At 31.3% G+C, this 42,980-nt stretch carries 47 protein-coding genes and 1 pseudogene (1 of these 48 cut by a window edge); 28 read left to right on the forward strand and 20 right to left on the reverse strand.

Translation table 11 applies throughout. The features are described from left to right. The 6 genes in view from pheA to AJ882_RS07535 are tightly spaced (at most 43 nt apart) and all read right to left on the reverse strand, a layout consistent with a single transcriptional unit that may run on beyond the window. On the reverse strand, positions 1-534 hold the 5' portion of the coding sequence (gene pheA, locus AJ882_RS07510; protein WP_002867749.1) for a prephenate dehydratase. 540 nt of this gene lie to the left of the window's left edge; the window shows 534 of its 1,074 coding nt (coding positions 1-534); the start codon lies at positions 532-534; the stop codon falls past the left edge of the window. Beyond that, positions 522-1,289, reverse strand: a complete 768-nt coding sequence (locus tag AJ882_RS07515) for an HAD-IIA family hydrolase (RefSeq protein WP_002867748.1) — start codon at positions 1,287-1,289, stop codon at positions 522-524. Before AJ882_RS07515 ends, pheA begins: the two co-directional genes overlap by 13 nt. Before the next feature lies 1 nt (position 1,290). After that, on the reverse strand, positions 1,291-2,499 hold the full coding sequence (gene lysA, locus AJ882_RS07520; protein ID WP_002867747.1) for a diaminopimelate decarboxylase: 1,209 nt from the start codon (positions 2,497-2,499) through the stop codon (positions 1,291-1,293). A gap of 43 nt (positions 2,500-2,542) precedes the next feature. Further along, positions 2,543-3,601 carry an LptF/LptG family permease gene (locus tag AJ882_RS07525; RefSeq protein WP_070279718.1) on the reverse strand — a complete coding sequence of 353 codons (1,059 nt, stop codon included), beginning with the start codon at positions 3,599-3,601 and terminating at the stop codon, positions 2,543-2,545. Position 3,602: 1 nt separating this feature from the next. Further along, positions 3,603-4,148, reverse strand: coding sequence for an aminoacyl-tRNA hydrolase (gene pth, locus AJ882_RS07530; protein WP_002854409.1), 546 nt, complete (start codon positions 4,146-4,148; stop codon positions 3,603-3,605). Next, positions 4,145-4,681 carry a 50S ribosomal protein L25/general stress protein Ctc gene (locus tag AJ882_RS07535; protein ID WP_002791314.1) on the reverse strand — a complete coding sequence of 179 codons (537 nt, stop codon included), beginning with the start codon at positions 4,679-4,681 and terminating at the stop codon, positions 4,145-4,147. Before AJ882_RS07535 ends, pth begins: the two co-directional genes overlap by 4 nt. A 131-nt stretch (positions 4,682-4,812) precedes the next feature. On the opposite strand from AJ882_RS07535, the gene AJ882_RS07540 reads away from it, so the two are divergent. From AJ882_RS07540 to AJ882_RS07550, 3 genes are read left to right on the forward strand one after another with little or no spacing between them, the layout of a single operon-like run. Further along, positions 4,813-5,151, forward strand: coding sequence for a DMT family transporter (locus AJ882_RS07540; protein ID WP_002810730.1), 339 nt, complete (start codon positions 4,813-4,815; stop codon positions 5,149-5,151). Positions 5,152-5,153: 2 nt separating this feature from the next. Next, positions 5,154-5,468, forward strand: coding sequence for a DMT family transporter (locus AJ882_RS07545; protein WP_011049655.1), 315 nt, complete (start codon positions 5,154-5,156; stop codon positions 5,466-5,468). Between the two features lie 9 nt (positions 5,469-5,477). Then, positions 5,478-6,083, forward strand: coding sequence for a dethiobiotin synthase (locus tag AJ882_RS07550; protein WP_002816248.1), 606 nt, complete (start codon positions 5,478-5,480; stop codon positions 6,081-6,083). Here AJ882_RS07550 and AJ882_RS07555 read toward each other — a convergent pair. Then, positions 6,070-7,353, reverse strand: coding sequence for an adenosylmethionine--8-amino-7-oxononanoate transaminase (locus AJ882_RS07555; protein WP_002860315.1), 1,284 nt, complete (start codon positions 7,351-7,353; stop codon positions 6,070-6,072). The genes AJ882_RS07550 and AJ882_RS07555 overlap by 14 nt on opposite strands. 66 nt (positions 7,354-7,419) lie before the next feature. Here AJ882_RS07555 and AJ882_RS07560 point away from each other — a divergent pair, with 66 nt between their 5' ends. From AJ882_RS07560 to AJ882_RS07590, 7 genes are read left to right on the forward strand one after another with little or no spacing between them, the layout of a single operon-like run. Then, a complete protein-coding gene (locus tag AJ882_RS07560) occupies positions 7,420-8,562 on the forward strand; it encodes an aminotransferase class I/II-fold pyridoxal phosphate-dependent enzyme (RefSeq protein ID WP_002854666.1) in 1,143 nt (380 codons plus the stop codon). Beyond that, on the forward strand, positions 8,559-9,170 hold the full coding sequence (locus AJ882_RS07565) for a pimeloyl-ACP methyl esterase BioG family protein (protein ID WP_002912436.1): 612 nt from the start codon (positions 8,559-8,561) through the stop codon (positions 9,168-9,170). Before AJ882_RS07560 ends, AJ882_RS07565 begins: the two co-directional genes overlap by 4 nt. Beyond that, positions 9,167-9,853: a malonyl-ACP O-methyltransferase BioC gene (gene bioC / locus AJ882_RS07570; protein WP_002912438.1), complete on the forward strand. Its 687-nt coding sequence runs from the start codon at positions 9,167-9,169 to the stop codon at positions 9,851-9,853. Before AJ882_RS07565 ends, bioC begins: the two co-directional genes overlap by 4 nt. Before the next feature lie 53 nt (positions 9,854-9,906). Continuing rightward, positions 9,907-10,656 (forward strand): molybdate ABC transporter substrate-binding protein, encoded by a 750-nt coding sequence (gene modA / locus AJ882_RS07575; RefSeq protein WP_002867743.1) that lies wholly within the window; start codon positions 9,907-9,909, stop codon positions 10,654-10,656. Further along, a complete protein-coding gene (locus AJ882_RS07580) occupies positions 10,653-11,054 on the forward strand; it encodes a molybdopterin-binding protein (RefSeq protein WP_002787993.1) in 402 nt (133 codons plus the stop codon). The genes modA and AJ882_RS07580 overlap by 4 nt, the downstream gene beginning before the upstream one ends. After that, on the forward strand, positions 11,047-11,715 hold the full coding sequence (gene modB, locus AJ882_RS07585; RefSeq protein WP_002787995.1) for a molybdate ABC transporter permease subunit: 669 nt from the start codon (positions 11,047-11,049) through the stop codon (positions 11,713-11,715). The genes AJ882_RS07580 and modB overlap by 8 nt, the downstream gene beginning before the upstream one ends. Positions 11,716-11,724: 9 nt before the next feature. Continuing rightward, complete coding sequence (locus AJ882_RS07590) at positions 11,725-12,609, forward strand: sulfate/molybdate ABC transporter ATP-binding protein (protein WP_002867742.1); 885 nt, start codon at positions 11,725-11,727, stop codon at positions 12,607-12,609. Positions 12,610-12,693: 84 nt separating this feature from the next. Here AJ882_RS07590 and blaOXA read toward each other — a convergent pair. Then, positions 12,694-13,468: pseudogene (gene blaOXA, locus AJ882_RS07595) on the reverse strand (OXA-61 family class D beta-lactamase). Positions 13,469-13,684: 216 nt separating this feature from the next. On the opposite strand from blaOXA, the gene panB reads away from it, so the two are divergent. Genes panB through panD form a run of 3 tightly spaced genes read left to right on the forward strand, consistent with a single transcriptional unit; the run spans position 13,685 to position 15,745 of the window. Next, on the forward strand, positions 13,685-14,509 hold the full coding sequence (panB, locus tag AJ882_RS07600) for a 3-methyl-2-oxobutanoate hydroxymethyltransferase (RefSeq protein ID WP_002854572.1): 825 nt from the start codon (positions 13,685-13,687) through the stop codon (positions 14,507-14,509). A gap of 10 nt (positions 14,510-14,519) precedes the next feature. Continuing rightward, positions 14,520-15,368, forward strand: coding sequence for a pantoate--beta-alanine ligase (gene panC / locus AJ882_RS07605; RefSeq protein ID WP_002912443.1), 849 nt, complete (start codon positions 14,520-14,522; stop codon positions 15,366-15,368). Then, positions 15,365-15,745, forward strand: coding sequence for an aspartate 1-decarboxylase (gene panD, locus AJ882_RS07610; protein ID WP_002854245.1), 381 nt, complete (start codon positions 15,365-15,367; stop codon positions 15,743-15,745). The genes panC and panD overlap by 4 nt, the downstream gene beginning before the upstream one ends. Before the next feature lie 74 nt (positions 15,746-15,819). On the opposite strand, the gene AJ882_RS07615 is transcribed toward panD, so the two are convergent. Then, entirely contained in the window at positions 15,820-16,473 is a 654-nt protein-coding gene (locus AJ882_RS07615) for a ThiF family adenylyltransferase (protein ID WP_074482889.1), read from the reverse strand. After that, positions 16,463-17,239: a 5'/3'-nucleotidase SurE gene (gene surE, locus AJ882_RS07620; RefSeq protein ID WP_002854555.1), complete on the reverse strand. Its 777-nt coding sequence runs from the start codon at positions 17,237-17,239 to the stop codon at positions 16,463-16,465. Before surE ends, AJ882_RS07615 begins: the two co-directional genes overlap by 11 nt. A gap of 254 nt (positions 17,240-17,493) precedes the next feature. Between surE and AJ882_RS07625 the strand changes: the two genes are divergently transcribed. The 10 genes from AJ882_RS07625 to AJ882_RS07670 all read left to right on the forward strand — a co-directional run bounded on the left by AJ882_RS07625 (position 17,494) and on the right by AJ882_RS07670 (position 27,526). Next, positions 17,494-18,666: an MFS transporter gene (locus AJ882_RS07625; RefSeq protein ID WP_002867739.1), complete on the forward strand. Its 1,173-nt coding sequence runs from the start codon at positions 17,494-17,496 to the stop codon at positions 18,664-18,666. Between the two features lie 263 nt (positions 18,667-18,929). Further along, positions 18,930-19,682: an AcfC family glycoprotein adhesin PEB3 gene (gene peb3, locus AJ882_RS07630; protein ID WP_002854295.1), complete on the forward strand. Its 753-nt coding sequence runs from the start codon at positions 18,930-18,932 to the stop codon at positions 19,680-19,682. Between the two features lie 96 nt (positions 19,683-19,778). Continuing rightward, positions 19,779-20,873, forward strand: coding sequence for a lipid-A-disaccharide synthase (gene lpxB, locus AJ882_RS07635; protein ID WP_002867737.1), 1,095 nt, complete (start codon positions 19,779-19,781; stop codon positions 20,871-20,873). Positions 20,874-20,884: 11 nt separating this feature from the next. Continuing rightward, complete coding sequence (greA, locus tag AJ882_RS07640; protein WP_002858660.1) at positions 20,885-21,370, forward strand: transcription elongation factor GreA; 486 nt, start codon at positions 20,885-20,887, stop codon at positions 21,368-21,370. 9 nt (positions 21,371-21,379) lie between these two features. Continuing rightward, complete coding sequence (locus AJ882_RS07645; RefSeq protein WP_323469532.1) at positions 21,380-22,138, forward strand: UDP-2,3-diacylglucosamine diphosphatase; 759 nt, start codon at positions 21,380-21,382, stop codon at positions 22,136-22,138. After that, entirely contained in the window at positions 22,131-23,087 is a 957-nt protein-coding gene (locus AJ882_RS07650; protein WP_002851778.1) for a chemotaxis protein, read from the forward strand. Before AJ882_RS07645 ends, AJ882_RS07650 begins: the two co-directional genes overlap by 8 nt. A gap of 3 nt (positions 23,088-23,090) precedes the next feature. After that, positions 23,091-25,400 (forward strand): chemotaxis protein CheW, encoded by a 2,310-nt coding sequence (locus tag AJ882_RS07655; protein WP_002859840.1) that lies wholly within the window; start codon positions 23,091-23,093, stop codon positions 25,398-25,400. Between the two features lie 4 nt (positions 25,401-25,404). Further along, positions 25,405-25,926, forward strand: coding sequence for a chemotaxis protein CheW (locus AJ882_RS07660; RefSeq protein WP_002826355.1), 522 nt, complete (start codon positions 25,405-25,407; stop codon positions 25,924-25,926). Further along, entirely contained in the window at positions 25,926-26,549 is a 624-nt protein-coding gene (serB, locus tag AJ882_RS07665; protein ID WP_002851598.1) for a phosphoserine phosphatase SerB, read from the forward strand. The genes AJ882_RS07660 and serB overlap by 1 nt, the downstream gene beginning before the upstream one ends. Continuing rightward, the gene (locus tag AJ882_RS07670; RefSeq protein ID WP_002851728.1) at positions 26,549-27,526 is read left to right on the forward strand and encodes a transaldolase; all 978 of its coding nucleotides are present in this window, start codon (positions 26,549-26,551) and stop codon (positions 27,524-27,526) included. The genes serB and AJ882_RS07670 overlap by 1 nt, the downstream gene beginning before the upstream one ends. On the opposite strand, the gene AJ882_RS07675 is transcribed toward AJ882_RS07670, so the two are convergent. The 10 genes from AJ882_RS07675 to AJ882_RS07720 all read right to left on the reverse strand — a co-directional run bounded on the left by AJ882_RS07675 (position 27,527) and on the right by AJ882_RS07720 (position 37,556). Beyond that, positions 27,527-27,949 (reverse strand): hypothetical protein, encoded by a 423-nt coding sequence (locus AJ882_RS07675; RefSeq protein ID WP_002851686.1) that lies wholly within the window; start codon positions 27,947-27,949, stop codon positions 27,527-27,529. After that, positions 27,946-31,215 carry a carbamoyl-phosphate synthase large subunit gene (gene carB, locus AJ882_RS07680; protein ID WP_002867736.1) on the reverse strand — a complete coding sequence of 1,090 codons (3,270 nt, stop codon included), beginning with the start codon at positions 31,213-31,215 and terminating at the stop codon, positions 27,946-27,948. The genes AJ882_RS07675 and carB overlap by 4 nt, the downstream gene beginning before the upstream one ends. A 260-nt stretch (positions 31,216-31,475) precedes the next feature. Continuing rightward, the gene (gene mreC, locus AJ882_RS07685) at positions 31,476-32,225 is read right to left on the reverse strand and encodes a rod shape-determining protein MreC (protein WP_002859838.1); all 750 of its coding nucleotides are present in this window, start codon (positions 32,223-32,225) and stop codon (positions 31,476-31,478) included. Further along, positions 32,215-33,255 (reverse strand): rod shape-determining protein, encoded by a 1,041-nt coding sequence (locus AJ882_RS07690; RefSeq protein WP_002857495.1) that lies wholly within the window; start codon positions 33,253-33,255, stop codon positions 32,215-32,217. Before AJ882_RS07690 ends, mreC begins: the two co-directional genes overlap by 11 nt. A 10-nt stretch (positions 33,256-33,265) precedes the next feature. Then, positions 33,266-34,489 carry an ATP-dependent Clp protease ATP-binding subunit ClpX gene (gene clpX, locus AJ882_RS07695; protein ID WP_002874131.1) on the reverse strand — a complete coding sequence of 408 codons (1,224 nt, stop codon included), beginning with the start codon at positions 34,487-34,489 and terminating at the stop codon, positions 33,266-33,268. After that, positions 34,482-35,273 (reverse strand): acyl-ACP--UDP-N-acetylglucosamine O-acyltransferase, encoded by a 792-nt coding sequence (lpxA, locus tag AJ882_RS07700; protein WP_002859836.1) that lies wholly within the window; start codon positions 35,271-35,273, stop codon positions 34,482-34,484. Before lpxA ends, clpX begins: the two co-directional genes overlap by 8 nt. After that, the gene (gene fabZ / locus AJ882_RS07705) at positions 35,273-35,713 is read right to left on the reverse strand and encodes a 3-hydroxyacyl-ACP dehydratase FabZ (protein ID WP_002857452.1); all 441 of its coding nucleotides are present in this window, start codon (positions 35,711-35,713) and stop codon (positions 35,273-35,275) included. Before fabZ ends, lpxA begins: the two co-directional genes overlap by 1 nt. A 93-nt stretch (positions 35,714-35,806) precedes the next feature. Further along, complete coding sequence (locus AJ882_RS07710; protein ID WP_002876228.1) at positions 35,807-36,898, reverse strand: epoxyqueuosine reductase QueH; 1,092 nt, start codon at positions 36,896-36,898, stop codon at positions 35,807-35,809. Beyond that, positions 36,898-37,353: a thioredoxin-dependent thiol peroxidase gene (gene bcp, locus AJ882_RS07715; protein WP_002876230.1), complete on the reverse strand. Its 456-nt coding sequence runs from the start codon at positions 37,351-37,353 to the stop codon at positions 36,898-36,900. The genes AJ882_RS07710 and bcp overlap by 1 nt, the downstream gene beginning before the upstream one ends. After that, a complete protein-coding gene (locus AJ882_RS07720; RefSeq protein ID WP_002826901.1) occupies positions 37,350-37,556 on the reverse strand; it encodes a 4-oxalocrotonate tautomerase family protein in 207 nt (68 codons plus the stop codon). The genes bcp and AJ882_RS07720 overlap by 4 nt, the downstream gene beginning before the upstream one ends. A gap of 175 nt (positions 37,557-37,731) precedes the next feature. Between AJ882_RS07720 and ilvE the strand changes: the two genes are divergently transcribed. The 5 genes from ilvE to AJ882_RS07745 all read left to right on the forward strand — a co-directional run bounded on the left by ilvE (position 37,732) and on the right by AJ882_RS07745 (position 42,980). Continuing rightward, the gene (ilvE, locus tag AJ882_RS07725; protein WP_002878924.1) at positions 37,732-38,646 is read left to right on the forward strand and encodes a branched-chain-amino-acid transaminase; all 915 of its coding nucleotides are present in this window, start codon (positions 37,732-37,734) and stop codon (positions 38,644-38,646) included. Positions 38,647-38,658: 12 nt separating this feature from the next. Then, positions 38,659-39,747, forward strand: a complete 1,089-nt coding sequence (locus tag AJ882_RS07730) for a prohibitin family protein (RefSeq protein WP_002874129.1) — start codon at positions 38,659-38,661, stop codon at positions 39,745-39,747. Between the two features lie 12 nt (positions 39,748-39,759). Further along, the gene (locus tag AJ882_RS07735; protein WP_002867732.1) at positions 39,760-40,290 is read left to right on the forward strand and encodes a DUF2393 domain-containing protein; all 531 of its coding nucleotides are present in this window, start codon (positions 39,760-39,762) and stop codon (positions 40,288-40,290) included. Continuing rightward, positions 40,290-40,799 carry a DUF2393 family protein gene (locus tag AJ882_RS07740; RefSeq protein ID WP_002867731.1) on the forward strand — a complete coding sequence of 170 codons (510 nt, stop codon included), beginning with the start codon at positions 40,290-40,292 and terminating at the stop codon, positions 40,797-40,799. Before AJ882_RS07735 ends, AJ882_RS07740 begins: the two co-directional genes overlap by 1 nt. Before the next feature lie 201 nt (positions 40,800-41,000). Next, positions 41,001-42,980 carry a methyl-accepting chemotaxis protein gene (locus tag AJ882_RS07745; protein WP_014517177.1) on the forward strand — a complete coding sequence of 660 codons (1,980 nt, stop codon included), beginning with the start codon at positions 41,001-41,003 and terminating at the stop codon, positions 42,978-42,980.

Genomic DNA, 42,980 nt, shown 5'->3' on the forward strand with positions numbered 1-42,980 from the left:
TTCATTAATTCCCACAAAAGAATGATGAATATCCATATAAATTTCACCAAAAATTTTAAGCTCATTATACTTACCTAGACAATCTAAAGTAATACCTACTGCACCTTCGGTATTATTTTCTATAGGCACAACACCGTATTTTGCTTCTTTGTTGCTTAACTCTTTAAAAACATCTTCGATATTAGCCAAGGCTATATAACGACTCATCGCACCAAAACGACTTCTTGCTGCTTGATGAGTATAAGTTCCCTCAGGCCCTAAATAAGCTATAGTTTGAGGCATTTCTAAATTTCTTGAAACTGCAAAAATTTCTTGATAAATTGCCTCTATGGCATTTTGATCTAAAAGTCCTAAATTTGCATTTTTTAAACGATTGATAATGGCTCTTTCACGCTCAGGACGATAAATAGCTCCCCCACTACTTTGTTTAAGCTCGCCTATACTTTTAACATAAGTCATTCTTTCATTTAAAAGTTCTAAAATTTTATCATCAACCGCATCGATTTTATTTCTAAATTCTTCTAAATTTGGCATTTTAGCTCCTTTAAAAACTCAAAAACACTAGGATAAACTCCATCAAGCAAATCCGTATCAAGCCCTTTTGTGTCGCTTATCTTTCCGCTTAAAACCAGCAAGGTTTTCATGCCAAGTTCTTTTGCCTTAAGCAAGTCTCCTCTAAAATCATCACTAATGATTTTAATATCTTCAAAATCGATTTTTGAATTTTGTTTTCTTATCAAATTTAAAGCTTCTTTATAAAAAGCAATGCTAGGCTTACCCACAACCTCGTATTCAAAATCAATAGCATTTTTAAGCATAGCCATAATGCTACCTACACCAGGATAAGGCCTACCATCTTTTTTATAAATGCTAGTTTCGTGCATAGCTATAAACCTAACTTCTCTTCTAGCCAATTCTATCATACTAGCAAAATCTACAAATTTAAAATCATCATAACTAGCTACAAGCACAGCACTAGGATTTACAAAATCGAGTTCAAAACCAAGATTTTCAAGACTTTTTACAAACTCATCTGCACCAAAAGCCGCAACTTTACAAGGTTTTAAAAGGTGTTTTAAAACGCTAAAAGGATCAATATAAGCATTTTCTTTTATAGCCAATCCTTTTTGCTGTAATTTTTCTAAAAAATCAAGTTTTTTTGTATTGTTAGTAATGATAACATAAGGAAGATTTTTTGCATTTAAAAAATCGATCAATTCTTTAGCGCCATGGATTAAACTCTTATCATGATCAGAAATTAAAGTCCCTTGAACATCTAAAAAAAACATTTTAAGCCTTTAAAAATTTCTCTTCTAAAGCGATTTGATTTTCAAAATTTTCTCTTTGACGGATCAATCTTACCTGTCCTTCTTCAAGGGCTAATTCGCAAACTTTATTACGAGTATTGTAGTTACTACTCATGCTAAAACCATAAGCTCCAGTATTTTTAATAACCATTATATCACCACTTTGAGTGCTAGGTAAAGACCTTGCTTTAGCAAAAAAGTCTCCACTCTCACAAATTCCACCTACAACATCACATAAACTCTCTTGGGCTTGAGTATAAGGTAAGATTATTTCATGATAAGCCTCGTATAAACTTGGGCGTATAAGATCATTCATCGCTCCATCTACTACAACAAAACGCTTGGTTTTATTTTGTTTTTCATAAAGTACTGAACAAACAAATTCTCCACTTTTAGCAACTAAATACCTTCCAGGCTCCATTCCTATGGTTAAATCAAGCCCATGAAGTTGTGCTAATATACCTTGTGCATAATTATAAAGATCAGGTTCGCACTCATCTTTTTCATAAGCCACACCCAAGCCACCGCCTATATCAAAAAATTTAAGATCAATTTGCAAGGCTTTTAACTCTCTTGCAAGTTTTGCAACAATGGCTGCTGCTTCATGAATAGGAGAAATATCTAAAAGTTGCGAACCTATATGAAAATGCACTCCAACGGGCTCTAAAAAAGATGAATTTTTTGCATAAAGATACATTTTTCTTGCTATGTCAATTTCAACACCAAATTTATTTTCATTTAATCCTGTAGAAATATAAGGATGAGTTTTTGCATCAACATTTGGATTAACACGAATACTGATTCTTGCCTTTAGATTAAGTTCTTTAGCCACACTTTCTAAAAGCATCATTTCAGCTTCGCTTTCAAGGTTAATATATAAAATATCATATTCTAAAGCTTGTCTTAACTCTTCTTTGGTTTTTCCTACTCCACTAAAAATAATCTTATAAGCTTTTGCTCCTGCTTTTAAGGCACGCTTTACCTCGCCTATACTTACACAATCAAATCCACTATCTAAATTTGCAAGCATTTGCAACAAACTTAAATTTGAATTGGCTTTTACAGCGTAAAAAATTTGAGATTTTCTTGCCTTAAAAGCCTCTTTGAGATTTAAAAAACGCTCTTTTATGAAATCAAAATTGTAAATATAAAAAGGAGTATTAAATTCTTGCTTTAATTGTTTATAATCCATATTTAACCTTTAATTTTTATAATTTTACTACACAAAGCTTAATTTATCGATGCTTATAATACATATAAGCACTTAAACAACCCAAAATTATAATAGGCACTACAATGCCAATTTCACTTGCAATCACACTATTTTCGCTTAATCTAGTAAGCAAAAACAAGACTCCCCAAATCATCAAAGTCACTACAAAAGCTATAAAAGTTACAAAAGCAAGATTAAAAAATCTTGCTATTACAGGAAAAAAATAATACATAATAAGCATTAAAAATGGTGCAAAAAAAGGAGTAAAAACAAATTTATAAAGATTGATTTTAAGAGCATCTGTATTGACATTTTGCGCCTTAAAAAGCTCAAAACTTTCAAGTGCGTCAGATATTGAATAATCACTATTACTAGCAACCCCTTCTATAATCTTTGGTTTAAAACCCTCAAGTGATTTAAGCTCGGAGAAATCTTGTATCTTTAAACCATCATTAGCAAGTTCATAATTTTTAGGTAATAATGTAATATTACCATCTCGCAAAATCCAACTTTCACCTTCAAAATAGGCGTTTTTAGCACTTACAAAAGAGCTTAAATTTAAATCATTGATATTAAAAATTTTTATATTTTGAGCACTATTTTGTCCATTGTTTATCTTTGAAATATAAACAAAATTATTGTTAAATTTCAAAAACACTTCTCCACTTTGATTCATAATAGTACCATTTTTTAAAATATTTCTCTTATAATCATTTGCATAAGCAAAAGAAGTAAAATTCAATCCTATATAAATACAACAAAAAAATAAAGCCCATAAAAAAGGAAATAAAATAACATAATTTCTGCTCAGTCCTAATGCATAAAGACTTACAAATTCATTTACTCTGATCATAGAAATCAAAGAAACTACCAAAGCAAAAATCAAAGAAATGGGTAATACATAAGGCACTGCCGAGAAAGATAAAAACATAACATAAAGCAAATCAAGATTTGCGGCTTTTGGTAGATCTTTAAAATTTAAGAGCAAATCAATACCGCAATAAAAACCAAGCAAAGAAAAAAATATAATAAAAAAATTTTTTAAATAAATCCCTGAAATAAAACGAAAAAATATCCACATCTTAAGCCTTTAGGCTGTATTTAGATGATATAGCAGACAAATCATCATTTTCAATAAGCTCAAGCAAAGCTTTTTTTGTATGCTCTAAAACTTTGCTTAAGGTTATTTCTTCTTCGGGTTTAAATTTACCTAAAACATGGGAAATCACATTTTCACCCTTTCCCACTCCTATACGCACTCTTTCATAATCATTTCCACATAAAGTATCTATGCTTTTAAGCCCATTATGTCCACCACTTGAACCGCCTTTTTTAAAACGCAAGGCTCCTAAATTTATATCTATATCATCATGGATAACTATCATTCTTTCGCATTTATAAAAATCATTCACTGCTTTTACACTAAGTCCTGAATTATTCATATAAGTACTAGGTTTAAGAAGAAGTAAAGAAGAACCTATTTTAAAAAGTTCTCCTTTAAATTTAGAGTTTGTAAGATTTGTAAAATTGCTTTCTTTTAAAAGCAAGTCAATTAGCATAAAACCGACATTATGGCGGGTATTTTCATACTCTACGCCTATATTGCCAAGCCCTACGACTAAAATCATCTAGCTTTTTCTACACCTACAACCGCTACTCTATCAGCATCAATCATAGTTACTCCCGCAGGAACTACAATATCACGAACAAGTAAAGCATCACCCACATCAAGTTTACTTACATCAAGTTCGAAAAAATTTGGTAAATTTTCAGCTGCACATTTTACTTTTAATCTTCTTTTTGATTGGATTAAAACACCTTTATTTTTAAGACCTATAGCTGTTCCTGTGATTTTAACTGGAACCATGTATTTAGAAATCACACCTTTTTGTGCAACTTTTAAATCCACATGTTTAAGTTCTGCAGTTACAGGATCTTTTTGATAATCCACAACTACAACGCTTAAAGTTTGAGAACCTACTTTTACATCAAAAATTAAAGTAGTTTTTTTACGAACTTCCTTAATAAACTCATTTACTTTAAAAGCGGCATTGATGTTTTCTAATCCTTTTCCATAGATGTTTGCGATTAGATAACCATCTCTTTTTAAAGCTTTAGCAGCTTTTCTACCGATACTCTCTCTAACGATACCTTCTAACATCTTTTGTCCTTTCTTAAAAAATGAGCTTTGATTATATCTAATTTTGGCTTATGGAAAAGTAAATTTATAGCTTCTTTTAATTTCTTTAAGATATAATTTGTTTTATAAATTATGTTAATTTAAGGCTTCATGTGAATGAAAAATTCAATATCAATATAGCTTGGTTTTTAATAATCTTAGGCGGGATTATAGAATGTTTTTGGGTAAGTGGACTTAAGTATTCTACAGAAATTTGGCACTATATTTTAACAGCCATTGGGGTTTGTATTTCTTTTACTTGTTTTTTAAAAGCTTGTGAAAGACTTGAAGTAAGCATTACTTATAGTGTTTTTGTAGGCATTGGCACTATAGGAGTGGTTTTAAATGAAATGTTTATTTTTAATGAGGCTGTTTCTATAATTAAACTTGTGCTTATAGCGATTTTACTTTTAAGCATTATAGCCCTTAAATGGGTAAGCAAGGAAGCTTAGTTATGGAATGGTTTTATTTGTTTTTAGCTACTGCTTGTGAAATTTTTGGTGTGGTGATCATGAAAGAACTTGTAAACACTAAAAACAAGCTTTACTTTTTAGCTTTGATAGTGTGTTTTGGATTTTCTTTTACTTTTTTAAGCTTAAGTATGCAAAATATCGCTATGAGCGTTGCTTATGCTATATGGACAGGAGCTGGAACCGCTGGTGGGGTAATGATAGGAGTGCTTTTTTATAAAGAAAGTAAAAGTTTTTTAAAACTTTTTTTAATCACTGTGATTATTGCTTGTACAGTAGGTTTAAAATTTCTTTCTTAAGGATTTTTTGTGCAAATTTATGTGAGTGGAATACATACTGATGTAGGAAAAACACATTTTAGTGCAGCTTTTTGTGCGAATTTTAACTATGATTATTTTAAACTCATTCAAGCAGGAACTCCAACAGATAGCGAGTTTATTGCAAAATTTAGCCCAAAAACAAAGATTTTTAAAGAAGGTATTTTTTTGCAAACTCCAGCTTCTCCTCATCTTGGAAAAATCAAAGAAAAGCTTGATTATAAAGCCTTAGATATCATTTTACCAAAAAGCAAAAACCTACTTATTGAGCTTGCGGGTGGGCTTTTTTCTCCTATGGATGAAAATTACACTATGATTGATTTTGTGAATATTTTCAAACACCCTACGATTTTGGTAGCAAAATACTATCTTGGAAGCATTAATCATATCTTGCTTAGCATTGAAGCTTTAAAGCAAAGAAATATCAACCTTTTAGCCCTTGTAATGATGGGTAAAAAAGATATCTTACAAGATGATTTTATAAAAAATTATGCAAAAATTCCTATAATCAATCTTGATTTTTTTGATGAAAATAGCATTTTAAATAAAGATTTTAAAGAGCAAATGCAAGAAATTTTACAACTTAAAATTCCTTAAAAATCTGCTCTAAACTCTCTAGTACATAAACGATTTGTTCTTTTGTGATGATGTAAGGAGGCATAAAATAAATCGTATTTGCTAAAGGTCTTAAAAGCAAACCTTTTTCTAAGGCTTTTTGAAATACAAAAAGTCCTACGCGTTTATACTTGGTGCTTAAAATATCAAAAGCACTGATCATCCCGCAAGTTCTAAAATTACCCAAAAAGTCAAATTTTTCAAGTCTTGAAAATTCTTTTTTGATAAACTCGCTTAAAATTTGATTTTTTACTAAAATATTTTCATCCTCAAAGATATCTAAAACCGCATTTGCTGCCGCGCAAGCTAAGGTATTTCCCGTATAGCTATGAGAATGTAAAAAAGCCTTTTGGCTTTCATAAGTATCATAAAAAGCATTATAAATTTCATCTCTTGTAAGCACTACAGAAAGTGGCATAAATCCACCCGTTATCCCTTTTGAAAGGCAGATAAAATCGGGGCTTTGTTTGCATTGATGTAAGGCAAACAAAGTTCCTGTGCGTCCAAAGCCCACTGCAATTTCATCAAAAATCACTTGCACTCCAAATTTATGGCAAAGCTTTATGGCCTCATCAATGAACCCTGCTTCATACATATGCATATTTCCCGCACATTGCACCAAAGGTTCAAGTATAAAAGCGCAAATTTCACTTGCATTTTTTTCTAAAATATCTTTTAAAATTTCAAGCTCTTGAGTGTAGTCTTTGCCTTGTGGCACAGGCGTGCTTAAACACTCTAAAAGTAAAGGCTTATAAGTATCTTTATAAAGTGCTACATCTCCTACACTTAAGGCTCCTAAGGTTTCACCATGATAAGAATTACTTAAAGATAAAAATTTACTTTTTTTCACTCCCTTATTTAAATGATAATGAAAGCTCATCTTAAGTGCTACTTCAATGGCACTTGAACCATTATCTGCGTAAAAACATTTGTTAAAATTCCTGCCTACTTTTTCGCAAAGTCTTGCAGAAAGCTTGATGATGGGCTCATGTGTAAAACCTGCTAAAATCACATGCTCTAGCTCATCAACTTGTTTTTTAATGGCATTTGCGATTTTTTCATTACAATGCCCAAAAAGATTTACCCACCACGAGCTCACACAGTCCATATAAGCCTTATCATCAAAATCATAAAGCCACACTCCTTTAGCTCTTTTTATAGGAATGAGTGGCAAATTTTCATGATCTTTCATTTGCGTACAAGGGTGCCAAATATGCTCTAAATCGAGTTTTTTTAAAATTTCATTTTGCATTATAACTTCTTTTTTAAATATATTTTGGCAAAATAATACTTTAAATTTCTGAATTTTAGGAAAAAAATGAGCCTTGAAAATATCTTAGAAGCCCTTGAAAAAAATCACAATCTTAGAAAACTTACAAGCCTCAAACATGAAGGAAATTTTGTTTTTAAAGAGGGTAAAAAGCTTTTAAATTTAGCGGGGAATGATTATTTAAATTTAAGCTCTTGCAAATCTTTAAAAGATGAATTTTTAGATAATGTCAAAGAACAAGACTTATTTTTTTCAAGCTCAAGTTCAAGGAGCTTGAGTGGAAATTTTACAATTTATGAGGAATTAGAAAGCTTTTTAAAATCCAAATTTAAAGAAAAAGAAATCTTACATTTTAACAGCGGTTATCATCTTAATATCTCTTGTATAGCTGCACTTGTGAGCATTCCAAATACACTTTTTTTAGTAGATAAATTCATCCATGCAAGTATGATTGATGGACTAAAACTTGGCGGAGCAAAATTTTTTCGCTTTCATCATAACGATATGAATCATTTAGAAAATTTAATTCAAAAACATTATGATCATTATGAAAATATCATCATTTTAAGCGAAGCATTATTTAGCATGGATGGTGATTTTTCTGATTTTAATACACTCATCGCCTTTAAAGAAAAATACCCTAAAATCAAACTTTATATCGATGAAGCGCACAGCGTGGGTTGCTTTGATGAGGAGGGCTTGGGACTTGTTAAAGCTTTAAATTTGGAAGAAAAGGTTGATTTTATAGTTTTTACCTTTGGCAAGGCTCTTGCTTCTATGGGTGCTTGCATGATTTGTAATAATCTTTATAAAAGCTTTTTTATCAACAAAGCTAGAGCTTTTATTTATTCTACAGCGCTGCCTCCTATCAATATAGCTTGGACAAAATTTATTTTTGAAAAAATGAGCGAGCTAAAAGAAAAAAGAGAAAAATTACAAATCATAGGCAACTTTTTTAAAAATCAACTCATAGAAAAAAATCATCAAATTTTAGGCGATGCTTACATCATCTCCTTGGTTTTGGGAGAAAATCAAAAGACTATAGAATTAGCAAAAAAACTTGAAACAAATGGCATTTTTGCACCCGCTATAAAAGAACCTACGGTGCCTAAAAATACAGCTAGAATTCGTTTTTCTTTGCATGCAGGACTTAGTAAAGAAGATTTAAAGAAAGTGATAGAACTTTTATGAAAATAAGCAATTTAATTCAAAATGAAAACTCACAAGAACTTATCTTAGTATTTGGCGGTTTTGCTTCACATCCTAGCCATTTTGCACATTTAAAAAGCGATAAAAATGTAGTTTTGGTTTATGATTATGAAAATTTAGACTTTAAATTTGATTTAAAGTCTTTTTCTAAAATCACTCTCATAGCTTTTTCTATGGGAGTTTGCGTAGCAAGTAGAGTTTTAAAAGATATAGAGTTTTCGCAAAAAATAGCTATCAATGGCACTCCTTTTGGCATAGATAAATTAAAAGGAATTCATCCTGCAATTTTTGCTAAGCAAATTAAAAAATTTGATCTCACGGCTTTTAAAAAATCTTTATTTAAAGAGCGCAAAAATGAAGCAAAAAACTTTATTTTTAAAGATGAAAAAGATTTAAAAACCGAGCTTGAAAAACTTTTCGAATTTACCTCAAAAGAGTGTAATGAAAACTTTATTTGGGACAAAATTTACTCAAGCAATAATGATGAAATTTTTCCTCAAAATGCTTTAAAAAACACTTTTTCAAAGCTTATTTTCCTAAATGAGCCACATTTTGCTTTTTTTCATTTTAAAACTTGGGATGAAATTTGAATTTTTTAAAAGCAAAAGATTATCAAAAACACGCAAAAGTGCAAGATTTAATGGGTTTAAAACTTTGTGAAATTTTAAAAAATTTAGAAATTTCGCATTTTAAAAAAATGTTTGAATTTGGTTGTGGTAGGGGCGAATTTAGCGACAAACTTTCAAAAATTATCACTTTTGATGAATATCTAAAAAATGATATTTTGGATTATCCTGACAATCTTAATGTGGAAATTTTTGATATGAATACCCTAGCTACACAGATTTTAAGCAAGCAAAAATTTGATCTTATCACTTCTAATGCGAGTTTGCAATGGCTTGATTTAAAGCAGGTTTTGCCCACACTAGCAAATATGTTAAATGAAAAAGGAATTTTACTTCTTTCTACTTTTGGAAAAATGAATTTAAAAGAGATCAAACAAAGCACAGGCTTGGGTTTAAAATATTTTAGCACAAAAGAACTTGAACAAATTTTTAAACCCTATTTTTCTGATATTAAAATCACTGAAGAAATTGTAAATTTGGAATTTCAAAACGCTTTAGAGGTTTTTAAGCATTTGAAATTAAGCGGGGTAAATTCTTTGGGATTTTATCGCTTAAACAAGCAATTCTTAAAAGAATTTGAAGAAAAATTCCAAAATAAACTCACTTATCATCCTATTTTTATTTTATGCAAAAAAGATACAAAATAAAATTTCTTATGTTATAATACAAAAAATCAAGATTATCTACAAAGGAAAGTGCAGTGAAAAAGCTTGTGTTAATTTTTATAGTGTTGTTTTTATCTTTAAATTTAAATGCACAAAATTTAAGTGTTTTCGTAGCTTCTTCAGCTTCAAAAGCTATGGAAGAAGTCAAAAATGAATTTTTAAAATCACACCCTAATGACAATATAGATCTTGTTTTTGGTGCTTCGGGAAAGTATTATCAACTTTTGAAACAAGGGAGAGAATTTGATCTATTTTTTTCAGCCGATACAAAATACGCGCAAGCAATTTATGAGGATCAAAACGCTTTAGATAAACCAAAAGTTTATGTTTTAGGTATCTTAGCCTTATATAGCTTAGATGAAAGCTTACTTGAAGGTGGGATAGAAAAGCTAAAAGATAAAGCAAATAAAATTCATCACCTAAGCCTTGCAAATCCAAAAGTTGCTCCTTATGGAGTAGCTGCTAAAGAAGCACTTGAAAATTTAAAATTAGACAAACTCTTTGAAGATAAAATTGTTTTAGGTGAAAATATCTCCGTGCCCGTTTTACATGTCGATAGCAATAATGCGGATTTGGGTATTGTGGCTTATTCTTTAGTATCTTCTATCAATCATCCTAAGGGCAAAGCTATTTTAATCGATCAAAAATACTTCACCCCTTTAAAACAAAGCTATGTCATCACAAGATACGCTAAAGATAAAAAATTAGCCTTTGAATTTAGCGATTTTATCAGCTCACAAAAAGCAAAAGAAATCTTTAAAAAATACGGATTTGACACACCTTGAATATCTTAAATGGCAAGATTATAGAGCTTTTAAATGAGGGTGAGATTGTCATCGTTAAGATCAGTATTAAAGAGCATATTTTTAAAGTTTTAATGCTTGATCTTCATTCTTTGCAAGATCTTAAAATAGGTACAAAAATTCAAGTGCTTTTTAAAGAACACGAACTTGGCTTTGCCTTGCCTCATTCTATTTTAAGTGTGGAAAATTCATTTCTAGCAAGGATTAAAAGTATTAAAAAGGGCAAAATTCTATATCATATCTTTTTTGATTTTGAGGGTGATGAAATTTCTAGCATTATCGCTAAAGAAAAAGCCTTAGAGCTTAAGCTCGAAGAAGGACAAGAATGGCTTTGCTTTGTCAAGGAAAACGATATCATTTTAAAGGCTATTTATGGATAATGATTTTTTACAAACCCTTTATCTTACCTTTAAACTTGCATTTATCACTACCTTTATACTCTTTTTCATCGGAGTATTTTTAGCCTATCTTTTAAGCTTTGTGAAATTTCCTTTTAAAAGCTTGGTGCAAACCTTTGTAGCTTTGCCCTTGGTTTTGCCTCCAAGTGTTTTGGGATTTTATTTACTCATAAGCTTTTCACAAAACAGCTTTTTAGGACAATTTTTAAAAGAATATTTTAACCTTTCTTTGGTTTTTAGCTTTGAAGGTTTAATATTTGCTTCTTTGATTTTTTCTCTGCCCTTTATGGTAAATCCTTTACAAAGTGCTTTTTCATCAATCAATCAAAACCTACTTGATGCTTCTTATGCTCTAGGAAAGGGTAAAATTTATACACTTTTTAGAGTGATTTTACCCAATTCTAAAGTAGGGATTTTTAGTGCTTGCGCGATGAGTTTTGCACACACCATTGGTGAATTTGGAGTGGTGATGATGATAGGTGGACACAAAAAAGGTGAAACTTTGGTCGCAAGTATTGCTATTTATGATGAGCTTGAAGTTTTAAACTATACCTTAGCACATCAATACGCTTTTACTTTATTTGCGATTTCTTTTGCCATACTCTTAAGTCTTTATTTTGTGAACAAAAAAATCGCTCTATAGGCCAATTTTATGATAAAAATCGATATAAAACTTCCCATTAACACAGCAAAAGGCAAGAAGCAACTAGAATTAAACACTTGCCTAAAAGCAAATGAAATCACTGCTATTTTTGGAGAAAGCGGTGCGGGAAAAACGACTCTACTTAAAATCATTGCAGGACTTATAAAACCTGAATTTGGGCGCATAGAAGTAGGAGATGAGCTTTGGCTTGATACCCAAAAAAATATCAATTTAGCCATACAAAAAAGAAAAATCGGCTTTGTTTTTCAAGATTATGCTCTTTTTCCAAATATGAGCGTAAAAGAAAACATTTCTTACGCTGCGACTTCAAAACAAAAAGTAGAAGAGCTTTTAAGCTTAATGAATTTAGAAAATTTAGCCAAAATTTATCCCAAAAATTTAAGCGGTGGACAAGCACAAAGAGTGGCTTTAGCAAGGGCTTTAGCGAGAGAACCGCAAATTTTACTTTTAGATGAGCCTTTGAGTGCATTAGACTTTAAAATGCGATCTTTTTTGCAAGATGAGCTTGTGAAAATTTTACAACATTTTAAAATCACTACTTTATTGGTAAGTCACGATTTGGCTGAAATTTACAAATTAAGTCATAGAATTTTAGAGCTTAGTGATGGAAAAATCATCAAAGATGCAAGAACAAATGAATTTTTTACCTCATCAAATTTAAGTGCGAAACTGCGTTTAAGTGCAACTTTGCTTGAGATTAAAAAAAGTGATATTTTGATGATTTTTACCCTACTTTTAAATCAAGATATCGTTAAAATCACACTTAGCGAAGAAGAATTTTTAAGAACTTATAAAAATGTAAAAATCGGCGATACGCTTTTACTATCCATAAAAGCCTTTAACCCTATCATCGTAGGAAAACTTGATAAATAAGAGCAAAAATTTAATTTTTTAATGAGTACTTTAAGTGTACGCAAATCATACAATTAAGTATTTTTGCATTTTACGAAATACTCACTAGCCATCATTTTTAACTTTTTTTTACAAGTTCATCTAAATATTTTTCTAAAATTTTTTCTCTTTTATATAAATCTTCAAATTTATCAATATCTAAATTTAGCGCGAAAGCCTTATATTTATTTTCATCTTTTAAATACACAAAACCTACAATCCAAGCAATTTTTTGCTCATCATTAAAACCTGTTTTTCCAAAAAGCTCTAAATTTTCCATATTTTTTAAATAAATCATTTCCTTAACACTATTCATTGCTTCTTGAGAAAAAGGTAAGCTATTTTGTGAAAGTCTAAAAAGCAAAATTGCTTGTTCTTTAGCGCTTATTTTTAGTGAGTTGTCAAGCCAAAAAGTATCGATCTTGGAAATTTTAGCATTACCATAATGAAGCTTGTTTAAATATTCTTGCATAGTTTTGATACCAATTCTTCTTGTCACTTCTTTAAAAGCAAGAACATTAGAATATTTTATAGCTGAACTTAAATTCATATCTTGCGCCCAAGAAGATAAAAATACTTTTTCACCTCTATAGTGATAAAAAATTTCTTTTTTAGTTTTTATCACACCACTATCAAGTGCAATTAGAGCATTAAAAATTTTAAAAGTGGAAGCGGGAGAGAAAGTCTCCATAGCCCTTGAAAAGTCGTTACTCGCCCAAGTTTTTCCATCATAAAAAACAAAAGTGCCGCTTGCATTATACTCTTTAAACCAATTATTTAATATCTTATCTTGCCCAAACACTAAATTTAAGAAAAGTAAAAATAAAGTTATTTTTTTCATAAAATATCTTTCTATTTAAATAATTTTAAACAAAATACTTTTTAAAGCTTTATTTTCTTTAAATATCCTTTAACATGAACTGAAATTTTCTAAAATTGCAACCATTAAAGCAATCCATCGATTAAATATAACTTACTTTATCATTCATTTACTATTTATGAAAAATTATATGCTAGTTTTTTGCTTATTATTTTATAGCTAAACGAGGTATTTTAAATGAGAAAAAGTATTCTTAGTTTTTTGGAAAAAAAAGGTAAAAATGAAAAAATAACCATGGTAAGTGCCTATGACTACCATAGTGCAAAAATTCTAGATAATTGCGATATAGATATCATATTGGTTGGAGATTCATTAGCTATGACAGTGCTTGGCATGCAAGATACTTTAAGTGTGACCATGGATGAAATGTTGATCTTTACCAAAGCTGTTTCTCGCGGAGCTAAAAAGTCTTTCGTACTTGCGGATATGCCTTTCATGTCTTATCAAAGCTCGGATCGTGACGCTATCTTAAATGCCTCAAGATTTATCAAAGAAAGCCATGCAAATGGGGTAAAAGTGGAAGGGGGTATAGAAATCGCAAGCAAGATTAAATTAATTTCCCAATCAGGAATACCCGTCGTTGCTCACCTAGGACTAACCCCACAAGCTGTAAATATGCTAGGTGGATATAGAGTTCAAGGTAAAGATTTACAATCGGCTCAAAAAATCATAGATGATGCAAAAGCTGTGCAAGATGCGGGTGCTTGTATGTTGGTTTTAGAATGCGTACCTGTAAAATTAGCACAAAAAATAAGCTCTATTTTAGAAATTCCAACAATCGGCATAGGTTCAGGTAAATACTGCGATGGACAAGTTTTAGTTTATCATGATCTTTTAGGTTTAAATAAAGATTTTAAAGCAAAATTTGTAAAGCATTTTGATAAAATTGACCCTCAAGTAGGAGTTGAAAAATATAGAGATGAAGTTAAAAGCGGTATTTTTCCTTCCGAAGAGCACAGCTTTGATTATTTAGATGATGAATTATTAGATAAATTATACTAAGGATACAAATATGGAAGTCATTACTTCTATCAAAGAAGCAAAACAAACTGTAAAAAATTGGAAATCACATAACCTTAGCATAGGCTATGTTCCAACCATGGGCTTTTTACACGATGGGCATTTAAGTTTAGTCAAAAATGCCAAAACACAAGATAAAGTCATAGTAAGTATCTTTGTAAATCCTATGCAATTTGGCCCTAACGAAGATTTTTCTAGTTATCCAAGAGATTTAGAACGCGACATTAAAATGTGTCAAGATAATGGCGTTGATATGGTTTTTATCCCCGATGCAGCTCAAATGTATCTTAAGAATTTTAGCACCTATGTGGATATGAACACGATCACGGATAAGCTTTGTGGAGCTAAAAGACTGGGGCATTTTAGAGGCGTTTGCACAGTTTTGGCTAAATTTTTTAATATCCTAAACCCTGATATAGTCTATATGGGGCAAAAAGACGCGCAGCAATGCGTAGTCGTTAGACATATGGTTGATGATTTAAATTTTGATTTAAAAATTCAAATTTGTCCTATCATTAGAGAAGAAGATGGCTTAGCTAAAAGCTCTAGAAATGTATATCTTAGCGAAGAAGAAAGAAAAGCGTCACTAGCTATATCTCAAAGCATTTTTTTAGCTGAAAAATTAGTCCAAGAAGGAGAAAAAGATACTTCCAAAATTATCCAAGCTATGAAAGATATTTTAGAAAAAGAAAAATTAATCAAAATCGATTATATAGAATTAGTTGATTTTAACACTATGGAAAATATTAAAAATATCGCCGATAATGTTTTAGGAGCAGTGGCTGCTTTTGTTGGAAAAACAAGACTCATTGATAATTTTTTAGTACAAGGATTAAAATGAACATTACTTTACTCAAATCAAAAATACACCGTGCAAACGTAACAGAAGCTAGGCTTGATTATGTAGGAAGCATAAGCATAGATGAAAAATTATTGCAAGCGAGTGGAATTTTAGAATACGAAAAAGTTCAAGTAGTCAATGTCAATAATGGCGCTAGATTTGAAACCTACACCATCGCTACGCAAGAAGAAGGGGTTGTATGCTTAAATGGCGCTGCGGCTCGTCTTGCTGAAGTAGGAGATAAAGTGATCATTATGTCTTATGCTGATTTTAACGAAGAAGAAGCAAAAACATTTAAACCAAAAGTTGTCTTTGTAGATGAAAATAACACTGCTACAAAAATAACAAATTATGAAAAACACGGAGCTATTTTCTAATATCTAACTATTTTTGTAATTTTTTCTATCTTAGATAAATTCATTTATCTAAGATAAATATTTAAATTTCAATCTTATCTAGCAAGAACTTTTCTTAATGCTAAACTTGCTAAAGCTAAACCAAAAGATGCAGTCACACCCATGAAAGATCCAAGATCTTTACAATGCGCTTCCTCATCTGAAAAAACCACATCAAAATTTCCTTTAAAACCTGATTTTCTAAGCTCGTAACGAAATTTTTTTGCTAAAGCATCTCCGTGGGTTTTAAATATACTTGTAGTTTTTATACGCGTAGGATCAAGCTTTCTAGCCCCACCTGTAGAAGAGATAAAAATTTGACGCTTAAAATCGATCAAATTGGCAAGTGCTACTTTTGCAGGGATATCATCAATTGCATCGATGATTAAATCAAATTCACTTAAATCAAAATTTGCTAAAAATTCATTGTCTATTTTACTTACTATACCCTTAGCATTGTAAATTCTAGCAAAAACCTTAGCTTTTTCTTCGCCTAAATTTTCACTATGAATTTGGCGGTTTTGATTGGTGATTTCAAATTTATCCGCATCGATTAAAGTAAGATTTTGAAAACCGCTACGATAAAGCGCATCAACGCAAATTCCACCCACTCCACCAAGTCCGCAAACCAAAACTTTTGTTTGTGAAATTTTTTGAAATTTTTCTTCTCCAACTAGCCATTTTATACGTGTAAATCTATCATTCATCATTTGCCTTTAACCATTTTTTAACTTTTTTCATTCTTTCATAAGCTGTAAGATCCAGCATTATAGGCGTTATTGTAGCGTAGCCTTTTTTAAGTAAGGCAATATCGCTATTTTTCTCATCTTCAAAGTCTAAATTCGCCGCTGCAAGCCAATAGTACTCTACTCCTCTCGGATTGACATTTGAATGGGCTTCAAAATTATAAACCCTTTTGCCTGCTTTACAAATTTTAATGCCTTTGATTTTTGATTTTGCAGGAAAATTGATATTTAAAAATTCTTTTTTTTCCAAAGGAAAACCTTTATCAAAAATATTTTGAATGATTTTTTTAGTAATTTGTAAAGCATTTTTATAGTCTAGTTCTTTTTCGCTTTTTTTATAAAATTGAGAAAGAGCGATAGCAGGAATTCCTTGTAAAACCGCCTCCATAGCTCCTGCGCAAGTTCCTGAGTAGGTAATATCCTCGCCTACATTAGCACCTTTATTAATCCCACTTATTACAAGATCAGGTAAACGCTTTTTGTATAAAGCATGCAAAGCAAGATAAACACAATCTGCTGGAGTGCCATCATCAAGTTTGTAAAATCTTTTTCCCACTTTAACAAAACGCAAAGGTTTGGTTAGGGTTATAGAGTGCGAACAAGCTGATTTTTCACTAGCAGGAGCTACTATGGTGATCTTGGCTTTAAATTCTTTTGTTAACATCTTAATAAGTTTTTTAAGTCCTTCGCTTTCATAACCATCGTCATTAGTGATAAGAATTTCTTTCATTGTCTTCCTTGCAAAAGATAAAAATCTGGATTTTAACATATTTTTTTAAAGCTTCATAGTATAAAATTTTAATTTTTAAATTATATAAATTTCGTATTATTTTTAATTATTTTTTTATTTTATATCGATTAACATTATTTAAACTATAAAAATATAAAGTTAGTAAGGATGGTTTAAATATGTTTGATTTTTTCAAACCTAAGGCAAAAGCTATTAAATTTTCTCTTTAGGAAATTTTACCTAGATATTACAAAATGAGAAATTGGAGTTTAAGTGGGGTTTTTATAGGATATATGGGATATTATCTTGTGCGAAATAATATCACTCTTTCAACTCCATTTATACAAAATCAACTTAATCTCAGTAAATCAGACATCGGAACAATCACAGGCTCAATGCTTATAGCTTACGGGATTAGCAAGGGTGCAATGAGCGTTATAAGCGACAAAGCTGGTCCTAAAAAATACATGGCTTTAGGTCTTATTTTATGTGCTCTTGTAAATGTTTTACTTGGTTTTTCAAATTCTTTTTACGCTTATGTAGGTTTTGTTATCGCGCTTGGGGTTTTTCAAGGTATGGGGGTAGGTCCTTCTTTTATCACTCTTGCAAACTGGTATCCTAAAAAAGAGCGGGGAATTTACACGGCCGTTTGGAATATCTCACATAATATAGGAGGCGGGATAGTTGCTCCTATAGTTTCGCTTTCAGGTTTTGCTTTAGCAGCATTATTGGGTGTGAGTATGGCAAATTTTAACGAAACATATTGGCACATGAATCATTTTTATACTCCTGCTGCTTGTGCAGTTATCATTAGTCTTTATGCGCTTTATGCAGTTAAAGGAAATCCTAAAAATGAAGGTTTGGTTGATATTACTGAAATCAATGAAATGCGAGGGATTAAAACAGAAGAAATCAAAACTATAGAAACTCCAAATTTAAGCAGTTTTGAAATTTTTTATCATTATGTACTTAAAAACAAAAATGCTTGGTATGTCGCTTGGATGGATACTTTTGTTTATATGGTGCGTTTTGGGCTTATTTCTTGGCTTCCTATTTACTTGCTAGAAACAAAAGGCTTTAATAAAGAACAAATAGGTATTGCCTTTTGGCTTTTTGAATGGGCTGCTATACCTTCTACTTTACTTGCAGGATATATTTCAGATAAAATTTTTAAAGGCTATAGAATGCCTCCTGCTATAGGCGCCATGGTGATTATTTTCTTTATGATTATTGGATATTTTACTTCAAATAATCTTTATATGGTTATTTTCTTTGCAGCTATGGCGGGGTGTTTAGTCTATATACCACAATTTTTAGCAAGTATGCAAACTATGGAAGTCGTTCCTGCTTTTGCAGTAGGATCTTGTGTAGGACTTCATGGCTTTATGAGTTATGTAGTCGGCGCTTCGCTTGGAACAAAAGCATAGGTTGGGCTGTGGATTACTATGGTAGTTGGAATGCTGGTCTTATCATGCTCCTTAGTGCTTGTATTCTTTGTATACTTTGTTCTACTTTATGTCATTTTAGCACTAAAAAGAAGCATCAATAACAATTTTAACTTTTGCTTGCAAAAATACCAAGCAAAAGTTAGATTTTAATAATATTTTTGTTACATTATAACTATTTATTAACATATAATTTCTAAAATCTTACCTTCAATCAATAAAAATTTATCATAAAAGGAAATACTATGAAAAAAATTATTACTTTATTTGGTGCATGTGCCTTAGCTTTTAGTATGGCAAATGCAGATGTAAACCTTTACGGACCAGGTGGCCCACACACGGCCTTAAAAGATATAGCAAACAAATATAGCGAAAAAACAGGCGTTAAAGTAAATGTAAATTTTGGCCCTCAAGCGACTTGGTTTGAAAAGGCTAAAAAAGATGCAGATATTTTATTTGGCGCTTCAGATCAATCGGCTTTAGCTATAGCGAGTGATTTTGGAAAAGATTTTAATGTGAGTAAAATCAAGCCTTTATATTTTAGAGAAGCCATCATACTTACTCAAAAAGGCAATCCTTTAAAAATCAAAGGTTTAAAAGATTTGGCTAATAAAAAAGTAAGAATCGTTGTGCCTGAAGGTGCTGGAAAGAGCAATACTTCTGGAACTGGAGTTTGGGAAGATATGATAGGTAGAACTCAAGATATAAAAACCATACAAAATTTTAGAAACAATATCGTGGCCTTTGTTCCAAATAGTGGAAGTGCAAGAAAGCTTTTCGCACAAGATCAAGCCGATGCTTGGATCACTTGGATTGACTGGTCAAAAAGCAATCCTGATATAGGAACTGCCGTAGCTATAGAAAAAGATTTGGTTGTTTATAGAACTTTTAATGTGGTAGCTAAAGAAGGTGCGAGCAAAGAAACACAAGATTTTATTGCTTATTTAAGTTCTAAGGAAGCTAAAGAAATTTTTAAAAAATACGGCTGGAGAGAATAAATCTTCATACACGCTTTTTAGCGTGTATTCTTCCATAACTTCTTTTAATTAAGCCAAAATAAGATAAAATGTTTAAAATATTGATAAGGAAATTTTTTGAAAACCTTTTTAGTTTGTGCTTTAGAACCTTCAGCAAATTTGCATTTAAAAGAAGTTTTAAAAGCTTATAAAAAAGATTTTGGTGAATTTGAACTTCATGGGATTTATGATGAGAGTTTATGTAAGGAATTTGATTTAAATTCTAAACCACTTTATAGCTCACATGAATTTAGTGCTATGGGTTTTATAGAAGTTTTACCTTTGATTTTCAAAGCAAAAAAAGCGATCAAAGAATTAGTGAATCTAACTTTAAGCCAAACAATGGACGCAGTTTTATGTATCGATTCTCCCGCTTTTAATATCCCTTTTGCCAAGGCTTTAAAAAAAGCAGGCAGTAAAATTCCACGCATTTATTATATCTTGCCTCAAGTTTGGGCGTGGAAAAAAGGTCGCATACCTATCATAGAAAGTCATTTTGATATTTTAGCTTCTATTTTGCCCTTTGATAATCAATTTTTTAACAAAAGCACCTATATAGGCCATCCGCTTTTAGATGAGATAAAAGAATTTAAAAATCAAGAAGATATTAATCATACATTTTCAAAAAAAGATGATGAAAAAACTATAGCCTTTTTACCAGGTTCAAGGCGTAGTGAAATTAGGCGTTTAATGCCTATTTTTAAAGAACTTTCTCAAAAATTTAAGGGTGAAAAAATTCTTTGCGTTCCCTCATTTAATCTTGAAAAATTAGAAGTTTATGGTGATATTAGCGAATTTAAGATAGAAAGTAACACTCCAAAAGTGCTTAAAAAAGCTGATTTTGCCTTTATTTGTAGTGGAACAGCTACTTTAGAAGCAGCTTTAGTGGGAACTCCTTTTGTTCTTGCTTATAAGGCAAAGGCTATCGATATTTTTATCGCAAAACTTTTTGTAAAATTAAAACATATAGGACTTGCAAATATTTTTTGTGATTTCGCTGGAAAAGAAGCTTTAAATCCTGAATTTTTACAAGATAAAGTCAATGTTTTAAATTTATATGAAGCTTACAATAAATATGATTATAAGGCATTTTTTGCTAAAGTTGATTTTTTAAAAGAATATTTACAATTTGGAAGTGCTAAAAATTTAGCAAAAATCCTAAACGAAATATAAAAGGATAAATCATGCAAAAAGAACCAATGAGTCAATTTGGCTATGATAAGTTAGCCGCAGAATTAAAAGATTTAAAAGACAATCAACGCCCTGCCGTTGTAATAGAAATCGATACAGCAAGAAGTCATGGGGATTTGAAAGAAAATGCTGAATACCATGCTGCAAGAGAAAAGCAAGCTTTGATAGAAAGTCGTATTGCAGAGCTTAGTGACTTGCTAGCAAGAGCTCAAGTGATCGATCCTTCAAGCTATGAGCACGATAGTGTGAAATTTGGTTCAAGTGTTGTGATCATGGATTTGGATACAGAAAAAGAAAGCAAATATACTCTAGTAGGAATTTGCGAAGGAAATTTAGATAAGGGTTATATTTCCATCGCATCTCCAATAGCAAAAGCTATGCTTGGAAAAAAAGAAGGAGATGATTTTAAAGTGCGTTTGCCAAAAGGTGAAAGTGAATTTGAAATCCTTTCTATAAATTATGAGCCTTTGAAATTTTAAGGATAAAAAATTTTACTACAAAATGGAGCGATTTTAATCGCAGATGCTCATGAAAATGAACAAAGAAAGGGATTTTGGGAATTTTTACAAGCCTTAAAAAAAGGTAAAATTTCCACCCCTCAACTCATACTTATGGGTGATATTTTCGATTTGCTTATAGGCGAAATCTCTGCTACACATGAATTTGCTAAACCTTACATAGAACTTTTAGAAGAATTGGCCTTAAAAATTGAAATTATCTACTTAGAAGGCAATCATGATTTTAATCTTTCTTGTTTTTTTAAAAGGGTAAAAATTTTTAACTTACAAGAGCAGCCCATAAAGCTTAATTTGCATACAAGTAAAGGTAATAATCTTGTTTTAAATAATGCTTTTATAAAATTAGCTCACGGAGATATTTTTTTACCACCTCTTTTACAATTTACTCTGAAAACATTAAGAAATCATTATTTGCTTGTATTTTTGAATTTTTTAAATATTATTACTCGTAATTTTATTTCAAATAAAATTCTTCAAAATCAAAACAAAAAAAACCTTTTTTATCAAATAAAAGATTTTGAAAATTTAGCGAAAAAAAGATATGAAAAATATGAAAATTTAGGATTTTGGGTATGTGAAGGACACTATCATCAAAATCATCAAATCAACAAAGAAAACATTAAATATCTTAACTTAGCTAGTTTTGCATATAAGAGAAGTTTTTTTGTAGTAGAATATCAGCAAGAAATCAAATTTCGAGAACAGAAATTGAGGGGTCAAAATGTTTGATGAAAATATCGTGAAAACGGGTTCAAATGAAATGGAGCTTGTCGATTTCCGTATCTTTAAGCAAGGGCACGATAAAGTCTATGAAGGAATTTATGGTGTAAATGTTTCTAAGGTAAGAGAGATTATAAAAATCCCAAGCCTTACAGAACTTCCAGGCGTACCTGATTACATCGAAGGTATCTTTGATCTTCGTGGAGTGGTTATACCTGTAGTCAATCTTGCCAAATGGATGCAAATCACTGAGCCAGAAAGCACTATGCTAAAACCTAGAGTTATTATTACTGAATTTAGCAATATTCTTATTGGTTTTATAGTTCACGAAGCAAAAAGAATTCGTAGAATAAACTGGAAAGATATAGAACCAGCAACTTTTTCTACAGGATCAGGTGCTTTAGATAAAGGTAAAATTACAGGTGTAACACGCATTGAAAATGATGAAGTGTTGCTAATTTTAGATCTTGAAAGTGTTGTTGAAGATTTAGGAATTTACGCTCCAAAAACAGATATAGATTTTGGAAAAATAGAAAAATTTACTGGAACAGCACTTATACTTGATGACAGCATGACTGCTAGAAAACGCGTCAAAGAAATGATGCAACAGATGGGCTTTCAAGTTGTTGAAGCTAAGGACGGCGTAGAGGGCATAAACAAATTAGAAGAATTAAGCCAAATTTATGGTGAAAGTTTAAACGATACTTTAAAAATTATAGTAAGCGATGTCGAAATGCCACAAATGGATGGTTTCCACTTTGCTGCACGCATTAAAGAAGATCCAAGATTTAAAGATATTCCTATAGTCTTTAACTCATCTTTATCAAATGAATTTATGAATGAGAAAGGTGTTCAAGAAGCTGGTGGAGAAGGCTATCTTGTCAAATTTAACGCTAGCGATTTCTTCAATGAAATTGCAAAGGTTATTAAAAAACATCAATCTCAAGAACAGGGGTAAAATATGGAAGATATGCAAGAAATACTTGAAGACTTTTTGGTTGAAGCTTTTGAGCTTGTTGAGCAAATCGACCATGATTTAGTAGAGCTTGAATCAAATCCAGAAGATTTAGAATTATTAAATAGAATTTTCCGTGTTGCACATACGGTTAAAGGATCATCAAGCTTCTTAAATTTTGATGTTTTAACAAAGTTAACTCACCACATGGAGGATGTTTTAAACAAAGCAAGACATGGCGAGTTAAAAATAACTCCAGATATCATGGATGTGGTTTTAGAGTCTATTGATAGAATGAAAACTTTACTTAATTCCATTCGTGATAATGGCAACGATACTGCTATTGGTATGGATATAGAACCAATTTGCGCAAGATTAACAGCTATTTCAGAGGGAGAGTCTCCTGTTGTGGCAACAGATTCAAATGAAAAATCTACTCCACAAGCAGAACTAGAAGCACCAAAACAAGAAATAGCTACTCCAGAACCTGAAGTAGATGTTAATCAATTAAGTGATTCTGAAGTTGAAGCTGAAATAGAAAGACTTTTAAAAGTTAGAAAAGCTGAAGATCAAGCTCGTCGCGCACAAAAGAAACAAACAACAAATGCGGCACCTAAACCGACTAACAATACAGCAAATAAACCTACGGAAAGTGGAGAGAAAAAAGTTCCTGCTTCAGGTAGTAATGCTAGCAGTATGGATCAAACCATACGCGTGGAGGTAAAAAGATTAGATCACTTAATGAATCTAATTGGGGAGCTTGTTTTAGGCAAAAACCGTTTGCTTAAAATTTACGATGATGTTGAAGAGCGTTATGAAGGAGAAAAATTCCTTGAAGAACTTAATCAGGTTGTAAGTCAATTAAGTATTATTACAACTGATGTTCAGCTTGCTGTGATGAAAACAAGAATGCAACCTATAGCAAAAGTTTTCAATAAATTCCCAAGAGTTGTTCGTGATTTAAGTCGTGAATTAGGAAAGCAAATAGAACTTGAAATTACAGGTGAAGAAACTGAACTTGATAAATCTATCGTAGAGGAAATTGGCGATCCTATCATGCATATGATTAGAAATTCATGTGATCATGGTGTTGAGGATCCAGCAACTCGTGCAGCGAATGGAAAACCTGAAAAAGGTATAGTCCAACTTAAAGCTTATAATGAGGGCAATCACATCGTTGTAGAAATTACAGATGACGGTAAAGGACTTGATCCAAATGGCTTAAAAGCAAAAGCTATAGAGAAAAATTTGATTACCGAAAGAGAAGCAGATCAAATGACAGACAAAGAAGCTTTTGCTTTGATTTTCAAGCCTGGTTTTTCAACTGCGGCTAAAGTAACAAATGTTTCAGGTCGTGGCGTAGGAATGGATGTTGTTAAAACCAACATCGAAAAACTTAATGGGGTAATTGAAATTGATAGTGAGTTAGGTAAAGGAAGTTCATTTAAACTTAAAATTCCTCTTACCTTGGCAATCATTCAATCTTTACTTGTAGGAACTCAAGAGGAATTCTATGCAATTCCACTTGCAAGCGTTCTTGAAACAGTTAGAGTGCCAATTGATGATATCTATACTATCGAAGGTAAAAATGTATTACGCTTAAGAGATGAAGTGCTTTCTCTTGTGAGACTTTCAGATGTATTTGGAGTTAAACAAGTCCTTGAAAGCGGTGATCAAACTTATGTCGTTGTTATAGGGGTAGCAGAAAGCAAGCTTGGTATTATAGTAGATACTCTTGTAGGACAAGAAGAAATAGTTATTAAATCCATGGGTGATTATTTACAAAATATCCAAGGTATAGCAGGAGCTACAATCCGTGGTGATGGTAGGGTGACATTAATCATTGATGTAGGCGCTATGATGGATATGGCCAAAGAAATTAAAGTTGATATTAAAGCGCAATTAGAATCAAGTGCGAAAAAACCTAAAGAACAACCAAGTGATTATAAAGTCTTAATTGTAGATGATTCTAAAATGGATAGAACTTTAATGCAAAAAGCTTTAGAACCGCTAGGAGTTAGTTTAATCGAAGCAACAAATGGTGTTGAAGCATTGAATATTATAAAATCTGGCGAACATGATATTGATGCAATGCTTATAGATATCGAAATGCCAAGAATGGATGGATACACCTTAGCTGGTGAAATTAGAAAGTATTCTAAATATCGCAACTTACCATTGATAGCAGTTACTTCAAGAACAAGTAAAACTGACCGTTTAAGAGGTGTTGAAGTGGGTATGACTGAATATATCACTAAACCTTATTCTCCAGAATACTTGGAAAATGTGGTTAGAAAAAATTTGAAACTAGGATAAGAATATGAGTAATGAAAAATTAGAGCAAATTTTGCAAAAACAGCAAACTCAGATGGCTGGTCCTGATGTCGATCAAAGAGAAGATGATATCATCCAACTTGTTGGCTTTGTAGTTGGAGATGAGGAATATGCGATTCCAATTCTTAATATACAAGAAATCATCAAACCTATAGAATATACTAGAGTTCCTAGTGTACCTGATTATGTTCTAGGGGTTTTTAATATGCGTGGTAATGTTATGCCGCTCATTGATCTAGCTCAACGCTTTCATTTAGGAAGTTCTAAAATGACACCTCAAACAAGATATATTGTTTTAAGAGGTGAGACAAATGGAACTGGAGTTGGAGGAAATGCTGGTTTTGTTATAGATAGATTAACTGAAGCAATTAAAATTCACAGAAACAGAATCGATCCACCACCTGAAACTTTAGTTAAAGACAAAGGTATGATTTATGGTATAGGAAAAAGAGATGAAAATATCTTAACTATACTCAAAGTAGAAGCTTTGCTTAAGCGCGAATTTTAATGATTAAACTTTGTGTTTTTGACTTTGATGCTACTTTAATGGATGGTGAAACCATCGATATTTTAGCTACAGCGCATGGCAAGGGTAATCAAACAAGCGAAATTACCCGCCATGCTATGACTGGAGAACTTGATTTTTTCGAAAGTCTTCAAAAACGAGTAAGCTTTTTAAAAGGTATGTCTTATAAAAAAGTTTTAGAATTAAGTAGCACACTTCCACTAATGCGTGGAGCACATGAACTTATCCAATATTTAAAATCTAAAAATATACAAATTGTTATTTTTAGCGGTGGTTTTCATGAAGGCATAAATCCTGCTATGCAAAAACTTGGAATTAACCTCGGTTTTGCAAATTATCTGCATCATAAAAATGACATTTTAACAGGGCTAGTTGGTGGGGAAATGATGTTTTCAAATTCAAAAGGCTTAATGCTACAACGATTAAAAAGCTTTTTAAATTTGAAAACAGATGAAGTGATGTGTGTTGGCGATGGGGCAAATGATTTGGCAATGTTTAACGAAAGTGGATTAAAGATTGCATTTTGTGCTAAAGAAATTTTACGTTCTCAAGCTGATATTTGCATAGATATAAAAGACTTAAAAGAAATAATAAAGGTAATATAATGAAAAATTTTTCTCTTTGGTGTGATTTTATAGAAAATAGTTTTTTAGATAATGAATTTTTAAATTTATTATCACATGGAATTAATGGCGCTACTTCAAATCCTGCTATTTTTAAAAATGCTATTTTAAATTCTCCAATTTATAAAGATAAAATTCTTAAATTAAAAGAAAAAAAAACAAAAGATATTTATGAAGAATTAGCAATTTCTGATATTCAAAAAGCAGCTGATAAATTAGCTCCTCTTTTTTATCAAAAAAATGATGGATTTATAAGTATTGAAATAGATCCAAGACTTCATGATAACACAACTCTTAGTTTAGGTGAAGCTAAAAGACTTTATAGTGCTATTGGCAAAGAAAATATAATGATTAAAATTCCAGCTACAAAAGCTTCTTATGAAGTAATGTATGAACTTATGAAAAATGGTATTAGCGTCAATGCTACCTTAATTTTTTCTCTTGAACAAAGTCAAAAATGTTTTGAAGCTTTAAATGCAGGTTTAGTCGAATTTAGAAAAAACAATATAGCCTTAAAAGAACAAAACACTAGAACACCACAAGCTGTTATAAGTATTTTTGTAAGTCGTTTTGATAGACTTTTAAATCCTAAGGCTAAGGAGCAAAATCGTATTGGAATTTTAAATGCAAATTTAGCTTATAACAATATCTACTCAAAAAATGAACCTAATATTCGCGCCTTGTTTGCAAGCACCGGAGTTAAAGGAGATGATCTGCCAAAAGACTATTATATCAAAGAACTTCTTTTTGAGAATTCTGTTAATACTGCTCCTCTTGATGCAATAGAGGCATTTAAAGGAAAAATGCATTTTAAAAAACCTTTAATGAATTTTGAAATTTATACAGAACTTAATCAAATCATTTCTCAAAGTGAACGAGAAAAAGCTTGCAATGATTTATTAAGTGATGGCCTAGAGCAATTTTGTATTGCTTTTGAAGATATTTTAAAAGCTCTTTAATTAACGTATTTTTATCATTTTATTCTTTGAAAGTTTTAATATTTTTGATGGGATATTTTCGAAAAATTTCTCATCAAGTATTATATCGGCAACACTTCTAGCCCATTCTTCATCAAATTCTTTTCCATGCTTGTTTGCCGAAGATGAATAAAAATAGCCATTTTTACTTAAAAAATTCGCATGTTTACACTCTTTCACAATACGAATGGCCTGATTATTGGGATAAATAAAAGTTGTTTTTTTAGAACGACGTACTAAATTTTTAAAAGATTTTGGAATTCTTGCTAAACTTTTTAACTCGCAAAATTTCGCAGAAGTGATTAAGCAAGGCTGATTTTTATCTCTACCTTTTAAAGCATTAATCTCTTCTAAATTTTTACTTAAAAATCCTACCGTAGTATCTGTTTGAGCTAAATAAATCAAGATTTAAGCCACTCTTGCAAACTCTTTACATCTAGGCAAGATTTACTCTGTATAGCTTTAATCGATTTTGCACCTGCTAAAGCTGATCGTAAATTTGTAAAATAAGGTATTTTAAAACGAATAATATTTTCACGAATTTTTTTCGTATCGCCTTTAAAACTGTGACTATCGCTTGTATTGATAACTAAGTGAATTTCCCCATTTTTCAATTTATCTTCAACATTGGGGCGTCCTTCTGAAATTTTATGTACAAGTTCGCACTCAAAACCGCTTTCTAAAATTTCCTTGCAAGTTCCCCCTGTTGCCATAAGCTTAAAGCCAAGCTTTACATATTCTGCAGCGATTTTTTTGGTATATTTTTTATCCTTATCTTTTAAGGAGATAAATACCACGCCTTGCTCTGGAAGATGATTAAACGATGCAATTTGACTTTTCGCATAAGAATTTGCAAAATCCTTGCTTATACCCATAACTTCACCCGTTGAACGCATTTCAGGACCTAATTCTAAATCACTTCCACTAAGTTTTGCAAATGGAAATACTGCTTCTTTCACGCTCATATATTTTGGAGTTTTAGGGCGTAAAATTTTAGTATCAAAATTAACCACTTTAAAAGTATCATAAAATTTTAAAGCTTCTTTTAAATTTCCTTGCCACATCACACGCGTTGCCACTTTTGCTAAAGGAATACCCATAGCTTTACTAACAAAAGGTACGGTACGACTAGCTCTAGGATTTACCTCTATCATATAAAGCTCATTATTATGTAAAGCAAATTGTATATTTAAAAGCCCTACAACTCCCAAATTTAAAGCAATATCTGCGGTTTTTTGTGCAATAAATTCTTGCATTTTTTCATCGATATTGCAAGGCGGCAAAGAACAAGCACTGTCACCTGAATGAATTCCTGCTTCTTCTATGTGCTCCATAATTCCTGCAACATAAACATCTTTGCCATCACAAATCGCATCAACATCAATTTCTGTAGCATTGTCTAAAAACTGATCGATCAAAACAGGGCTTTTATCGCTTACATCCACAGCTTCTTGTATATAGAGTCTCAGTTCAGCCTCATCATTTACCACGCGCATCGCACGCCCACCTAAAACATAACTTGGTCTTACAAGCACAGGATACCCTATATCACTAGCCTTAAGAACCGCTTCTTCTACGCTTGTTGCAGTAGAATTTTTTGGCTGATTGATACCTAGCTTTGTAATAAATTCGGCAAATTTCTTTCTATCTTCTGCCATATCAATTACTCTTGAGCTAGTACCTATAATCTTAGCTCCAAAAGCACTTAAACGCTTAGCAAATTTCAAAGGAGTTTGTCCACCAAAATGCACAATCACTCCATCAGGTTTTTCACGCTCAATCACCGCTCTTAAATGTTCGAAATCAATAGGCTCAAAATACAAAATATCACTTGTATCATAGTCAGTCGAAACGGTTTCAGGATTACAATTATACATAATAGTTTTAATACCCATATCTTTAAGCGCAAAAGAAGCATGTACGCAAGCATAGTCAAATTCTATACCTTGTCCTATGCGGTTTGGCCCCCCACCTATAATCATCACTTTTTTTTCTTTTTTATCCTTAGTATCGTTTTTACTTTGAGTGAGTTCGCTTACATTGATACTTGAATAAAGATAAGGAGTTAAAGCTTCAAATTCACCCGCACAAGTATCCACTTCACTAAATTCTGCGATGATTTTTTGCTTCATTCTTGCATAATAAATATCATTTTGGCTTAATTCTAAATTATCTTTCAAATTTACAAGCAAAGCTATCATTTTGTCTGAAAAGCCCATAGTTTTTGCTTTTCTCAAAAGAGCTTTATTGTTTAAAATATCCATATCAATTTGCTCTTCAAAATCTACAATTTCTTTAATCTGTGTTAAAAACCAAGGATCTATTTTACAAAGCTCATAAAGTTCTTCTACGCTAAAACCTTCCCTAAAAGCTTGAGCAACATAAAGTAAACGCTTTTCATTGGCATTGCGAATTTTAAAAACAAGATCATTTCTATCTTCAAATTTTACTCTATCAAAACCACTTAAAGAACGCTCAAGCGAACAAAGTACTTTTTGTATACTTTCTTTAAAAGTGCGTCCTATAGCCATCACCTCACCCACACTTTTCATAGCTGTACCTAAAGTTGTATTTGCTCCTGGAAATTTTTCAAAGGTAAAGCGAGGAATTTTTGTTACAATATAATCAATCACAGGCTCAAAAGATGCAGGAGTTCCTGTAATATCATTTTTAATCTCATCTAAACTAAAGCCTACTGCCAAAAGTGTCGCAACCTTTGCTATAGGATAGCCCGTTGCCTTAGAAGCTAAAGCACTTGATCTTGAAACTCTTGGATTCATTTCTATAACTATCATTCTTCCATTTTTTGGGTTGATAGCAAACTGCACATTACTTCCGCCTGTATCTACGCCAATTTCACGCAAAATAGCAAAAGAAGCATTACGCATAACTTGATATTCTTTATCCGTCAAAGTTAATGCTGGAGCTATTGTAATACTATCTCCTGTATGAACTCCCATAGGATCGATATTTTCTATGCTACAAACTATGATACAATTATCCGCTCTATCGCGTATAACTTCCATTTCATATTCTTTCCAACCTAACAAACTTTCTTCAATCAAAATTTCATGGATAGGTGATAAAGCTAAAGCAGTATTGGCAAGTTCTTTAAATTCGTCCATATTGTAAACCACGCCACTTCCAGCACCCCCTAAAGTATAAGAAGCACGGATCATCAAAGGAAAGCCAATTTCATCTACAGCTTTTAAAGCTTCATCATAATTATACGCATACATCGATTTTGGCAAATCCATGCCAATTTTTTTCATACATTCTTTAAAAACCTGACGATCTTCGCCTTTTTTAATCGCCCCAGGATTTGCGCCTAAAAATTTCACATCTCCTAAAAGTCCGCTTTCATAAACTTCCATAGCAACATTTAACGCTACTTGTCCACCCATAGTTGGCAAAATTGCATCAATTTTTTCTTTTTTAATAATACTTAAAATACTTTCTTTTGTTATGGGTTCTATATAAGTCGCATCTGCAAATTCGGGATCTGTCATGATGGTTGCAGGATTTGAGTTGATTAATACTACACGATATCCTAATTCTTTTAAAGTCTTTGCGGCTTGAGTTCCAGAATAATCAAATTCACAAGCTTGTCCTATCACAATAGGACCACTTCCTATAAGTAAAATGCTTTTAATATCTGTTCGTTTTGGCATAAATTTTCCTAAGAGCATAAATTTGGGCTGATTATAACAAAAATTAGTTTTATAAACTTTGAAATTATCGATACAATTTTAAAAAATAAACACTCTGCTTTTAATCTAGGAAATAATACATAAAGAAATTTAAGATTTTTTATAAAATTCTCATTCAATTATAAACATTTATTTGATAATTTAACAAAATTTTTAGCATTAAACAAAGTTATAATAATTAGCAAAAATATAGAAAATTTTTAAAAAGTCTAATCCTTGACTTATAAATTATCTACTACATATAAATAAGCAGGAATACTAATCTTAACATAAGGCTTTACTTCTACACTTTGATACATATCTTCATCATTAACTCTATTCACAATACCGACAGGTATATCTGAAAAGAAAATATTATCAAGTCCACTTGTTAAAATTTCATCTCCGGTATTAATTTTTGCCCATTTTGGAATAAATTTAACCACAATCCTGCCATCTTCACCCTGGATTAAACCTGGAGCTTTGGATTTTCCTATATAAACAGAAAAAACACACTGATCATCACCTTGTAAGAGAGCCATTGCTCTACCATTTTTATTAATAGCTATACCTGCAGTATATCCTTGATATATTAAACCACGATTTTTACCAACTGGAATTTTGCTCCAATCTAACCATAATTTTTTATAATCATTCAATTGAACGTAAGAAATAACTCTAGTTAAAGAAACTTGAGGTAAATATTTTGTAGAATTTTGATCCTCTAAAATACGATTTAATTGATTTGCAAAACTAGTTACCTTTACAGCAATATCTTCTAATTCTTTATTTCTAGCTTTTAGTTGCTGAATTTGATTTGCTTGATTAAAGTGTTCTGAAATTTTTTTTCCCAAATAATCTTTAATATTATAAAAATTACCTATAACAAAATCATTAACACGGAGAACATTTTGCTTGATAAGTCCTCCATAATAAAAAGATATAAAAACCAAAAAGGCTAAGACAAGAACATAAAAAATCTTATTCTTCATTGGTTAATTGTTGCAATAATGAAATTTCCTCTAAAGCTTTACCCGTTCCTTTTGCTACAGCTAAAAGCGGTTCATCTGCGATATAAACTGGCAAACGTACAATTTCACTTAAGTATTTATCAAAACCACGAATCAATGCTCCACCACCTGTTAAAACTACACCATTTTCTACTATATCACTTGCTAAATCAGGCGGCATCATTTCAAGAACCATTTTTAAAGCATCAGCAATTTCTTTTAAATACTCACGCATTGCTTCTCTTACATCTTCACTTGTAAGTTCAATACGACTTAAAAGTCCACTTACTTGATCGCGTCCTTTTACCACCATAGAAAGTTCTTTTGGAAGTTGTATTGCTGAACCTATGGTGATTTTGATCTCTTCGCCTGTTCTTTCGCCTATGATAAGATTGTATTTTTCTTTTACATAATTAACTATACTCATATCAAGCTTATCTCCAGCTGTACGAATAGACTTTGAAATCACAAGTCCACCCAAAGAAATCACTCCGATCTCAGTAGTTCCACCCCCTATATCTACTACCAAATTTCCTTTAGGTTCTTGTATAGGTAAACTTGCACCAATAGCTGCTGCCATAGGCTCTTCGATCAAAAATACCTCTCTTGCACCTGCACTTAAAGCACTTTCTCTTACCGCTTTTCTTTCTACTTGAGTTAAACCATAAGGAACAGAAATAATAATTCTAGGGCGTAAAAAACTTTTTCTACGATGTGTTTTTTCTATAAAATAGCGGATCATTTTTTCAGTCATATCAAAATCTGCAATCACGCCATCTTTCATAGGACGAATAGCTTCGATGTTACCTGGAGTTTTTCCCACCATATCTTTAGCTTCTTTACCTACGGCTAAAATTTTTGCTTTGGAACCATACCTTTCTCTTTCAACTGCCACAACAGAAGGCTCGTTTATCACTATACCCTTATCTTTTACCAAAACTAGCGTATTAGCTGTTCCTAAATCAATCCCCATATCACTAGAAAAAAATCCTATAAGTTGATCTAATATCATTTCTATCCTTTTAACTTATTTTTCTTTTTATTAATAATGCCTTTGCATTGTCTTTAACAACTTCTTTGGTTATTACAATATCATAGTTTTTATACTCTGGTAACTCAAACATTAAATCTACCATCATTTCTTCTATAATACTTCTAAGCCCCCTAGCCCCTGTTTTTCTCTCCAATGCAAGCTGTGCGATAGCTCTTAGAGCATCTTCTTCAAATTTTAAATTTACCCCATCAATAGCAAAAAGCTTTTGATATTGCTTAATAATGGCATTTTTAGGTTCAGTTAAAATTCTTACCATATCTTCTTCATTAAGCTCATTTAAAGATGCAATCACATGCAAACGACCTATAAGCTCAGGAATCAAACCAAAATGCACCAAATCATCAGGTTCAATTTTCTCAAGTAAAGCTTTATTTTCTTCTTTTGCATCATCAAAAAAACCTACAACTTTATCTCCAAGTTTTCTTTTTAAGATAGTTTCCAAACCATCAAAAGCTCCACCACAAACAAATAAAATATTTGAAGTGTCAATTTGTATAAACTCTTGATTTGGATGTTTTCTCCCCCCCTTTGGTGGAATATTTACCAAACTTCCTTCGATAATCTTAAGTAAAGCTTGTTGCACACCCTCTCCACTTACATCACGAGTAATAGAACGATTTTCACTCATTCTGGCAATTTTATCAATCTCATCAATAAAAACTATACCTTTTTGAGCTCTTTGCACATCTCCATCTGCAGCTTGTAAAAGACGTGTTAAAATATTTTCTACATCCTCACCTACATATCCTGCTTCAGTTAAAGAAGTTGCATCACAAATTGCTATAGGTACATCTAAAAATTTAGCTAAAGTTTGCGCCAATAAAGTTTTTCCACTTCCTGTTGGCCCAACAAGTAAAATATTTGACTTAAAAAGCTCTGTATCATCATCTTGAAGTTCAGCTTTAAAAAGTCTTTTATAATGATTGTATACTCCAACACTAAAAACTTTTTTAGCTCTATCTTGTCCTATGACATAACGATCTAAATAAGCTTTTAATTCTTTTGGAGTGATATCTTTAAATTCTGTATTATAACTTTGTTTAGGTTCTTTAAATTCTTTTTCTTCTCCATAAATAATACTATAAGCACCTTCAACGCAATATTCACAAATAAAAGCATCATCATTTTCATTTGCTAAAATTCTTCTTTGTGGATTCTCCACTTCATTGCAAAAACTACATTTTCTAGGCATTATTTTTACCCCTATAGACAGGAATTCCACGCTTTGTTTCTAATATAAAATGGCACATTTTTTTAACATTTTCACTTTCTTGATTTTCAAGCAAATTTTTAGCATTTTCTTTTAAATCTCCTTGTCTAAATAAAGTTTTAAAAGCTCTACTAAGTCTATCTACTTCATCTTTATCAAAACGACGACGAGTACCTACTAAATTTAAACTTCTAATACTTGCACGATTTCCTTCTGCTAAACAAAACGGTACTATATCCTGAGAAAGTGCACTTGCTCCTGCTATCATACAACCCTCACCTACTTTGACAAATTGATGAATAGGTGTAAGCCCGCCTACAACCGTAAAATCTCCAAGCTCTACATGTCCTGCCAAAGTTGCATTATTAGCTAAAATAATATTATTACCTAAAAGACAATCATGAGCAATATGACAATAAGCCATAATAAAAGCATTATCGCCTATACGAGTAAAACCATCTCCTTTAGCTGTACCTGAATTTATCGTTGCAAATTCTCTAATAGTTGCATTTTTCCCTATAACAACACCGCTTTTTTGCTCTTCTTTATAAGATATGTCCTGAGGAATATCGCCTACTATAGCATAAGAAAATACACGAGAATGATCACCTATAGTTGTATCTGAAAGAATTCGAGCACCTTGTTTGATGACAACATTATTACCTATTTTAGCATCTTTGCTTACATAAGCATAAGCTTCTACTACAACATCGTCACCAAGTTGTGCACCCTCTTCAATCACCGCACTTGGATGAATTTTTTTCATTATTTATCCACTATCATAGCTTTAAGCTCGGCCTCTGCAACTAAATTTCCATCTACAAAAGCTTGCCCTTTAAAAATCCACATATTACCACGATTTTTAACCACGCTCATTTCATAATCAAGCCTATCTCCAGGACGCACAGGATTTCTAAATTTTGCTCCATCTATGCCTGTGAAATAAACTACTTTACTTTTTGGATCCACTTTATCTTCCATACTTTCAAAAGCTAAAACTCCACCTGTTTGAGCCATACCTTCTAAAATCAAAACTCCAGGATAAATAGGATGCCCTGGAAAATGTCCCATAAAAACATGATCACTTATACTGATGTTTTTATATCCTAGCACCACTTCTTTAACTTTTAATTCTGTAATTTTATCTACCAGTAAAAAAGGATAACGGTGTGGTAAGATTTCTTGAATTTGCATTACATCTATCATTATTAAATTAACCTTGAAAACAATTAAAAATTTTATTATATAAAAAAATCATTAAAAATTATATTAACAAAAAAGTTTTTCTTAATAAATTTCTTAAATTTTTACAAGCACCTCTTGATTATCATGATAAATTTCACTTTTTGCTATCACTTCATATCTTGAAGGTAAAATATTTTCGAGGATGATAATAGGACTAAGATTATAAGTTCCAAACAATTTATTACGCCATTTAATTTCTGCTTGAACACTTAAAGGTCTTTTTAAAAAATCTTCAAAATTTTTCCATTTGTTTTTAAAAAATGCATTAAAACGCCAAAATTCCACTAAAACTATTTCATCTTTAGTACTTCTATAAAAGCCTTCTTTTAAATTTTGTTTTAAATTTTCCTCATCCAAAGAAAATCTTGTATAAGCGTTTTTAAAATGCGAATAAAATAAAATATGAGATTTAACGGGCTTTTTATCTAATTTTATCAAAGCACTTAAAAGACGATAATTTAAAAATTTCTCTCTTAAAATTTCAAATTTTATACCTTTTTTTTCCCATAAAACTACTTTTTTATAAAGAGCTATTCTTGCTTCTATACTTGCAGGTAAAATTTGCTTATTTACAGGAGACATTAATTCATCAATAAAATTCTTATCTTGTTTTTGTTTTTTAAGCCCATAAATGCAGCCGCAATAGTTTTGATGATAAAGCATTTCCTTTTTTGCTAAAGCAAACTGTCTTTGAGTACCGCCATTTTTACGAAAATCAGGAGCTAAAAACTCTACTCCATAAGGCTCACATTCTTTTTGTAAAGCATTTTTTAACTGTTCTAAATCTTTTTTAGGGCTGGTTAAAAGCGTAGTAGTAAGCTTTTTTTCTCCTATTTTAGCAGCAAATTTAACACTAGATCCCATTCTTACATCAAAGCAAATTTCACACCTTGCACCCTTTTCAGGCTCATCTTCATAACCACGCACAGCATTAAGCCATTTTTCATACTCATACTCACCTTTATAAAGCTTAATACCAAGTTTATCACAAGATCTTTTTACATCTAAAAATCTTAGTTCGTATTCGCTTAAGGGATGGATATTTGGATCATAAAAGTATCCTATAATTTTTTCATCAGGATAAGTCTTTCTAAGTTCTTCAATAAAATAATGACTATCCACACTGCAACAAATATGCACCAACATTAAAGACTTTCAAGCACTTTTAAAGCATGATCTTTTACACGAACATTACTATAAATTTGAGCAATCCTACCTATTTCATCAATAACAAAAGTAGAGCGAATAAGACCTTCGTATTCTTTTCCGTAATTTTTTTTAAGCCCCCAAGCTCCATAAGCTTTAGCAACTTCTTTTTCACTATCGCTAAGTAAAATATGTTTTAAATCAAATTTAGAGATAAATTTTTCATGACTTGCCACGCTATCAGGACTGATACCAATAATCACTGCATTTTTACCACCAAATTTATCATAATTTGCGCTAAAATCACAAGCCTCTGTAGTGCAACCTGGAGTATTATCTTTTGGATAAAAATACAAAATCACCTTTTTGCCAATAAAATCTTTTAATGCTATTTTTACCCCATCTTGATTTAAAAGCTCAAACTGAGGTGCTTTATCTCCTATGTTTAAACTCATTTAATTGCCTTTGCTTTGATAGCTTCAACGCTTTCTCCGCCAAAGCCTATGTCATAATTTTCTACATCTTCTAAAACCACCACAACTCTTTCTTTACTTTTATTATATTTCGTGCTTAAAAGTTTGGTAATATCAGCTATAAGCTCCGCTTTTTGCTCCTTGCTTAAAGACGGCTTTGCTAATTTAATATTTACCAATGGCATAATTTCTCCTTTTTAACGATAATTTTTCATAATTATTTCAAAAAATACCTAATATTTTTTTTAACAAAAAACCTTAATTTAATAAAAGCTTATTGTTAGTATATTTTTGATAAAATCCCGATTTATTCTTAAAATAATATTTTTTAAGAAATAAACAACTATAAAAGGTAAAAAAATGATCTCAGCAGATAAAATTTGGATGGATGGAAAATTAGTTGATTTTAAAGATGCAACTTTGCACTTTTTAACCCATTCTTTGCATTATGGCAATGCTGTTTTTGAAGGAACTAGAGCCTATAAAACAGATAAAGGCTTGGCAATTTTCAGACTTGAAGATCACACCAAAAGACTTTTAGAGTCTGCAAAAATTACTCTTTTAAATTGTCCTTTTTCCCAAAAAGAGCTTGAAAATGCACAAATTGAACTCTTAAAAGCAAACAACTTTAAAAGCAATGTCTATATCCGCCCTTTGATTTTCTTAGGCGATGGAGTTATGGGACTTTATCATATAAAAGCTCCTGTAAGAGTTGGAATTGCAGCTTGGGAATGGGGTGCTTACCTTGGAGAAGAAGGTTTAGAAAAAGGCATAAAAGTAAAAATTTCGTCTTTTGCAAGAAATAGTGTTAAGTCATGCATGGGAAAAGCTAAAGCAAGTGCAAATTATCTTAACTCTCAAATTGCAAAATTTGAAGCTATTGAAGCAGGCTATGAAGAAGCTTTAATGCTTGATGAAGAAGGTTTTATCGCAGAAGGAACAGGAGAATGTTTCTTTATTGTAAAAGACGGGGTTTTAATCACACCTCCAAATGATTTTTCTTTAAAAAGCATTACTCAAAATACAGTGCTTAAAATAGCTCATGATCTTGGTATCACTGTGCTTCGCCAAAGAATTTCAAGAGATGAAGTTTATACTGCTGATGAAGCATTTTTTACCGGAACAGCCGCTGAAATCACACCTATTAACAATATTGATGCAAGAATAATAGGAAATGGTTTAAGAGGATCTGTAACTAAAAAACTTCAAGATGCTTATTTTGATGTAGTTTATGGACGCAATGAAAAATACGCATCTATGCTAACTTATATTTAAAAAAGGAAATAAATGCCAGCTGATTTAAATGATTATTTCAATAAAAAAAATAGAAATTCTAACAATAACGGAAACAACAACCGTCAAAATTTCAATTTCAAAGCACCAGAATTTAATTTTAAAGGTTTTGGAAAATTCTCTCCATTTATTTATGGGGTGATTATTATTATCTTATTTTTAATCGTTGCAAAACCTTTTATGGTGATAAATTCTGGGGAAATGGGAATTAAATCAACAACAGGTAAATATGACCCAAATCCATTAGAACCAGGACTTCACTTTTTCTTACCTTTTGTACAAAAAATAACCATAATCGATACTAGAGTAAGACAAATCAACTATGCTTCTATAGAGGGAAGTAATGAAAATTTATCTTCAGGTTCAGGTGTTATTAATAAAAATAGTATTTCTGTGCTTGACTCTCGTGGATTGCCTGTATCTATTGATGTTACAGTACAATACCGCTTAAATCCTCTGCAAGTTCCTCAAACTATAGCTACTTGGAGCTTAAATTGGGAAAATAAAATTATCGATCCAGTTGTTCGTGATGTAGTGCGAAGTGTTGTAGGAAAATATACAGCCGAAGAACTTCCTACTAATCGTAATACAATAGCCGCTCAAATAGAAGAAGGTATAAGAAAAACCATAGAAGCCCAACCAAACGAACCTGTAGAACTTCGCGCTGTACAACTTAGAGAAATTATTTTACCTTCAAAAGTAAAAGAACAAATCGAACGCGTACAAATTGCAAAACAAGAGGCTGAAAGAACTAAATATGAAGTAGAAAGAGCTAATCAAGAAGCCTTAAAAAAAGCTGCTTTAGCTGAAGGGGAAGCAAATGCAACCATAATCAGCGCCAAAGGTAAAGCTATGGCTGTTAAGATAGAAGCAGATGCACAAGCTTATTCTAATAAAGAAATCGCAAACAGCTTAAACACCCCTTTGCTAAATTTAAAACAAATTGAAACTCAAAAAGAATTTAATGAAGCCTTAAAAGTCAATCAAGATGCTAAAATTTTCTTAACTCCAGGTGGAGCAGTGCCAAACATTTGGGTTGATACCAAAGATGCTAAAAAGCAAAGTTCTGCCAACATAAACTAAAAGGATACGCAAGTGGAGAAACTAAGAGAAATTGTGCTTTTTTACACTACTCATTTATATTTAGTAGATTATATGCTGATTTTATTAGTTTTTTTTCTCTTCACTTGTGTTTTACTTCTTTGCGTATTTTTACGCCATAGACCTATAGCAGCACTTTTTATTATTGCATTTGATATTATTATTTGTTTTTTAGTTTATATCTATGGGTATAAACTAATAGACAATGAAGTAAGAACTCGAAAAATCGCTATTACAGATCAAAAAATGATACAAAGCTCAAATGATTTAATTGTTGATTTTAACATTACAAATAATTCAAAAAATAATTTTAAAGAATGTAAAATTACAGCTAAAATTTTTGCAGATAAAATACCTAATGATAATATCATAGAAGAATATAAAAAGAAATTTATCCCTTTTAGACAAAAAAGTAGAGAAATTAAAGATCTAAAGAAAAACGCAACCCAATTTCAAAGAATTGCTTTTGAAAATTTTAACTATGAAAATAACTATACCATACGCTTAGTTTCGGAGTGTTTTTAATGCATTTTACAATTTTTCATATTATAGTTTTTATCATTTTACTTATTTGCTTTGCCTTGATTTGTATTTTAATCTTTCTAAAAGTCAAACAAAAAGAAATGGCTTTGATTTCTTATACCATAGCTACTATTTTTACCGCACTTTTGATATATTCTATTTTTCTGACAATCAATCAATTCACCACTCAAGCCGATCTTAGCAAACTAACCTATACAAGAGATCTAAGACATGAAAGCGTTATAGTAAATGGAAAAGTTCAAAATCTTACTAAATTTGAAATCAAAAAATGCTATTTGATACTTAGCATATTAAACCAACAACAAGTAGGAGGTGAAATTTTCAATGATAAAAATATCCGTAACGCTAAAATGCAAAATACAAGTGTTTCTTATACTATAGAAATCATAGACACACTCCCGGGTAATACCTATAAAGAATTTAGAGCTAGCGTTCCTTTTCCTCCAACTTTTAATAATCCTGAATTTTATCACACCTTAAAATGTATTTGATATTGTTAAATAGTTTTAAAACATCTATAAAAAATAATTTTATATTAATTTTATTTTTTTTTGATATGCTAACGAGCTTTATTTAAATAAAATTTTTTATTACTTTTATATTTAAGTAAAAATCTAGATTTTTTAATTTATAATTCTAAAACTTTATGTAGATATCTCTATAAAATAATATTAGAAAGGAGCGCTTAAATTATGAAAAGTGTAAAATTGAAGGTTTCACTGATTGCAAATTTAATCGCAGTAGTGTGTTTGATAATTTTAGGTGTTGTAACATTTATATTTGTAAAGCAAGCAATTTTTCATGAAGTTGTGAATGCTGAAATAAATTATGTTAAAACGGCTAAAAATTCTATAGAGTCTTTTAAGGCAAGAAATTCTTTAGCTCTTGAAAGTTTAGCTAAAAGTATTTTAAAGCATCCTATAGAACAGTTAGATAGTCAAGATGCTTTAATGCATTATGTTGGAAAAGATTTAAAGAATTTTAGAGATGCTGGAAGATTCTTAGCAGTTTATATTGCTCAACCAAATGGCGAACTTGTTGTAAGCGATCCAGACTCTGATGCTAAAAATTTAGATTTTGGAACTTATGGAAAAGCTGATAATTATGATGCTAGAACAAGAGAGTATTATATAGAAGCAGTTAAAACAAATAAACTTTATATTACCCCATCTTATATTGATGTAACTACAAATTTACCTTGCTTTACATATTCTATTCCGCTTTATAAAGATGGTAAATTTATAGGGGTTTTGGCTGTAGATATTCTTGCGGCAGATTTGCAAGCTGAATTTGAAAATTTACCAGGTAGAACTTTTGTATTTGATGAAGAAAATAAAGTATTTGTTTCTACAGACAAAACTCTTTTGCAACAAGGTTATGATATTAGTACTATTGCAAATCTTGCTAAAACTAAAGAGGATCTTGAACCTTTTGAGTATACTAGACCAAAAGATGGTAATGAAAGATTTGCTGTATGCACAAAGGTTTCTGGAATTTATACTGCTTGCGTTGGAGAGCCAATAGAACAAATAGAAGCTCCAGTTTATAAAATTGCATTTATACAAACTGTGATTGTTGTTTTTGCAAGCATTCTTAGCGTCATCCTCCTTTATTTCATCGTATCAAAATACCTCTCCCCACTTGCAGCTATCCAAACAGGTTTAACTTCATTCTTTGATTTTATCAACTATAAAACAAAAAATGTTTCTACTATAGAAGTAAAAAGCAATGATGAATTTGGACAAATCTCAAATGCTATCAATGAAAACATTCTTGCTACTAAAAGAGGCTTAGAACAAGACAATCAAGCCGTTAAAGAATCAGTTCAAACCGTATCAGTTGTAGAAGGTGGTAATTTAACAGCAAGAATTACTGCTAATCCAAGAAACCCACAACTTATTGAACTTAAAAATGTTCTAAATAAACTTCTTGATGTTTTACAAGCTAGAGTAGGTTCTGATATGAATGCTATTCATAAAATTTTTGAAGAATACAAAAGCTTAGACTTTAGAAATAAATTAGAAAATGCTAGCGGTAGTGTAGAATTAACTACTAATGCTTTAGGTGATGAAATAGTTAAAATGCTAAAACAAAGTTCAGACTTTGCTAATGCTTTAGCTAATGAAAGTGGAAAATTACAAACTGCTGTTCAAAGCTTAACCACTTCTTCAAATTCTCAAGCTCAATCTTTAGAAGAAACTGCAGCAGCTTTAGAAGAGATCACTTCTTCTATGCAAAATGTTTCAGTTAAAACTAGTGATGTTATCACTCAATCTGAAGAGATTAAAAATGTTACAGGTATTATAGGTGATATTGCAGATCAAATCAATCTTTTAGCTTTAAATGCAGCTATTGAAGCAGCTCGTGCTGGAGAACATGGTAGAGGCTTTGCAGTGGTAGCTGATGAAGTTAGAAAGTTAGCTGAAAGAACTCAAAAGTCTTTATCAGAAATTGAAGCTAATACTAATTTACTTGTTCAATCTATCAATGATATGGCAGAAAGTATTAAAGAACAAACTGCAGGTATCACTCAAATCAATGATAGCGTAGCTCAAATTGATCAAACTACTAAAGATAATGTTGAAATTGCTAATGAATCAGCTATTATTTCTAGTACAGTAAGTGATATAGCTAATAATATCTTAGAAGATGTTAAGAAGAAAAGGTTTTAA

This window comes from Campylobacter sp. BCW_6461, from assembly GCF_001762735.1.
Lineage (GTDB): Bacteria > Campylobacterota > Campylobacteria > Campylobacterales > Campylobacteraceae > Campylobacter_D > Campylobacter_D jejuni.

Coding starts and splice junctions, on each gene's coding strand:
- panD (WP_002854245.1), top strand. CDS start 15,365: ATGAACATTACTTTACTCAAATCAAAAATACACCGTGCAAACGTAACA.
- AJ882_RS07650 (WP_002851778.1), top strand. CDS start 22,131: ATGTTTGATGAAAATATCGTGAAAACGGGTTCAAATGAAATGGAGCTT.
- AJ882_RS07535 (WP_002791314.1), bottom strand. CDS start 4,681: ATGTTAGAAGGTATCGTTAGAGAGAGTATCGGTAGAAAAGCTGCTAAA.
- AJ882_RS07710 (WP_002876228.1), bottom strand. CDS start 36,898: ATGTTGGTGCATATTTGTTGCAGTGTGGATAGTCATTATTTTATTGAA.
- panB (WP_002854572.1), top strand. CDS start 13,685: ATGAGAAAAAGTATTCTTAGTTTTTTGGAAAAAAAAGGTAAAAATGAA.
- pth (WP_002854409.1), bottom strand. CDS start 4,148: ATGATTTTAGTCGTAGGGCTTGGCAATATAGGCGTAGAGTATGAAAAT.
- AJ882_RS07615 (WP_074482889.1), bottom strand. CDS start 16,473: ATGATGAATGATAGATTTACACGTATAAAATGGCTAGTTGGAGAAGAA.
- panC (WP_002912443.1), top strand. CDS start 14,520: ATGGAAGTCATTACTTCTATCAAAGAAGCAAAACAAACTGTAAAAAAT.
- AJ882_RS07660 (WP_002826355.1), top strand. CDS start 25,405: ATGAGTAATGAAAAATTAGAGCAAATTTTGCAAAAACAGCAAACTCAG.
- AJ882_RS07690 (WP_002857495.1), bottom strand. CDS start 33,255: ATGATATTAGATCAACTTATAGGATTTTTTTCTAGTGATATGGGGATT.
- serB (WP_002851598.1), top strand. CDS start 25,926: ATGATTAAACTTTGTGTTTTTGACTTTGATGCTACTTTAATGGATGGT.
- ilvE (WP_002878924.1), top strand. CDS start 37,732: ATGATCTCAGCAGATAAAATTTGGATGGATGGAAAATTAGTTGATTTT.
- AJ882_RS07555 (WP_002860315.1), bottom strand. CDS start 7,353: ATGCAAAATGAAATTTTAAAAAAACTCGATTTAGAGCATATTTGGCAC.
- bcp (WP_002876230.1), bottom strand. CDS start 37,353: ATGAGTTTAAACATAGGAGATAAAGCACCTCAGTTTGAGCTTTTAAAT.
- carB (WP_002867736.1), bottom strand. CDS start 31,215: ATGCCAAAACGAACAGATATTAAAAGCATTTTACTTATAGGAAGTGGT.
- AJ882_RS07525 (WP_070279718.1), bottom strand. CDS start 3,601: ATGTGGATATTTTTTCGTTTTATTTCAGGGATTTATTTAAAAAATTTT.
- peb3 (WP_002854295.1), top strand. CDS start 18,930: ATGAAAAAAATTATTACTTTATTTGGTGCATGTGCCTTAGCTTTTAGT.
- AJ882_RS07625 (WP_002867739.1), top strand. CDS start 17,494: ATGAGAAATTGGAGTTTAAGTGGGGTTTTTATAGGATATATGGGATAT.
- lysA (WP_002867747.1), bottom strand. CDS start 2,499: ATGGATTATAAACAATTAAAGCAAGAATTTAATACTCCTTTTTATATT.
- mreC (WP_002859838.1), bottom strand. CDS start 32,225: ATGAAGAATAAGATTTTTTATGTTCTTGTCTTAGCCTTTTTGGTTTTT.
- AJ882_RS07590 (WP_002867742.1), top strand. CDS start 11,725: ATGATAAAAATCGATATAAAACTTCCCATTAACACAGCAAAAGGCAAG.
- AJ882_RS07730 (WP_002874129.1), top strand. CDS start 38,659: ATGCCAGCTGATTTAAATGATTATTTCAATAAAAAAAATAGAAATTCT.
- AJ882_RS07565 (WP_002912436.1), top strand. CDS start 8,559: ATGAAAATAAGCAATTTAATTCAAAATGAAAACTCACAAGAACTTATC.
- AJ882_RS07560 (WP_002854666.1), top strand. CDS start 7,420: ATGAGCCTTGAAAATATCTTAGAAGCCCTTGAAAAAAATCACAATCTT.
- AJ882_RS07720 (WP_002826901.1), bottom strand. CDS start 37,556: ATGCCATTGGTAAATATTAAATTAGCAAAGCCGTCTTTAAGCAAGGAG.
- AJ882_RS07545 (WP_011049655.1), top strand. CDS start 5,154: ATGGAATGGTTTTATTTGTTTTTAGCTACTGCTTGTGAAATTTTTGGT.
- AJ882_RS07515 (WP_002867748.1), bottom strand. CDS start 1,289: ATGTTTTTTTTAGATGTTCAAGGGACTTTAATTTCTGATCATGATAAG.
- modB (WP_002787995.1), top strand. CDS start 11,047: ATGGATAATGATTTTTTACAAACCCTTTATCTTACCTTTAAACTTGCA.
- clpX (WP_002874131.1), bottom strand. CDS start 34,489: ATGCCTAGAAAATGTAGTTTTTGCAATGAAGTGGAGAATCCACAAAGA.
- AJ882_RS07745 (WP_014517177.1), top strand. CDS start 41,001: ATGAAAAGTGTAAAATTGAAGGTTTCACTGATTGCAAATTTAATCGCA.
- lpxA (WP_002859836.1), bottom strand. CDS start 35,273: ATGAAAAAAATTCATCCAAGTGCGGTGATTGAAGAGGGTGCACAACTT.
- fabZ (WP_002857452.1), bottom strand. CDS start 35,713: ATGATAGATGTAATGCAAATTCAAGAAATCTTACCACACCGTTATCCT.
- surE (WP_002854555.1), bottom strand. CDS start 17,239: ATGAAAGAAATTCTTATCACTAATGACGATGGTTATGAAAGCGAAGGA.
- AJ882_RS07670 (WP_002851728.1), top strand. CDS start 26,549: ATGAAAAATTTTTCTCTTTGGTGTGATTTTATAGAAAATAGTTTTTTA.
- AJ882_RS07740 (WP_002867731.1), top strand. CDS start 40,290: ATGCATTTTACAATTTTTCATATTATAGTTTTTATCATTTTACTTATT.
- greA (WP_002858660.1), top strand. CDS start 20,885: ATGCAAAAAGAACCAATGAGTCAATTTGGCTATGATAAGTTAGCCGCA.
- AJ882_RS07655 (WP_002859840.1), top strand. CDS start 23,091: ATGGAAGATATGCAAGAAATACTTGAAGACTTTTTGGTTGAAGCTTTT.